Annotated in this window: 51 protein-coding genes (1 of these 51 running past the window's edge); 19 read left to right on the top strand and 32 right to left on the bottom strand. The window is 63.4% G+C overall.

The annotated features are described in order from the left end of the window. The 3 genes in view from HV675_RS17695 to HV675_RS17685 are tightly spaced (at most 20 nt apart) and all read right to left on the bottom strand, a layout consistent with a single transcriptional unit that may run on beyond the window. Nucleotides 1-968, bottom strand: the 5' portion of a protein-coding gene (locus HV675_RS17695) for an ABC transporter permease (RefSeq protein ID WP_175112228.1). The gene continues 64 nt to the left of window position 1, outside the view; the window shows 968 of its 1,032 coding nt (coding positions 1-968); the start codon lies at nt 966-968; its stop codon lies beyond the left edge, outside the window. Then, entirely contained in the window at nt 958-2,541 is a 1,584-nt protein-coding gene (locus tag HV675_RS17690; protein WP_175112227.1) for a sugar ABC transporter ATP-binding protein, read from the bottom strand. The genes HV675_RS17695 and HV675_RS17690 overlap by 11 nt, the downstream gene beginning before the upstream one ends. A gap of 20 nt (nt 2,542-2,561) precedes the next feature. Further along, complete coding sequence (locus HV675_RS17685) at nt 2,562-3,638, bottom strand: sugar ABC transporter substrate-binding protein (protein WP_246270353.1); 1,077 nt, start codon at nt 3,636-3,638, stop codon at nt 2,562-2,564. A 165-nt stretch (nt 3,639-3,803) separates the two neighbouring features. Here HV675_RS17685 and HV675_RS17680 point away from each other — a divergent pair, with 165 nt between their 5' ends. The 6 genes from HV675_RS17680 (at nt 3,804) to HV675_RS17655 (ending at nt 7,423) form a co-directional block, all read left to right on the top strand. After that, nucleotides 3,804-4,658: an IclR family transcriptional regulator gene (locus HV675_RS17680; protein ID WP_175112226.1), complete on the top strand. Its 855-nt coding sequence runs from the start codon at nt 3,804-3,806 to the stop codon at nt 4,656-4,658. A 116-nt stretch (nt 4,659-4,774) separates the two neighbouring features. Continuing rightward, nucleotides 4,775-5,317, top strand: a complete 543-nt coding sequence (locus HV675_RS17675; protein ID WP_175112225.1) for a hypothetical protein — start codon at nt 4,775-4,777, stop codon at nt 5,315-5,317. 372 nt (nt 5,318-5,689) lie between these two features. Continuing rightward, nucleotides 5,690-5,956 carry a DUF4148 domain-containing protein gene (locus tag HV675_RS17670; RefSeq protein WP_175112224.1) on the top strand — a complete coding sequence of 89 codons (267 nt, stop codon included), beginning with the start codon at nt 5,690-5,692 and terminating at the stop codon, nt 5,954-5,956. A gap of 10 nt (nt 5,957-5,966) precedes the next feature. Continuing rightward, nucleotides 5,967-6,200, top strand: a complete 234-nt coding sequence (locus tag HV675_RS17665) for a hypothetical protein (RefSeq protein WP_175112223.1) — start codon at nt 5,967-5,969, stop codon at nt 6,198-6,200. 216 nt (nt 6,201-6,416) lie between these two features. After that, nucleotides 6,417-6,923, top strand: a complete 507-nt coding sequence (locus tag HV675_RS17660; protein WP_175112222.1) for a DoxX family protein — start codon at nt 6,417-6,419, stop codon at nt 6,921-6,923. Further along, on the top strand, nt 6,920-7,423 hold the full coding sequence (locus tag HV675_RS17655) for an RNA polymerase sigma factor (protein WP_175112221.1): 504 nt from the start codon (nt 6,920-6,922) through the stop codon (nt 7,421-7,423). The genes HV675_RS17660 and HV675_RS17655 overlap by 4 nt, the downstream gene beginning before the upstream one ends. Before the next feature lie 140 nt (nt 7,424-7,563). Here HV675_RS17655 and HV675_RS17650 read toward each other — a convergent pair whose 3' ends face one another. The 15 genes from HV675_RS17650 to HV675_RS17580 all read right to left on the bottom strand — a co-directional run bounded on the left by HV675_RS17650 (nt 7,564) and on the right by HV675_RS17580 (nt 24,644). Continuing rightward, complete coding sequence (locus HV675_RS17650) at nt 7,564-8,205, bottom strand: DUF1109 domain-containing protein (RefSeq protein WP_175112220.1); 642 nt, start codon at nt 8,203-8,205, stop codon at nt 7,564-7,566. Then, complete coding sequence (locus tag HV675_RS17645) at nt 8,202-8,777, bottom strand: sigma-70 family RNA polymerase sigma factor (protein WP_175112219.1); 576 nt, start codon at nt 8,775-8,777, stop codon at nt 8,202-8,204. The genes HV675_RS17650 and HV675_RS17645 overlap by 4 nt, the downstream gene beginning before the upstream one ends. A gap of 185 nt (nt 8,778-8,962) precedes the next feature. After that, nucleotides 8,963-11,326, bottom strand: a complete 2,364-nt coding sequence (locus HV675_RS17640) for a GNAT family N-acetyltransferase (RefSeq protein WP_175112218.1) — start codon at nt 11,324-11,326, stop codon at nt 8,963-8,965. 159 nt (nt 11,327-11,485) lie between these two features. Next, nucleotides 11,486-13,087, bottom strand: coding sequence for a peptide chain release factor 3 (locus HV675_RS17635; RefSeq protein ID WP_175112217.1), 1,602 nt, complete (start codon nt 13,085-13,087; stop codon nt 11,486-11,488). 193 nt (nt 13,088-13,280) lie between these two features. After that, nucleotides 13,281-14,294, bottom strand: a complete 1,014-nt coding sequence (locus HV675_RS17630; RefSeq protein WP_175112216.1) for a fimbrial protein — start codon at nt 14,292-14,294, stop codon at nt 13,281-13,283. Nucleotides 14,295-14,377: 83 nt separating this feature from the next. Beyond that, nucleotides 14,378-17,026, bottom strand: coding sequence for a fimbria/pilus outer membrane usher protein (locus HV675_RS17625; RefSeq protein ID WP_175112215.1), 2,649 nt, complete (start codon nt 17,024-17,026; stop codon nt 14,378-14,380). A 233-nt stretch (nt 17,027-17,259) separates the two neighbouring features. After that, nucleotides 17,260-18,006 carry a fimbria/pilus periplasmic chaperone gene (locus HV675_RS17620; RefSeq protein ID WP_175112214.1) on the bottom strand — a complete coding sequence of 249 codons (747 nt, stop codon included), beginning with the start codon at nt 18,004-18,006 and terminating at the stop codon, nt 17,260-17,262. An 83-nt stretch (nt 18,007-18,089) separates the two neighbouring features. Continuing rightward, complete coding sequence (locus HV675_RS17615; protein WP_175112213.1) at nt 18,090-18,656, bottom strand: fimbrial protein; 567 nt, start codon at nt 18,654-18,656, stop codon at nt 18,090-18,092. Nucleotides 18,657-18,708: 52 nt separating this feature from the next. Further along, nucleotides 18,709-19,275 carry a fimbrial protein gene (locus tag HV675_RS17610; protein ID WP_175112212.1) on the bottom strand — a complete coding sequence of 189 codons (567 nt, stop codon included), beginning with the start codon at nt 19,273-19,275 and terminating at the stop codon, nt 18,709-18,711. A gap of 554 nt (nt 19,276-19,829) precedes the next feature. Continuing rightward, nucleotides 19,830-20,120: an H-NS histone family protein gene (locus tag HV675_RS17605; RefSeq protein ID WP_175112211.1), complete on the bottom strand. Its 291-nt coding sequence runs from the start codon at nt 20,118-20,120 to the stop codon at nt 19,830-19,832. Between the two features lie 97 nt (nt 20,121-20,217). After that, nucleotides 20,218-20,424 (bottom strand): hypothetical protein, encoded by a 207-nt coding sequence (locus tag HV675_RS17600; protein ID WP_175112210.1) that lies wholly within the window; start codon nt 20,422-20,424, stop codon nt 20,218-20,220. A gap of 811 nt (nt 20,425-21,235) precedes the next feature. Beyond that, nucleotides 21,236-21,817 (bottom strand): BON domain-containing protein, encoded by a 582-nt coding sequence (locus HV675_RS17595; RefSeq protein ID WP_377700705.1) that lies wholly within the window; start codon nt 21,815-21,817, stop codon nt 21,236-21,238. 470 nt (nt 21,818-22,287) lie between these two features. Beyond that, complete coding sequence (locus tag HV675_RS17590; protein ID WP_175112209.1) at nt 22,288-22,635, bottom strand: BON domain-containing protein; 348 nt, start codon at nt 22,633-22,635, stop codon at nt 22,288-22,290. Nucleotides 22,636-23,034: 399 nt separating this feature from the next. After that, complete coding sequence (locus HV675_RS17585; protein WP_175112208.1) at nt 23,035-23,577, bottom strand: cytochrome b; 543 nt, start codon at nt 23,575-23,577, stop codon at nt 23,035-23,037. Further along, nucleotides 23,574-24,644 (bottom strand): catalase family peroxidase, encoded by a 1,071-nt coding sequence (locus tag HV675_RS17580; protein ID WP_377700713.1) that lies wholly within the window; start codon nt 24,642-24,644, stop codon nt 23,574-23,576. Before HV675_RS17580 ends, HV675_RS17585 begins: the two co-directional genes overlap by 4 nt. A gap of 217 nt (nt 24,645-24,861) precedes the next feature. On the opposite strand from HV675_RS17580, the gene maiA reads away from it, so the two are divergent. Further along, nucleotides 24,862-25,542, top strand: coding sequence for a maleylacetoacetate isomerase (maiA, locus tag HV675_RS17575; RefSeq protein ID WP_175112206.1), 681 nt, complete (start codon nt 24,862-24,864; stop codon nt 25,540-25,542). A gap of 41 nt (nt 25,543-25,583) precedes the next feature. Here the strand turns inward: maiA and HV675_RS17570 are convergent, their stop codons facing one another. Then, nucleotides 25,584-29,096: an ATP-binding protein gene (locus HV675_RS17570; RefSeq protein ID WP_175112205.1), complete on the bottom strand. Its 3,513-nt coding sequence runs from the start codon at nt 29,094-29,096 to the stop codon at nt 25,584-25,586. Nucleotides 29,097-29,790: 694 nt separating this feature from the next. Between HV675_RS17570 and HV675_RS17565 the strand changes: the two genes are divergently transcribed. The 4 genes from HV675_RS17565 (at nt 29,791) to HV675_RS17550 (ending at nt 34,027) form a co-directional block, all read left to right on the top strand. Then, on the top strand, nt 29,791-30,342 hold the full coding sequence (locus HV675_RS17565; protein ID WP_175112204.1) for a DinB family protein: 552 nt from the start codon (nt 29,791-29,793) through the stop codon (nt 30,340-30,342). 214 nt (nt 30,343-30,556) lie between these two features. Further along, nucleotides 30,557-30,817 (top strand): hypothetical protein, encoded by a 261-nt coding sequence (locus HV675_RS17560; RefSeq protein WP_175112203.1) that lies wholly within the window; start codon nt 30,557-30,559, stop codon nt 30,815-30,817. 398 nt (nt 30,818-31,215) lie between these two features. Continuing rightward, nucleotides 31,216-32,208, top strand: a complete 993-nt coding sequence (locus HV675_RS17555; protein WP_175112202.1) for a DedA family protein/thiosulfate sulfurtransferase GlpE — start codon at nt 31,216-31,218, stop codon at nt 32,206-32,208. A gap of 94 nt (nt 32,209-32,302) precedes the next feature. Continuing rightward, nucleotides 32,303-34,027 (top strand): FAD-dependent oxidoreductase, encoded by a 1,725-nt coding sequence (locus HV675_RS17550; protein ID WP_175112201.1) that lies wholly within the window; start codon nt 32,303-32,305, stop codon nt 34,025-34,027. Between the two features lie 21 nt (nt 34,028-34,048). Here the strand turns inward: HV675_RS17550 and HV675_RS17545 are convergent, their stop codons facing one another. Next, a complete protein-coding gene (locus HV675_RS17545; RefSeq protein WP_175112200.1) occupies nt 34,049-34,321 on the bottom strand; it encodes a hypothetical protein in 273 nt (90 codons plus the stop codon). 329 nt (nt 34,322-34,650) lie between these two features. Beyond that, complete coding sequence (locus HV675_RS17540) at nt 34,651-35,550, bottom strand: DMT family transporter (RefSeq protein ID WP_175112199.1); 900 nt, start codon at nt 35,548-35,550, stop codon at nt 34,651-34,653. Between the two features lie 224 nt (nt 35,551-35,774). On the opposite strand from HV675_RS17540, the gene HV675_RS17535 reads away from it, so the two are divergent. Next, the gene (locus HV675_RS17535; protein ID WP_484555889.1) at nt 35,775-36,680 is read left to right on the top strand and encodes a helix-turn-helix domain-containing protein; all 906 of its coding nucleotides are present in this window, start codon (nt 35,775-35,777) and stop codon (nt 36,678-36,680) included. Between the two features lie 67 nt (nt 36,681-36,747). Here HV675_RS17535 and HV675_RS17530 read toward each other — a convergent pair whose 3' ends face one another. The 5 genes from HV675_RS17530 to HV675_RS17510 form a co-directional block, all read right to left on the bottom strand. After that, entirely contained in the window at nt 36,748-38,082 is a 1,335-nt protein-coding gene (locus HV675_RS17530; protein WP_175112198.1) for an MFS transporter, read from the bottom strand. Between the two features lie 125 nt (nt 38,083-38,207). Continuing rightward, entirely contained in the window at nt 38,208-39,149 is a 942-nt protein-coding gene (locus HV675_RS17525; protein WP_175112197.1) for a hydroxymethylglutaryl-CoA lyase, read from the bottom strand. Next, nucleotides 39,146-40,339 carry a CaiB/BaiF CoA transferase family protein gene (locus HV675_RS17520; protein WP_175112196.1) on the bottom strand — a complete coding sequence of 398 codons (1,194 nt, stop codon included), beginning with the start codon at nt 40,337-40,339 and terminating at the stop codon, nt 39,146-39,148. Before HV675_RS17520 ends, HV675_RS17525 begins: the two co-directional genes overlap by 4 nt. Nucleotides 40,340-40,461: 122 nt before the next feature. Continuing rightward, entirely contained in the window at nt 40,462-41,379 is a 918-nt protein-coding gene (locus HV675_RS17515) for a LysR family transcriptional regulator (protein ID WP_175112195.1), read from the bottom strand. A 231-nt stretch (nt 41,380-41,610) separates the two neighbouring features. Continuing rightward, nucleotides 41,611-41,766 (bottom strand): hypothetical protein, encoded by a 156-nt coding sequence (locus HV675_RS17510; RefSeq protein WP_175112194.1) that lies wholly within the window; start codon nt 41,764-41,766, stop codon nt 41,611-41,613. 152 nt (nt 41,767-41,918) lie between these two features. Between HV675_RS17510 and HV675_RS17505 the strand changes: the two genes are divergently transcribed. The 3 genes from HV675_RS17505 to HV675_RS17495 all read left to right on the top strand — a co-directional run bounded on the left by HV675_RS17505 (nt 41,919) and on the right by HV675_RS17495 (nt 45,169). Continuing rightward, the gene (locus HV675_RS17505) at nt 41,919-42,878 is read left to right on the top strand and encodes a GlxA family transcriptional regulator (RefSeq protein ID WP_175112193.1); all 960 of its coding nucleotides are present in this window, start codon (nt 41,919-41,921) and stop codon (nt 42,876-42,878) included. A 110-nt stretch (nt 42,879-42,988) separates the two neighbouring features. Then, the gene (locus tag HV675_RS17500) at nt 42,989-43,747 is read left to right on the top strand and encodes an SDR family oxidoreductase (RefSeq protein WP_175112192.1); all 759 of its coding nucleotides are present in this window, start codon (nt 42,989-42,991) and stop codon (nt 43,745-43,747) included. A gap of 246 nt (nt 43,748-43,993) precedes the next feature. Next, nucleotides 43,994-45,169: an acyltransferase family protein gene (locus tag HV675_RS17495; RefSeq protein WP_175112191.1), complete on the top strand. Its 1,176-nt coding sequence runs from the start codon at nt 43,994-43,996 to the stop codon at nt 45,167-45,169. A gap of 234 nt (nt 45,170-45,403) precedes the next feature. Here HV675_RS17495 and araH read toward each other — a convergent pair whose 3' ends face one another. The 5 genes from araH to HV675_RS17470 all read right to left on the bottom strand — a co-directional run bounded on the left by araH (nt 45,404) and on the right by HV675_RS17470 (nt 51,085). Further along, on the bottom strand, nt 45,404-46,402 hold the full coding sequence (gene araH, locus HV675_RS17490; protein ID WP_175112190.1) for an L-arabinose ABC transporter permease AraH: 999 nt from the start codon (nt 46,400-46,402) through the stop codon (nt 45,404-45,406). A 54-nt stretch (nt 46,403-46,456) separates the two neighbouring features. Then, entirely contained in the window at nt 46,457-47,995 is a 1,539-nt protein-coding gene (araG, locus tag HV675_RS17485) for an L-arabinose ABC transporter ATP-binding protein AraG (protein ID WP_377700704.1), read from the bottom strand. Nucleotides 47,996-48,081: 86 nt separating this feature from the next. Next, entirely contained in the window at nt 48,082-49,086 is a 1,005-nt protein-coding gene (locus tag HV675_RS17480) for an arabinose ABC transporter substrate-binding protein (RefSeq protein ID WP_175112189.1), read from the bottom strand. A gap of 131 nt (nt 49,087-49,217) precedes the next feature. Next, a complete protein-coding gene (locus HV675_RS17475) occupies nt 49,218-50,147 on the bottom strand; it encodes a Gfo/Idh/MocA family protein (protein ID WP_175112188.1) in 930 nt (309 codons plus the stop codon). Nucleotides 50,148-50,161: 14 nt separating this feature from the next. Continuing rightward, complete coding sequence (locus HV675_RS17470; protein ID WP_246270349.1) at nt 50,162-51,085, bottom strand: dihydrodipicolinate synthase family protein; 924 nt, start codon at nt 51,083-51,085, stop codon at nt 50,162-50,164. A 310-nt stretch (nt 51,086-51,395) separates the two neighbouring features. Between HV675_RS17470 and HV675_RS17465 the strand changes: the two genes are divergently transcribed. Then, nucleotides 51,396-53,138: an IlvD/Edd family dehydratase gene (locus tag HV675_RS17465; protein ID WP_175112186.1), complete on the top strand. Its 1,743-nt coding sequence runs from the start codon at nt 51,396-51,398 to the stop codon at nt 53,136-53,138. A 103-nt stretch (nt 53,139-53,241) separates the two neighbouring features. Here the strand turns inward: HV675_RS17465 and HV675_RS17460 are convergent, their stop codons facing one another. Next, complete coding sequence (locus HV675_RS17460; protein ID WP_175112185.1) at nt 53,242-53,970, bottom strand: FadR/GntR family transcriptional regulator; 729 nt, start codon at nt 53,968-53,970, stop codon at nt 53,242-53,244. 215 nt (nt 53,971-54,185) lie between these two features. Between HV675_RS17460 and HV675_RS32870 the strand changes: the two genes are divergently transcribed. The 3 genes from HV675_RS32870 to HV675_RS17445 all read left to right on the top strand — a co-directional run. After that, entirely contained in the window at nt 54,186-54,533 is a 348-nt protein-coding gene (locus HV675_RS32870; RefSeq protein WP_343056799.1) for a hypothetical protein, read from the top strand. A 45-nt stretch (nt 54,534-54,578) separates the two neighbouring features. Beyond that, the gene (locus HV675_RS17450) at nt 54,579-54,917 is read left to right on the top strand and encodes a DUF4148 domain-containing protein (protein ID WP_175112184.1); all 339 of its coding nucleotides are present in this window, start codon (nt 54,579-54,581) and stop codon (nt 54,915-54,917) included. Between the two features lie 378 nt (nt 54,918-55,295). Beyond that, a partial coding sequence (locus HV675_RS17445) for a CHASE3 domain-containing protein (protein ID WP_175112183.1) occupies nt 55,296-57,671 on the top strand: 2,376 nt, incomplete at its 3' end.

Genomic DNA, 57,671 nt, shown 5'->3' with positions numbered 1-57,671 from the left:
TAGATCGCCTGAATCCAGAACGACGGGACTTGCGCGAGCGTCAGCAGGTTCTGCACGACGCCGAGCAGCAGCACGCCGGAGAGCGCGCCGAGCATGGTGCCCTTGCCGCCGTCGAGCGAAATGCCGCCGATCACCGCCGCGGCGAACACCGTGAAGATCATCCCGTTGCCCTGGTTCGCATTGATCGCACCGACGTAGCCGGTCACGATCAGACCGCCGATCGACGCCAGCATGCTGCCGAGCACGAACACACCCCACGTGACGCGCTCGACACGAATGCCGGCGGCGCGCGCCGCTTCCGGATTGCCGCCGATCGCGTACAGCGCGCGGCCGAGACGGTGATAGCGCAGCATGAACGCGGCGAGCGCGAAGGCGGCGGCCGCGAGCCACACGGACAGCGGCAGACCGAGCACGATGGTGGTCGCAAGGGCGAAGAACGAAGGCGGCATATCGAACAGCGTGCCGCCCTTGGTCGCGCCGACGAGCATCCCGCGCAGCACGATCAGCATCGCGAGCGTGACGATAAACGCGTTCAGCTTGAGCCGCACCACCAGAAAGCCGTTGATATAGCCGACCAGCGCACCGACCGCGACGATCGCCAGCAGGCCGAGCGCCGCCGGCCATTGCACGCCGAAACCCGCGGACGCCGCCGGCATGACGAGCATCGCGCCGAACGCGGGCGCGATGCCGACCGTCGATTCGAGCGACAGGTCGAACTTGCCGGTCAGCACGATCAGCGATTCGGCGAGCACGACGAGCGCGAGCGCCGCCGACGCGCCGAGTACGCTGATCAGATTCGCCTTCGTCAGAAAGCTCGGGCTCACGAACGCGCCGATCACGATCAGCAGCGCAAGCGCGGGCAGCAACGCCAGATCGCGCAGCCGCGCGAACGCGATGCGCGGTTTGCCGGCGTGCGTCGCACCGCCGTGCGCGGACGCGAACGCCGGGCTCTGCACACTATTCTTCATGGAGACTGACTCCTTCTACGGATGCAATCAGGTCGTGGTCTTGCCAACCTGCGTCGAATTCGGCCGCAATCTGGCCGCGGAACATCACGAGCACACGGTCGCAAGTGCGCAGATCGTCGAGCTCGCCGGACACCACGAGCACTGCTTTGCCTTCGTCGCGCACGCGGTCGACGACCGACAGCAGCGCTTCCTTCGATTTCACGTCGACGCCGGCCGTCGGATCGATCAGCACCAGCACCTGCGGGTCGGTCGCGAGCGCGCGCGCCATCACCACCTTCTGCTGGTTGCCGCCCGACAGACCCGAGACCGGATGATCGGGACCGGGCGCGACAATGCCGAGCGCTTCGATCATCCGGCGGCCGAACGCGTTTTTCTTCGCGGGCGGCGCGATGCCGAAACGGCCGAGCGTACGCGCGATGGTCATCGACGCGTTTTCCGCGATCGATTGCGTGAGCACAAGGCCTTCGTGATGGCGATCCTTCGGCACGCAGCCGATGCCGCGCGCGAGCGCCGCGGGTACGTCGCCCGGCGGCAACCGTGCGCCCGCCACGCGAATCTCGCCGCGCTGCGGCTTGCGCAGCCCGGCAATCGCTTCCGCGACACTCGTGCGGCCGCTGCTGGTCGCACCGGTCAGGCCGATCACTTCGCCGCGCTTCACCTGGAACGACACGCCGGTATAGTCCGCGCCCGTCAGGCCGACCACGTCCAGCGCGACCGGCGTGCCCGCCGGCAGCGGCGCACGCGCCGCGGCATCGGCCACCGCGAGGCCGCCGCGCTCGCCGGTCATCGCCTCGATCAGCCGCTCGCGCGGCAATGCCGCAACCGGCGCGCTGACGATATGCCGCGCATCGCGCAACACCGTCACCGCCTGGCAGATCTCGTACACCTCCTGCAGATGGTGCGAGATAAACAGGAAGGTCACGCCTTCACGCTGCAACTCGGTGATGCGCGTAAAGAGCCGTTTGATTTCCTCGCCGTCGAGTTGCGCGGTCGGTTCGTCGAGGATGATGAAGCGCGCGCCGTACGACAGCGCCCGCGCGATCTCGACCAGTTGCCGCGCTTCGACCGTCAGATCGCCGGCGCGCGCATCTTCGCGCACGCCGATTTTCCAGTGGTCGAGCAACGCGCGCGCGTCGCGGCGCATCGCGCGCCAGTCAATCACGCCGCGCCGCTCGGGTTGGCGGTTGATAAACAGATTTTCCGCGACGGTGAGGTCGCGAATGATCGTCGAATGCTGATAGACGCACGCAACGCGCTCGCGCCACGCATCTCGGTCGGCAATCGGCGGCGCCGGCATGCCGGCGAAGCGAACCTCGCCGGTGTCGGGCTTGCGCAGACCGGTGAGAATCGACACCAGCGTCGACTTGCCCGCCCCGTTGCGCCCAACGAGCGCGTGCGATTCGCCGGGCATCACGCGCATTGTCACCTCGCGCAGCGCGAAGGTCGAACCGAAGCGCTTGCCGACGCCGAGCGCTTCGACGACGGGCGCCGCGGCCCGCGCGCCTCGCGCCGACGCATCCGCCGCGACGCCTGACGCCGCGGTCGGGATCGAACCGTGCGGCGCGTCGCCCATTTCGGCGCTCGTTTCAGCGCTCATTTCAGTGTATTGCCCCACAGGTTCTTGTCGTCGACGTTCGCCTTCGTCACGAGCGGCGCGGGCAGTTGATCTTCAAGCACGCCCGGTTGCAGCTGCACGATCGTGCTGTCGTGATCGGTCGGGCCCGGCTTGAAGGTCTGCCCGGCGAGCGCGGCCTTCATGTAGTAAAGGCCGTACTTCGCGTACAGGTCGGCCGGCTGCGAGATCGTCGCATCGATCTCGCCCTTGCGGATCGCGTCGAACTCCTGCGGAATGCCGTCGTTGCTGACGATCACGACATGCTTCGCGTCGCCCGCCGGAAACAGCATCTGCTTGCGGCGCAGCGTTTGCAGCGTCGGCGCGAGATAGACGCCGCCCGCCTGCATGTAGATCGCCTTCACGTCCGGATTCGCGGTCAGCAGGCTATCGAGCGCGCTCGCGGCGACGTCGCCCTTCCAGCCTGCCGGAATCTCGAGCAGCGACAGGCCCGGGTACTGCTTCAGGCATGCGCGGAAGGCTTCCGAACGGTCGCGGCCGTTCACCGACGCGAGGTCGCCTTCGATCTGCACGACCTTGCCCGACTTCACGTGTTCGCCGATGTATTTGCACGCCTTTGCGCCGTACGCGTGATTGTCGGCGCGCACGACCATCGCGACCTTGCCCTGCGTCGGCGCGACGTCGACTGCGACCACCTGCACGTTCTTCTCCGCTGCCGTATTCAACGCGCGGCTGATCGCGGCCGAATCGATCGGCCCGACCACGATGCCCTTCGCACCGAGATTCACCATGTTGTTCATGTCGGTGATCTGCTGCGCGGGGTCGTTGTTCGAGTTGACCGGCGCGAGGATGTCGATGCCCATCTCCTTCGCGTACTTCGGCAGGTAGTTGTTGTACGACTGCCAGAACGGCGACGTGAGCAGCGGCAGGCCGAGGCCTACCTTGCCGGCATCGGCGGCCTGCGCGGCGCCGCTCGCGGCAAGCCCGGCGACGCACGCGGCGGCAATACCCGCCGACAGCGCCGAACGGACGCCAAAGCGGACCACTAAGCGGACCCCAAAGCGTCGCGCCGGGCGCGACCTGCTGATGACATTCATGGTTTGTCTCCTTCGATTTATGTTTTTACGTTGGCTGAGCTACTATTCACCAATGAACGTATTATTCATATACGAATTTTTTCTAGTCAAGGTCTCTGTGGTGTTGCGACCGTCCGTGTTTTCCCTGGCGGCGGCGGGCCGCGTGCGGATTCCTTGGATAATGGGATGAAAACGAACAGACACGAGACGGTCACAATGGACGTGCACGCAGACGACAGGGACGACGGCGACCGTTACCGCGCGCCCGCGCTGGACAAGGGGCTCGACATCCTCGAATTGCTCGCGGAGCAGAAAGGCGGCCTCACGCGCGCCGAAATCACGAAACTGCTCGGGCGCAACGCGAGCGAGATCTACCGGATGCTCGAACGCCTCGTCGCGCGGCAATACGTGGTGCGCTCGGCGGGTGGCGACCGTTATTCGCTGAGCCTCAAGCTGTACGCGCTCGCGCATCGGCACCCGCCGATGGAGCGGCTGATTTCCGAAGCGCTGCCGCTGATGCAGCGCTTTGCCGCGCAGGCCGAGCAGTCGATTCACCTCGCGGTGTACGACCGCGGCAATCTGTTGCTGATCGCGCAAGTCGACGGGCCGGGCACATGGGGCATCGCGGTGCGCCTCGGCTCGCGCGTGGGTTTGGTCGATACCGGTTCGGGCCGCACGATGCTCGCGTTCCAGACGCCGGAGCAGCGCGCGCAAATGCTGGCCGAGCACACCGCCGTGAAAGGCGAAGTGACGATCGATCACGACGCGCTCGAAGCCGCATGCGCGCATATCCGCGCGGCGGGTTTTTCGCAGAAAGACAGCCAGCAGATTTTCGGCGTCACCGATCTGACCTTTCCACTGCTCGGCTCGTCGGGCCAGGCGATCGCCGCGCTGACCTGTCCGTTCCTGAAACGCATCGATGAATACGTCGCGCCGACGCTCGAGGAAACCACCGCGATGCTGCGCGACACGGTGCAGGCGCTGTCGATGTTCCGCGAGTCGAATCACGACGACGAGCCTGCCGCGCATCCAGCCAGCTAGCACTGGAATTCGCGCGCGCATGCGTTAGAATGGCGGCCCTTTTCGAACCCGCCGCACGCGTCGGTACGCGTGCGCGCTTTTCTTCCATCCGCTCATTCCACCCGCTTCGACACGCAATGGCCAAACTCTTGTCCGACCAGGAATTCCAACGCTTCACCGAACTTCAGCAGAAACAGGCAGGCTTCACGATCACCGCTGAAGAAGCCGACGAGTTGCGCGACATCGTGGCGCGCGCGCAGCAAAAGCGCGACGACCGCGCGGCGGCGATGCACGCAATCGAAACGTATATCCGCCAGTTCGAAATCACGCCGGACGAACTCTTCTCGCCCGAGCAGATCGGCGAGGCTGCACGCTCGTATGGCCTGATTCCCGCGGCGAAGAAAGAGCGCGCATTGCCGCCGACCTTGACCTTCAACGGTAAGCCCTACCAATGGACGCGCAATTTGCCCGATGAAATTCGCGTGCCGCTGTTCGACGCGTTCAAGAACGGGCAATCGGTAAAGGCATTTATCGCGACGCCGAAGGACAGCGCGCGTTGCGCCACGACGATCGCGCGGCTCGAGCGCGAAACCGGCTCGGTCTATGCGGATGCGTGGCTTGAAGAGCTTGCGGTATCGCGCGCGCAAATCGAAGAGGCTGCGACGAAGCTCACAGCCTGAGTGGTCAGCACGTTCAGCACAACGCGCGACCTCTTCGTTCGCTCTTCGTTCGCTCTTCGTTCGTTTACTCACCCGTGCGTTCGCACGTTCGTGCTGTCGTGTTTCTGTTCGTCACTTCCTGTGCGTTCCTTCCTGCTCGTGCGCGTGCCGGCGACGTTCGTTGCCGGCGCTCTCCGTGCGCTTCGATCCCGGCCAGTGGTAAACCGGCTGCGCATCGAACTTATTCCATCGCTCGCACGCTGCCCCACTAAAATATTTTCCGCTGCGTCATTTGCTGTCTGAACACGCACCTTTTTCGAGTTGTCCGGAATATCTTCGCGCCGGGTCATGTATACCCGATTGCATACCGCACAATTCGTCAAGGAGACGGAAATGAAGAAGTTCGCGATGTTCGCTATGGCGCTTGCAGCATTGAGTTCAGCCAACGTATTTGCGCAAGGCAAAACGCGCGCAGAGGTCTATCAGGAACTCGTGCAAGCCCAACAGAACGGCCTCGATTTCGTGACCGATGCTTCGTATCCGGACGTGAGCCCGCTCTATCAGAACACAGTCGCATATCTGAAGCAGAAGGCGCTCGCCAAGAGCGAGCAGCAGGACGGGCACCCAAGCGCTGATGCCAGCACGTCGGCTGCTCATTGAGGCCGCCGACATGCGAGGCCATCACTCCGCGATCGGCGAGCGGCGGGTCCACGACGAGCCAGCGCGCCATGGACCGCGCGCGATGCTCGATGCGGCACACCGCTCCAAAGGACTGTTGCTCGCGTCGCTCGCCGTGCTGGCATGCACCGCGTGCGCGTCGCTGCCGCCTTCAGGCAGCAGCGCGACCGGCGCGAATACATGCGTCGGGCCCGTCAGCTACTGCGACATTTTCTTCGGCTCCTGAGCGCCCGCTCGACGGTGCGAACGCGCCCGGCGGCTCCGCGCCAACGCACAAGCGGCACGCGCGCGGCCCGGCTTGTTATGTATGTTTCATTGCAACGACTATCTTTAGAAACGCTGTAACCCGATCCGCTTCGCGAACGAACTAATGAGTACGCGGTGTCATTCAACACATCGCTGACTTCAGTTCATTCACCTTCACGGAAGAGGTTATTGCGCAATGAAAAACCGCCGCCCTTTGACCGAGCTCGTCGGCTCATGGTTGTCGGACAGAACGAAGTGCGCGCATTGGGCTCCGCTGCCCTTGCGGTTGATTGTCGGGTACGGATTCATGGCGCACGGGTACGCGAAGATCGTCAAGCACCCCGAGGCCTTCGCGACCATTCTTCATGCGCTTGGCGTGCCCGCGCCGCACTTTATGGCATGGGCGACCATCATGATCGAACTGCTCGGCGGCCTCGCGATGCTGCTCGGCGCATTCGTTCCGTTGATCAGCATACCGATGGCCGCCGTGCTGCTCGTCGCCACGCTGACCGTGCATCTGCAATTCGGCTTCACGTCGATCAAGCTGATGGCCGTCACCGCCGCGGGGCCGCAATTCGGCCCGCCGGGCTATGAAACCGATTTGCTGTATCTGGCCTGCCTTGCGGCACTTGTTGTCGGCGGGGCCGGTCCGTTCGCCGTCGATGGTTACATCGGGAACCGGTTACGCCCGAAACACGCATGAGCTTCGGCGACGACCTGCTGGATCAGGTGCCGCGGCTGCGCCGCTATGCGCGCAGCCTGATCAGCAACCGCGAACGCGCAGACGACCTCGTTCAGGACACGCTCGAACGCGCGTTGCGCTACGCGTCGCGCTTCCGTGCGGATACCGACCTGCGGGCGTGGCTGATGACGATCATGCACAACGTATTCGTCAACGATGTCATCCGCGCGTCGAATTCCCGACCGCATATCGCGATGGACGATGCGGGCATCGTCGACGACGAACTCTCGGTCGACGGCCATCACGCGGCGTCGCTCGACATGCGCGATCTCGACCGCGCGCTGCAGCAGTTGCCGCCCGACCAGCGCGAAGTGGTGCTGCTCGTCGGCCTCGAAGAGATGAGCTATGCGCAGGTGGCGCAGGCGCTGGACATGCCGATCGGAACGGTGATGTCACGCCTTGCCCGTGCGCGGCGCAAGCTGCGGGCATTGCTGGCGCGAGACACGGTCCTGTCCGCCTGACGCGTCGCGCTCGCTGCGACACGACACCGCAACGGCGCTCCAGCATCTGTGCGGGCGCGTTCAACCCCGTTTTGTGATGCGACTAGCAGACTCGGCCAACCGGGCAGCCCACCGCACGCTTCACGCTTCACGCTTCACACTCACCAGCGCAATGCCTTTTTAGCGACCAGGGCGCCGACCAGCGTCGGGATCGCGATTCCAAGCAGATACCACGTCGCCCAGAACGGCACGCTGGTCTCCGGGCATCGCAGGCAATAGGCGGCGGTGCCGATCGCACCGGCGAACAGTCCGGCCATCGCGCCCGCCAGATGCAGACGTGTCGGCGCGAGACTGCGCACGACCGCCAGTATCGCAATCAGGCCCGGTACCGACAGCAACGCGATATTCAGCGAGCAGGTGCGCCACGTGTTGCCAAGCAGCAGTGCCGCGCGCGCATCGCGCGGTGCGAGCCACAAGACGACCAGCGCGACCGGCAGCGCGATCGCGGCCGGCACGACGAGCGCCGCCCACACCCGCCCGACAGCGACGCCGGGCCGCGACAGGCGCGCGGTCGCCACCAGCGCGGCGCCGGCCATTGTCAGCGCGAACGCCAGCTTGGCCCAGAAAATCGGCGTCGCGACGAGTGCCGCGAGATCGGCTCTTACGCCGTAACTGAGCAGCAGCAGCGCGACCGCGCCGCAAGCCGCAATCGACAGCGCGGACGCGATACGCCATTCGACGACATGCGGGCCGACCGGTGCAGCGTCAGCAGCCAGAACAGCGATCAGACGGTCGGTATTCATGTTTTCCCTCTACGTATTCTCAGCGCCAATGCCTTGAGCCCGCGATGCACGCCGACCTTCACCGCAGGTTCGGACAGGCCGGTCGCGCGAGCAGTCTCCTCGACCGACCGTCCTTCGAGCTTCATATGGAGAATCGGCAGCTTCTGCCGGTCGGGCAGTTGATCGAGCAACTTGCCGAGATCGCGCCGCGCTTCCGCGGGCTCGATATCGGATTCGGCGAACAGCTCCGGCAGATCATCGAGCGGATCGTGCAGCGCTTCGCGCCGCGCACGCGCACGCAGAAAGTCAGCCACCTTGTAGCGCAGGATCGCGTGTACCCACGCCGTCAAAGGCTCGTCGCGCCGGTATGTGTGGCGCCCTTTGTGGATCGCGAGCAGCACTTCGTGCACGAGGTCTTCCACGTCGTCGCGCAGGTTCGGCAGGCGTTTGCGCAGCAACGCACGCACATGTCTCGCAAGCTCTTGCAAAAACACGTGATAGGCCGCGGCGTCGCCGTCGAGCGAGCGGACAAACAGCGCTCGCAACCGTTCCTCCGCCGGGTATGCGTGGGATGCCTCGGTGCATTGACTCATCGACGGTTGCTCGCGCAGCTCCTTTTGCGTGCTTCATTTGCCAACGCGCGGCCTTTGGAGAGCGCGCGCGATTATTCTGTTAGTTCGTCTGGCGGAGCGTTCCGGTTACAGCGCGACGCAAAAAAATGTAGCCGTTAAGATCATGCGGGCGCAACCGGAAGCCATTTGAAAGGCGATTGGTCGCGTCATTGTTCCGGTTCATCGAGCGCCAGTCTGAAGCCGACGACGCCAGGATCGTCGGTCGATGTCACCGTGAATCCGCACGCTTTCGCGAGCCCGATCATCGCGGCATTTTCGCGCAGCGCCTCGCCGACCAGCCAGTGCGTGCCGCGCTCGCGCGCATACGCGATGATTCTCTGCATCAACAGGCGCCCGAGACCGCGGCCCTTCTGGTCCGATCGCACCGCGGTCGCGAATTCCGCTGTTTCGTTATCGGGGTCGGACACGGCGCGCACCACACCGAGCGTGTGCGTCGAACCGTCGTCGTGCGGCACCGTGGCGATCAGCGCCATTTCGCGGTCGTAGTCGATCTGCGTCATCCGCGCCAGTTGCGAATGGTCGAAGCCGCGTACGGCGCCGAAGAATCGCAGGCGCAAATCGTCGGGCGTCATCGCGCCGATCAGTTCGCGATGCGCGTCTTCGTCCTCGGGGCGAATCGGCCGCACGGTCAGGCGCTGGCCGTGCCAGTCGAAGGTTTGCTCGTAGCGGCGCGGATACGGGACGATCGCGAAGCGGCTGCGTGTCGACGACAAACGGATGTGCGGCTCGATGACCGCCACGCGATCTTTCATCACACGCAGCGCGAGCGACAGGCCGACGATCTCGCGAATGTCGCACACCGCCTGCGAAACCGACGTCAATGCGGCAAGCACCGGCTCCGGGTCCGTATACCGCGCGTAAGCCGACTTCGACACGATGTCGCGCGCGAGAATCGGATTCAGCGGCGGCAGCCCGTACACACATAGTGGCGGCGCGATGCCGTCTTCGGACGGCGCGATAAAGCGAAACACCGGCCCGAAGTTCGCGTCGTCGCGCAGTTCTATCTTGACCTCGACGATCGCAGGCTCGGTCGCGCGTTGCGCCGGCAACGCGACCAGACCGTAGTGAGCGAGCAGCTGCGCGGCCGCGTCGCCATCGAGTTCCGTGATGCCCGCCTTCAGCGCGGCCGACGCTTGCGCCTGCGCGGCGTCGATGGCTTGCGGCACGCGCGCCGGCAAGCCCTCTGGCGTCTGCATCAGCAACTCGCGGCCAAGCCGGTAGTCGACCAGACGGGCGAATGCGCGGGCGAGACGCTGGGGCGTCGAGTGCACCGGGATGCCCTGCTGATGCAGCGCGTCGCGTGTCGCAAGCGAAATACCGCCGAAGAAACATGCGAGCAACCCGCGGTACGCGTAGCGCTGATGCGCGATGAGAACCCGCGCGACCTCTTCCGCAGGCGCGCGGTGAGTCGATGCGTGCACAACGAATGCGGTGCCGCTTTCGTGCTGATCGGCGAGCACCTTGAGCGCGGCGCCGAAGTGTTCGGGCAATGCGTCGCCACCGAGCAGCAGCGGATTGCCTGGCGTCACGCGCGGCAACGCATCGCTCATCGCTTTGGCGTTCTGCTGCGAGCTCGGCGCGAGCGTGTCGCCGGCCGCGTGAAACGCGTCGCATGCGAGCGCCGCGACACCGCGGTCGCTGGTAATGAGCGTGGCCGCTGAGCTGGTCGCGACGCGGCCGACACCGAGTGTTTCGATTTCGTCGAGCAGGTCGTCGAGTGAATCGACGCGCACCATGCCGGCGCGGCGGAACGCGGCCGTGTACAACCCGTCGGCCGGATCGCCGCGCCCCGAACGCAACGCGAGCACAGGCTTGTTGCGCGCCGCGGCGCGCGCCGCCGACATGAACTTGCGCGCGGCGTGGATGGTGTCGACTTCGAGCAGGATTGCGCGCGTGCCGGCGTCGCTGGCGAGATAGTCGAGCACGTCGCCGGCATCGACGTCGGCTTCATCGCCAAGCGCGACCGCATGCGAAAAGCCCAGTCCGCGCGCGGCGGCCCAGCCGAGCACCGCATTGGTCAGCGCGTTCGACTGCGACACCCATGCGACGCCGCCTGGTTTCACGGTGCACGCGGGTGCGCCGAGATGCGCGTGCAACGCGGGCGTGATCACGCCGAGGCTGGCCGGTCCGACGATGCGCAGCAGATGCGGGCGGGCGGCCGACAGCGCGTGTTTCAGATGCACGCGATCTTCGTCGCCGCGGGTTTCGCCGACGATAATCGCGGCGCGTGTGCCATGGCCGCCGAGGCGATGGATGATCGACGGCCAGGTCGCGGGCCGCGTGCAGACGATTGCGACAGTGGGCGGTTCGGGGAAATCGCCGACGTCGCCGAATGCTTTGTGCCCATCGAGCGTGTCGTATTTCGGGTTGACCGCCCAGATCGGGCCGGTGAAAGCGTCTTCCGTCAGACGCTTCCAGACCATCGCGCCCACACTGCCCGGACGCTGCGACGCGCCGATCACGGCAACGGACTTGGGACGAAACAGTGCGTCGAGATTGCGGACGGTCACGGGCGCTCCTCGAATGCTCGAATCCTCGATTGAGAGACGTGCGGCAGATCACCATCGCGCCGCACGTGTTTCAACAGGATAGGCGAAGTCGTCGCGTACCGCGATTTCTTGCGGGCCGGCCGTACGGGAAAGTACGCGCAGCGGCCTGCGGACAGGCGATCAGATCGCCTTGGTAAACGGCGCGCCCGAACGTTCGCGCAATTCGTTGAACACGATCTTCGGCCACGCTTTCTGCGCGACTTCGATCTCGGAGATATGCGACGCGAGATACGTCGGCGCATTCGATGCATCGAACGCGATACGGGCGGAGTACGAATCCATAAAGCGGCGCAGTTCGCCTGCATCGTCGCAGGTGACCCAGCGCGACATTTTGTAGCGCGCGGACATCATGCGGACGTCAACCTTATATTCGGTAGACAAACGATGCGACACAACCTCGAACTGGAGTTGCCCCACCGCGCCGAGCACCATCAATCCGCCGACCACCGGCTTGAACACCTGGATCGCCCCTTCTTCGCCGAGTTGCTTCAATGCCTCGCCGAGCTGCTTCGCACGCATCGGGTCGACCACCTCGACCGTCTGGAAGATTTCCGGCGCGAAGAAGGGCAGACCGACGAACTGCAGGTCTTCGCCTTCGGTAAGCGTATCGCCGAGGCTGAGCGTGCCGTGATTCGGAATACCGATGATATCGCCCGCATAGGCTTCGCTCACGGTCTCGCGCCGTTGCGACAGGAACGTGACGACGTTGTTTGCGCGGAACATCTTGTTCGACCGCGTGACCTTCAACGCCATGCCGCGTTCGAAACGCCCGGAACAGACGCGGATAAACGCGACGCGGTCGCGGTGCGCAAGGTCCATGTTCGCTTGCACCTTGAACACGACGCCGGTGAATTTCGGCTCGTTCGGTTCAACCGGACGCTGCACGGTCATGCGCATCGACGGCGGCGGTGCGAGATCGACCAGCGCGTCAAGAATCTCCTTGACGCCGAAGTTGTTGATCGCCGAACCGAACAGCACCGGCGATTGCTGGCCGGCGAGGAATTCGTCGCGATCGAACGTCGGTGTCGCGCCGGTGATCAGATCGACTTCGTCTTTGGCTTTCGTCCACGCGTAGCCGAAGCGGCTTTCGCCCTCTTCGTGGCTGATGGCCTGCAGCGTTTCGACGGCGCCGCCGAGCGTGTCCTGACCGGCGCGGAATACGCGGACCTGGTCGCGCTGGATGTCGTACACGCCCTGAAAGTCCTTGCCCATGCCGATCGGCCATGTGAACGGCACGGCGGCGACGCCCAGATGCTGCTCGATTTCATCGAGCAGTTCGAGCGGCTCGCGCACTTCGCGGTCGAGCTTGTTGATGAACGTGACGATTGGGGTCTTGCGGCTGCGGCATACCTCGAGCAGCTTCAGCGTTTGCGCTTCGACGCCGTTGGCGCCGTCGATCACCATGACTGCGGCATCGACCGCGGTCAGTACGCGGTAGGTGTCTTCCGAGAAGTCTTCGTGGCCCGGCGTGTCGAGCAGGTTGATCACCGCGTCGCCGTACTCGAACTGCATTACCGAGCTCGCGACCGAAATGCCGCGCTGCTTTTCGATTTCCATCCAGTCGGAGGTCGCGTAGCGATTGCTCTTGCGGCCTTTCACCGTGCCGGCGATCTGGATCGCGCCGGAGAATAGCAGCAGCTTTTCGGTGAGCGTGGTTTTGCCCGCGTCCGGGTGGGAAATGACCGCGAACGTGCGGCGGCGTTGGAGTTCGGAGAGTGACATGAATGCAATTATGACAAATACAATCTGAGCGCCAACAACCCGGTGCCGTCTCCGGCGCGGGCGGGCTGATGTCGACTCTGGAAAAAACGCAGACAGGAATAATACACGCTGCGCCCCCACGTGTCGGACGCCTCGCGCGCCTGTCCCGCAGCGAATGAAGTGGCTGAGTGACTGAATCTGGCGCGAAGGCCGCTCAGTTGTAGCTCAAAATGAACGTCGCCACCGCTCGTATGGTGCCTGGAACCAGGGTCGCGTCCGTCTGCACATAACGCCCTTGAAGTGCAAGGGCCGTGGTTCCCGATCGCGGACCCAGCGAAATTCTGTTTGTGACCGGCGTGTTGCTATCCGTATAGGAGTATGGGGCGGGACCGAGCGGAAGCGGCTGTGCATTGTACAAAATCTGCACGCCGACGCCTTTAGCCGTGGACGTCGGCACGGTTGTAAGCGCCGTACTTTGATTTGCCGGCATGTTGGAATCCGTTAGCGTGATAGCCGGTTTCGCATTGTCTTCGCATTCCAGACCGATACTGAAAGAAGTCGCACCGGCCGTCGTACCCACACCCTTGAATGCCGACGCTGTTACTGCGGGCAACGTTACATCGACGTTGGTGTTCGATACCGAACAACTCGGCACCTTTGTCGGCGTCAGCGTGTAAGCAAAATTCAATCTGCTAGGCGCGTCCGAACCGTTTGCGTATTGCTGGTCCTGTACATGAACTAACGCAGAGAATGAGAAGGATCCCGAGGCGCCCTCAGCCGTCTTAACCAGTTCGAAGCTACCCGCGAGGATATTTGTGCCCGTTTGCCCGCGACCAAAATCGAATGTGTCGTTCGACTTTGTATTGCTGATAGCAGTAAGCGCTGTGCCAGCGGCATTGCGTAGCCGGAAGCCAATGCCGCCCCCCATTCCAGCCGTCGTATATACGTCGGAAAATCCCGGCACCAGTGTATAAGACGACGCGGTTACGCTGACAAACCAGTCACCGTTTGGATTTTCCGTACATGTTATGGGAATGGAAAACACCGCGCGCGCACCAGGCACCGCCTGACCCACCGCCAGCTTTGCCGGAATGCTGACCGACGGGATGTTGACTGTGAGCGGCAGTGGCGCCGTACAGTTGTTATATCTCGCGACACACACGCACGGCCCGCCAGCCAATGTGACGATCAAAAATACCTTAAACAGACAACTGAAGAAATTTTTCATTTTTATTCCCATCGGGCAAAAACTTCGCCGCATTTCCGACCAATCCCGTTCCATCAAATGAGGAGATGACGCGCTGCTTAAGACTAGTTCGCCTCGGACATGTGAACATTCGCCTGCGTCGACGCTGCGCCCACACAATGCCCCTGCACCGACAAATAAGCCGCGTCCGCCTTCCCACTCGATTTCGGCAGCACATAATCCACTCGGCACTGCTCCGCCGCACCATCACCCCACTTCACCACCAGCGAGCCGTTATCCTCCAGGCCGCGCGCGAAAATCCGGCTATCCTGCGCGACTACACCGACATTCCGCCCGTTCTGGTCCACCACTTCCGCACCAAACGGCAGCGCGTCGCCACCCAGCCGCGGCGCCTGAATCAGCGCCGCGCGGCCCGTCACCGTCTTGTACTTCAGCATCACCACCGAGCCGGCGCGCGGCACCGCGTGCCCGGACGTCGATTCGAATTCGACGTCGGTCGACGTGCCCTTCGTGTCGATATCGACGGTATTCATTCCGTACGGCGTCAGGTACGGCACGACCGCGTAACCGTTGTGGTTCACTTTCACGCCCTGCGCGCTGCTCACGCTGGCGCCTTCCGCTCCTTTCGCCTCGACGATCCCGAACGTATCGCCGACCGTCTGCGAGAACGTCACGCCGCCCGGATGCGCGACGATCGAGCCGCTCACGCCAGCCGACATTTGCGCCGAGTTCGCACCGGCGCTCGCGGATGCCGTCACCTGCGCATACGGCGCGCGATACACGCCGCTCACGCCTGCGTTGCCGTTACCCGCGCCCGCGTTTTGTCCATATGTGCCATACGCGTTGTACGAGAACTGGTTGTGCTCACCCGCTGTGCCGCTCACGTTCGCTTGCAGGTTTGACGCATCCCCGGTCTTCGACAGATTCGTCGTCAACAGCGGCGAATGTTGTGCATGCCCAAGCGGAATCGTCGTGCTCAACATGATTTCATTCGACATCGATCCATCCGAGTTGCGCGTGCGTCCGGCCGTAATGCTGTACGTGCCGTACTTGTAGCTGTTCGTATAGCCGGCCTGGAAAAACGTATCGCTGCCGCTACGGTTCCAGTAGTGCTGAGTCGATGCCGTGACGAACACGCTACCGTGCTCCTTCAGATTCTGGTTGATCGTCACCTGCACACGGCCGCGCTCGCGATCCACCGAGTTCAGATCGCCGCCGTGCAGCGCCGCGTCACGCAGCGTCGCGGCGTCCGAGAAGCTCATGTAGCCCGCCGTCGAATAACGATAAGCGGCAACCGTAATGCTGGTGTCCGTCGGATCGATAACCTTGCTGTAGCCGATTCTCAGACTCGTGCCATGCATCGCGTTCTGTCCAGGCACTTGCGTTTGCGACGCGGTCACGTCCGCGGAGAACGCGCCGTATTTCGTATTGAAGGCTGCGCCGCCGTTCGCCGCAAGATATCCGTTCGATACGATCGCGCCGCCGTATACGGTCAGCATGTTCGTCAAACCGCGCTGCATCGTGAATTGCGCGAAGTTTGGTTTCGTCTGCAACGAATCGTTGCGCAGCTGGCCGGCCGTGACTGCAAAGCGCGTTACGCCCGGACGCAGCGATTGTGCAACCGATGCGTACGGCACAGTGAAGCTCTTCGTGCGACCATCCGCTTCGGTCACGGTCACGTCCAGGTTGCCGCCGTAGCCGGTCGCGTAGAGATCGTTGATTTCGAATGCGCCCGGCGACACCGTCGTTTCGTAGATCACCTGACCATTCTGGCGCACCGTCACGCGCGCATTCGTTTCCGCGGTGCCGCGCACAACGGGCGCATAGCCGCGCAGCGATTCAGGCAGCATGCGATCGTCCGTCGCGATCTGGGCGCCGCGAAACGATACGCTGTCGAATACGTCGCCCGTCGTGTATGCATCGCCGAGCGTCACTTGCGAGCGCAACTTCGCGACGTCGTGCTGCACATAGGTCGCCACGTTATCGAACGTCGTCGGCTGGCCGCTCGCGGCGGTCACCGACGATTGATGACGAAAATGCCACGCACCGATGTTCAGGCCGGCGTTCAGGCCGAGATACTCCTGCGTCGAATGCACGCCGGAGCCGTCGGTACGGTATGCGTTCGCGTTGTAGTTGACGAACCCCGCGTTGACGCCTTGCTCCCACATTTCGGGCGGCACATAGCCGCGCGCGGAATTGCGCATGTATTTCTGCGGCACGGTCACGACAATCTTCTGCTCCTGAAAGTCGAATTCAACCGTTGCGCCCGGCACCATGGCTCCCAGATCGACGCACTCGTCCGCATTGGCCGCCGGCGCTGCATCAACGTCGTGCTTCGCACCGGTATCGGCTGCAGCCTTCGCAAAGTCGACGCCGAACCCCTGCAGCGCCTTGCGGCTGAAACAGGGACGCGCGCTTTCGCCGTTGCCGGCCGCAATGAAACGCACGTCGTCGTGCGCAACGCGCGTGTCGTTCACCAGGATGTCGACCGAGTAGACACCCGGCGAAACCAGATTGCCTTTTGCGAAGCGCGCGACATCGACGGTTTGCTGCGGATCGGTGCGCAGGAAAGTCGTATCGAACGCGACTCCGCCATTTGCGCTCGCTGCTTCGGACATTGGCGCGGTTGCCGCATGTGCGCTGCCCAATACCGCGAAGACCGATAGCACGACCATCGTGATCGGCTTCAAACCGGATACAACGGAATTGAAATGGATGTTTGCGTGGGACTGCTGACGGCTGGAGGTTTTCATAATCGGAGAACTTCGAACAGGTGGTTGCTATCTCGAAAAGCTCAAACCGATGTTATTTTTTCGAGATAGCGAAGTACCTAGGACGATTCCGATTTATGAGATGGCCTTTTAAGACACGTGCTGATAGCGTGCGTTTTGGTTGCAGCGCACGCCTATAAAGCAATTGAAGAAGCCGACAGAAGAGACGAACGGGATGGACAACGCGCGTTGCGCATCCGTGAAGGGGAGCGAGCTTACTGATGCAGCGGCGCGTCGCCTGTCAAGGCGCCACCGTAGTCGTTGATTGCCGTAAAGCGAACCGTCGCCGAGCCGGACACCGAATCCATTTTCGGCACCGGAATGACCGTGGTGCCGCGCGGCGGCACCATGCCGCCGGTTTCATTCTTATACGTTTGCGAACCACTTACGACGTCGATTTCACTAAACGACACGTAATACGGCGTCGGATTCGACACGGACAACGCCTGCCCTTTTCCTTGCGGCGCCGGCACAAGTTTCCAATCCAGTTGACGCGGCGCCTCATCCGGACTTCCGGGCAATTTCGCCGGCCGCACGAAAACCTTGATGCGCGTGCGGAACGCAAACTGCAGCGAATTCGTATCGGCCTTCTGCTCGGCTTTTGGCGGAATATCGAGAACGTTAAGCCAGTAGACCGACTCGCGGTCCTGCGGCATCGCGGCGTCGCCGCTGTAAATCACACGCAGCATTTGCGATTTGCGCGGATCCATTCGAAAAATCGGCGGGGTGATCACAAACGGCACTTTGGCTTCGCCCGGTTTGGAATCCGCATTGCCGTCGTCCATCCACACCTGAACGAGCGAAGGATTTTTGCTGTCGTTTTCCAGCTTGACTGTCACTTCGCGCTGATCCAGCGGATAGATGACACGCGTGCCGCCGATCGTCACGCTCGCGTACACGTTGCCCGCCAAGAGCGCACACGCGAGGCTTGCCGCCGTCACCATTCGAATCAGAACCTTCATCGCAACCACCTTTACCCGTTTTCCATCTCGAAATTGGTCTTTTAAAAAAGGCGTTTGTGTTAGCAAACGCCTTCTAAAGACCCTTACTGATATTGCATCGTATATTCGACAGAACTTGTCACCGGACCGGCTTCGGCCTTACCTGTCGCAATGTATTGCGCGAAATAATTAAGGATAGCTGAGCCACTGGTGATCGGCTTGCCATTTTCGGCAATCTGGTTATTGGTGCCGTCACGAATATCGATCGGTTGGAGCTGGTCGTTCAGCAAACGGATTTCGACGTTCTTTGCAGCATCGCCGAGGACCACGTTTTTCAGATAGCCATTCGACTGATCGACCGTCGGGCCATTTTCAAAGCGGGCGAGCGCCTTGGTTGCCAGTCCCGAGCAGCCGCTCAACACCATCTGGATATCACCCATGTTCGATGTGCCGGCCACGTCGCCGGCGACTGTCAGCGAGCCCGCCGGAACCTCCGGCAGATTCGCGCTGATGTTCGCCAGCGAGCCGGTCTCGGCGCCGTTGATCGAGCACGTCGTATCCGTGATGGCGCCGCGAACGTCAAGCGTACCGTCGGCCGCATGCGCATTGATTGACGCCACGCCCACCAGACCAGCGGAAACCAGCGCAAGCGTGGAGAGAAGAGACTTCATGTCTGTTTCCTGAAGAGAGCAAAAGAGGATTACAAACGCCATGACGCACGGCTTACTGGTATTGCATCGTGTATTGCACCGACGTCGATACGCTGCCCGCTTGCGCCTTACCGGTTGCGTAATACTGTGCAAAGTACTTCAACACTGCCGAGCCACCGGTAATCGCCGTGCCGTTGCTGTCGATATCGTTGTTCTGGCCGGTCAAAATATTGATCGGTTGCATGTTCACATTAAGCAAACGCACCTCGACGTTTTGGGCGGCGTTCGTCCCGCTCATGTTCTTCAGATAACCGGACGACTGATCGACTGTCGAGCCGTTCTCGAAACGGGCCGTGGCCTTGGTCGCCGCACCCGAGCAACCGCTCAGCACCATCTGGATATCGCCCGCGTTCGACGTGCCGGCGACCGCGCCTGCCGACGCGAGCGAGCCCGCCTGAACCGTCGGCAACGTCACCGAAATATCGGCCGGCGTGCCTGATGTCGCTCCGTTGATCGAACACGTCGTGTCCGACACCGAGCCTTGAATGGTGATCGTGCCGTCCGCGGCATGAGCGTTGAGCGACGCGATGCCGACCAGGCCACCAGCAACCAAAACGAGCGTAGAAAAGCGCAGTTTCATGTTTGATACTCCAAAAAATTGAACGAAGCAGGTTGAGATTGGCGGGTCTGCATGCGTGTCGCATGGTGGTGCGCCAGTCCTGACTGGCCCATCGCTCCAGCCTCGTTGTCGGAGGCTTTGATGAAGCGCTGAAGCAGTGATCAGGTTGAATAGAATCTTAAAAATGTTGCGGATAAGAGTCCGTAAGACGACTCTTAAAATTGAGATGGTTGTCTCGACAAAGAATGGGACGCTGTCAAAGCGAAAAGGCGAAGGTGAGGGTTTTCAGGAGCCGCAATGAGCCGGCCTCGGAAGCCGATAAAACATCGGAAGGCGAACTGTCGTCCGGGGCAAAAGCGCGTTAAAGACCGGTAATCGCCCGCAACCGACCCGTACCTGGCGCTCTTCCATGTCGTCACGGACTTGCGACACAAAAGAAAACGCCCCATCGGCTGCCCGATGCGGCGTCGTTAAGAAGGAAAGGTGAGGATATTCGGGATGAGCCGCGTGGGCGCCCGGCGAGCCACATCGCGCGCTGGACGCAACGCCGGCCGACGCGAAGCGTCCGCCGGCGCTTACTCTTCAATCAGAAACCGGTCGCGATTCTTCCCCGCCAGCCAGCCGGGCGCCCGGCCGCGGCCGCTCCACGTCTCGCCGGTCTTCGGGTTGCGATACTTCGGAGGAAGAGCCGGCTTGCGCGCCGCCGGACGTTTGCTCGAAAAGCCGAGTTCCTCGGCGGTGATGCCGTATTCGGCAATCTTCTCCCTGATATCGGCTATGGCCTGCGCCACTTCCTTTTCGCGGGCAAGTGACATTTCCTTATGAAGCTTGTCGAGTTGCGCAGTGAGCTGCTTATACGTGGCCATCGAGCATCGTCTCCTTTGAGTGTCGAGTACGGCAGTGTGACCGTACCAGACACAAAAAGTGCCGTGTAGCCTGTATTGCCCGGAGAAAGGAATGAGATCAGCTCTTGCGCGCCCTCGCCTCGAGCGCCTTCAATGCTTCGCTGAGCTTCTTGACGCGGTCCGCCTGCGCCGGAACCAATACCGCGCTGGAGACCGAATTGATGCGATTTCGCCAATAAGACAACGGAATGCCGTCATTCGGCGAAATGCGAGACATTATCCGCTCCAGGTGCTCGATATCCTTTTCGATCTGATCGTGATTCATCGCCTTCCCCGTATTGTCTATATGTCGAGTCACTCGACTATTGCGCGAACGGTGTTGTAAAAAATCGCCCTCACCGTTTCACGAGCTTTATTGTTCGTTTCAGACGTCTTTTCCGGTATTGCGTGAAACAGCATGTGGGTTTTATCTCACACGCATCGTCGCGGCGAACGACTGCAAACGAATGTAAAGCGGCGGCCCGCACCTGTCCGTTGGCCGCCGCACGGAAAGGCGCTACTGACTACCGCACAGATCGGTAAAAATGCCGTATCGAGAGGAATTCGAAGTGGAACACGCGCGGGCGCCGGGAAGAAGCCGCATCGCCGGGGGATAAACCCGGATGCCGACAGATTTATGCGCGCAGAATATGCCTTGCGTGAGAGTCAGCCGTAATTAACAGCGATATAAAAAGCGGCGCCTGATTTACCGTAACCCCGGCAATCGCGCCGCTTCGCCATTACTTGTGTTTGCATGCATACAGCAGACTGCGAACGCCGCTTTCCACGGTTTGACGGACCACTTCATACCCGCCGCCGCCGCAGTTGGCCGCCGCCTGCTGCTCGCAGGAATCTGAGCCGCTCTGACATTGGACGACCGTAGTCGGACTGCCATCCGACGCGAACAACGGCGCGCTGCTGCCGCATCCGCCCAATGCGGCACCCGCCGCCAGCGTGGCAACCACGTACACCGCCCGGAACGGACTGAACGCACGACCGGCGCGCACCGCAAAGACCTTTTTGCGTTTCATAGGCAACCCCGATAGGACCTCTTGTTTTTCGACTTCAGGATTGTGCCATGTGCGCGCTGCATTGCGTCACTGCGCGTCGCTCGTGCTCGCCGGCCGGTCAGGTGCGGCAAGGGTCTTGTAGGGGGCCGGCGCGTGCGCACCCGACCCGATGCGGATAAAGACCTGCTCGACGTCGGGAATCGCCTCGAGTTGCCGGCGCATCGCCTGCCCATCGAACGACGCCGGAGCGCAGCCTTCCACATAGACGAAGCGGCGCTGCACCGTAATCCACAGGCTGGTGCCGTCAAACGGGTGAGGGTCGCTGAAACGCGCATGAATCGCATCGGCGATCGGTTGGTCATACATATACGAATTGGGCTTCGTGCATTGATGCGCGAGCCAGCAGGTGGTGCCGCGTTCGACCCGGTAGTGCGCGTCGTCCTCCATCTGCGCGCGGGTCATCAACGGACCAAGCGGGACCGGACAGTCCGCGATTGCATGCGACAGTTCGAAAAACGGATCGCTGAACCAGTTCTTGCGTTCGACTGCACCGCCGGATGACGCGGGCTGTTGCGCATACGCGAGCGGCGCATGCCACAGCATGCATGCCCCCGCCAGCACGACCGCCATGCCGGCGATGCGCATACGCAGGGTGCCTGAACGTGCCATCGCATCTCCCTCTGCTGTGTCTGCCGGATCCACGCCGGCCAGCGTTTCGGACTTCGATGTTGTATGCCGCAAGCGTGCCGATTTACTTGTGACTGCCAGGCGACAAAACATCCACCGTCGCGGTCGCCGGGGTAATCCGTGGATTCGTGTCGGGGCACCTACAGCGCATGGCCCACGGGCAGAACGTAGGATCTGACAGCCGACACGCTCAGGAGACTCACCGGCACAGACATGTCAGAGCTATCGGAAATCGTGAAAAAGCCGAGGAAGTGATTGCTGGACTGCAGCGCACCACACTGACCGTGGTCGATAACGCCGCGCCCAATCAACAACAGCGCCCGCGTCCACAAAAGATGGACGCGCAGGAGTCGCCCTGCCCAAACCGGGCAGGGCGACTCCTGTTCATGAATGCCGTGTAGCGCAGCGGGCTGCGATTCAGCATCGCCGCCGCCAGAACAACGCAAGCAAGCCTAACCATTCCCACCGTGGAACAGCGTCAGCTTGTTCGACACCGACGTCACGCCCTGCACCTGGCGCGTGACCTCTTCGGCCTGGCTGATCTGCGAGCCGTCCTTGACGCTTCCGCTCAGCGTCACCGCACCGTTACGCGCCTTGACGAACACGCCGGATACATCGAAGCCAGGGGTCTTGCCCAACGCACGCCGTACGGCTTTGGCCAACGCCCGGTCAGCCTGTTTCACCGACTTGGCATTGGTCGACGGCGCGGCCGCAGCGGTGTCGTTCTGTGCGAATGCGGGTGAAGTGGCGACAGCCATGCCGGCCGCCAACAACAGCGCTTGTATGATCCTTCGTTTCATGTTCGCCTCCTCGCTGCACGTTATTGCCATCATATGGCCATGATTTCCAGCAATGTAGGCTATTCGGAAGGAATTCGCAAAGAAGGCGTCCGCGGCGTTGCCGCAAAACGATGCAAGCCAATACGGCGCCGCATCGCAACGCGGCCGGACGATTCAGCAAGCGCTAAACATCACGGCCCGAAGCGCAACGTGGGGTGACGCGGCTCGCCCGATAGATAACCCGACACCACCGGTCTGTTCCGCATACGTGGCGCTTTGGCTGCGCGGTCGATCCATCAGCCCGTGACCGGCCGCCGCGTCAATTTGCGCCAGCGGTAACCGCTGTGCCGGTCATCCTTGCGCATCATTGGTTTAACGAACGATTCGGCGAGGCCGATCACGCATTCCGGTTTCGGCCACTCAGCCTCGATTGCCGCGCGCCATGCTGGAAAACACGCCGTCGCGACGAATCAGACCATGGAACATAGCCGCGGCCAGATGCGCGAGGAAAGTGACGAACAGCAGCATCGCGAGCCACGTATGCGCACCGCGCAGGAACGCATAAAGGCGCGGGTTCTGCGGCACGATCGGCGGCAGATCGAAACCAGGAAACATATGCACCGGGAAACCGCCGGCCGACAGCATCGACCAGCCGATCAGCGGCATCGCGAACAGCAGCAGATACAGCACCCAATGCGAGCCGAGCGCCATGCAGCGCTGCCAGCCCGGCATGTCGGCCGGCAACGGCGGCGGCCGGTGCGTGATGCGCACGATCAGCCGCAGCACCACCAGCACGAAAATCGCAATGCCGAGCGGCCGGTGGATCGCGATCAACGTCAGGTGCAGTCGCGACACGGTGGCGACCATCCCCACGCCGATAAACAGCATTGCAATCACGAACGGCGCCATCAGCCAATGGAAGAAACGCGCGGGCAAACTGAAATGAACATGACCTGCTTTCATTGATGGCCTTCTATCGACGAAATCTGCCCTGCGGGCATATGAGCTTCCTCACGAAGCCTACGATCATAGGACACCGCGTATGCCGACGAACGCGCCGCGAGCAGCGGATCGTCGGATGGCTTGAGGCCGTCGGGCAGCACGGTCGGATCGTAATTGATGTCGCGGCAGTCGCCATCGGCCTGCGCACTTTCGCGTTCGATGGTCAACGTACCCGCATCGATCTGCCTGCGATCGTCCGGCCACGCCCGGGTCGCATCGTCCGTCACGTCGCCCGGCGCGGCCACCGTCAGAATCAGATGCCAGCGCAACGGCCCCTGTGCGAGCCGGCTCGAAAGCTCTTCGGACAGATAGTCCGGTGCGTTGCCGCTCGGCTTCGCCGGCGCATAAGGCACTTCGGGCACCATCGCCCAGCGCACGAACGAAGTATTGCCCTCCGCATCGATCGCCCTGAACGCGTTGATGCTGTAGTAAGCCGCATTGGCGAAACTGCTCGACGGCGGATGTGCCTTGACCCATGTCTGGAACGGCTGCGTTTCCGGATGCGCCGCGAAAAACGCCTTCATCTTCGCCGGATCGGGCTTGCCGGTGGCCGGGTCGGGCTTGCCCGCGGCGAGCTGCTCATAAAACGCCTCGGGTGTATTGACCACGAATATCGGCGTGTTGTTCATCCCGGTGCGCCATTGCGCATGATTCGGCAACTGGAATTCCAGCGCGAAACTCCGCACCGGCGGACCGCCGTCGGGTGTCATCGGATTCGGCCCGGGAATGGCGAAGCGCCCGATCACCGGAGTACGCACCGGGTCGAACACCTCAGCACGTGAAATGCCGGACGCCTTGCCGTTGCCTTCGAAATATCCTGCTACGCATACGCCTTTCGCGTGATTGCGCCGGAAACCCGGATGCACCCCGGAATATGTTTCGAATTTATTGACAATGTGTTGCGGCGTGAGCCGGTCTGGCGCGGCAAAACCCGCGACATAGACAAAAGCGCCGCCCACCGCGAGCACCACTAAACCGATCGCACACAGTCTGCCGATTTCTCCGGCATGCTGGGCGGGATGGCGCAGGAGTTCGGTCAACGAAAACGGTCGTTCGTTCATGAAACCTACCTTTGCGTAAGATTTGCAAAAGGGGCGAACACGGGCTTTGCGCATTTATTCCACCCATAAACGAAGTCGTGCAAATGTAAGGTTAAACGTTGGCCGGCCTGCTTAACGAAGCAATGCAAACAAATACGGCGGCGTTTATCCTAACCACGCTCAAACTTCTCCCAGGAATTCAATCATGTCTGAATGCAGCCAATTTGAACTATTCGGTTTCTGGCGATCGTCGGCCACGTATCGTGTACGTGTCGCGCTGAACCTGAAGAAAATGGACGCGCAGGAAATGACGATCGATCTCGATGCCGGTCAGCAGCAAAGCCCGGAGTTCCTGAAGGTCAATCCGCTCGGCGCGCTGCCGACGCTGATCGAGCCGGGACAGCAGCCGCTCACGCAATCGCTTGCAATTCTCGAATACCTCGAGGAACTGCAACCGACCCCGCCGCTGCTGCCGTCCGATCCCCGCGGGCGCGCGCGGGTCCGCTCGATCTCGTCGATGCTGACCGCCGATACCCACCCGCTCGTCGTGCCGCGCGTGAAGAACTACCTGATGGAGCGCGCCGGTTTCGATCTCGCCGCGTGGCGCGACTGGCAAATTCAATGGTTCGGCGCAGGCATTCGCGCCACGGAGAGGCGGCTTGCCACCGAGACCGGTACCGGCATCTGGTGCCACGGCGATTCGCCGACATTTGCGGATATCGCTCTGGCGAGCATCATCGCCGTGATGCGCGTGTTCCAGATATCGATTCCGAACACCCCGACCATCGACCGCATCATCGCGAAGTGCGATACGCATGAAGCCTTTCTGAAGGCGGCGCCGTACCGGCAGATCGGTGCGCCGCCGGTGCCGGTCAGCGGCCGGTGATGGCTGCGGGCGTGTCCTGAAGTGGGAGACTCTGTTTCGAGTCAGTGCAGCGACGGCTCATCGAGCCCGAAGTGACTGCGCAACGCGTCGTGCAATTCCTGCGCGAGTTGCGCGATAGCGGGCGTCCATGTGTCCGCCGCATCGCACATGCGCTGCAGTTCGCGGCACCGCTCGGCGAATTGCGGCTCGTGGACAATCAAGAACGCGCCGCCCGCGCTATGCGCCCAGTCGCGCAGCGCCGCGCGGTCGCCCGCATCGACAATGCCTGCAAGCTTCGGCAAGTCGGTCGTCAGATGGTCCTTCAACATCGCGAGATAGTGCGATTTGTCGGACGCATCGAGTGTGTCGTGGCCGAACGTTGCGGGTTTATCAGGCTCGTCGGCGGCGTGGTGCGGCTGCGCTTCGCGGGCGCCCACGCGCAGCGCGAGCAGGCCGGTCTGCAATTGTTGCAACGACGCGGGCTTCGGAATGTAACCGGCAAAGCCGCGCTGCCGCCATTCTTGCGCCTGCTCCGCACCCGTGACCGCGCTGAAGGCGACCACCGGCAACGCAGGATGCGCTTCGCGCAAGGCCGCCATCAACGTGTAACCGTCCATCGCCGGCATATGGATATCGGTCAGCACGAGATCCGCGTCGGTCTGCGCAAGCACCGCCAGCGCCTGTTTGCCGTCGCCGACAACAATCGGCACGCAGCCGAGCGTCGTCAACTGCTCGGTGACGAGCGCCTGGTTCAACGGGTTGTCTTCCGCGACCAGCACGCGCATGCCGCTCAACGCTGACGAATCCACCGCCCGCATACCGGCGGCTGCCGGATGCGACGCCGCTTCAAGCGAAGACTCGTCGCGTGAAGCAGTGTCGACGCCCACGGCTTCTGGGCGTGCGCCGCCGTCGTCACTCACAGCAAGCTCGATCGTCGCAGCGAGTGCACACTGACTGAACCCACTCACCTCGAACACGCGTTCGCCGCGTGTGACCGGGTTCAGCGGGCCAGCCGCCGTCATCCATACGACGCCAACCGGAAGCAGCGCGCGCAACGCCGCAATCGCGTCGTCGCGGTACTCGCCGGTGACGATCATGAACGCGGGCCGGTTCACGCGCAGCCACGTCGCAGCCGCCGCAAGCGACGTCATGCAGGTCGCCTGCCAGCCTTGCTGCGTCAGCACTTCTTCAAGCCATTGCGCGGTTGCGATCTCCTGACACAGCACGAAGGCGCTGCCGCGCGAAGTTGCGTGCAACGACGCTGCGTCACGCTCCGCGACACTCGCAGCAGATTCGGATGCCACCGCAAGCGGCAATATCGCCGTGAATGCGCTGCCGACGCCCTGCACGCTTTCAACGGCAATCTTTCCGCCCATCAATTCGCACAGCCGCACGCAGATCGACAGACCGAGGCCGGTCCCGCCGAAGCGGCTCGCCGTGCCGGGCTCAGCCTGCGCAAACGGCTTGAAGATCCGCGCCACCTGCTGCGCGTCCATGCCGATTCCCGAATCGCTGACACGGCAGACAAGCGTATTGCGTCCCTGTTCATCGGTTTGCATGCGCGCGCTTAGCGTCACCTTTCCGCTCGATGTGAACTTGAATGCATTGCTCAACAGGTTGTTGACGATTTGCACGATGCGCGTGCGGTCGCCGCACCAGGTTCGATGCAATGCCGGCGACAGGTGCGCATGAAAATTCAGCGGCCGTCCTTCGACAAGCGGCGCATAGGACAGCGCGAGACTCTCGAGGTCCTCCAGCGGGCTGAATGGTTCGCTGACGAGCTTCATCATGCCGGCATCGATCTTGGAGAAATCGAGAATATCGTTGACGATGCGCCGCAAGCCGTCCGCCGCCATGCCGAGCGCGCGCACCCTCGGCTCGTGCGACTCGAGTCCGGGACTGCGCGATAACAGTTCGAGATTGCCGAGCAGCGCGTTCATCGGTGTGCGGATTTCGTGGCTCATCGCCGCGAAGAAATTGCTTTGCGCGCGCATCATCTCTTCGGTTTTGCGTTGCGCCACGCGCAACTGCTGGCTGAGCCGATGGCTGACAGAGATGTCGAGAATCGCGCAGAACAGCACGTTTTCGCCGTCGTGACGCGCGGCGCCATAGTTGATTTGCAGCATTTGCGCGTCCGGCGCATCGGTCTGCCCCGGCAGCGCGGACACCAGAAACTCCGCCTGTTTGCGTGCCGACTGCGTGTCGCCGGACGGTGACGCCGACGTGCGCAGCCGACATTCCGTATAGGCGGCCGCGATATGCGGCGGCAACCCCGTCGCGTCGCCCAGATGCAGCAGATCGCGCGCAAGCTGGTTCGACGCGACGATCGAAAAGTCATGTTGCCGCACGATGCACAGCCCGACCGGCGTCGCACTCACGACGATATGATTGATCGTCTCGTTTTCCAGTGCATGCAGTGCCTCCTCGTGCCAGATGCGCAGCAACCGCATGCCCCAGAACTTCGCAGTCAACGCCACCGCGGTCACCAGCAACAGTCCGAGCACAGCGATCACGCCGAGTTGCAGCGCCGCGGCGGCAATGATCGCGCGCCACGACACATAGCTGACGAGGAGACCGCGACCGGGCGTGACCGCATCGACGAATACGGCGCCGCGCAGCGTATAGCGGATATCGCCGACGGGCGTGCGGTCGCCGAGTTCGCGCAGCCACTGCGTCAGCGACGGCGCAAGCGGCGGCTTGGACGCAATCGTGCGGTGTTGAATCGAGCCTAACAGGAGTGTCGCGGAATGCGGCGGCTGGCTGAGATCGGCGAGTATTGCGCTGGTGGGAATGGTGATCGCGATCAGCGCGACCGGTTTGTCGCCGGCGCGCTGGATACTCAGGATCGACAGGACCGGCACGCCCAGCAGCGGATCCATATACGGTCCAGCCAGCACGTGCTCGCCCTTGTCGAGCGTGCGCTTGCCCAATTGCGCCGCCAGCGTGCCGAGCAGGGTCTCGCGCAACGAAGCCGCCAGCCCCGCATCGAGCCGAGGCGCCTTCGCATCCGCGTGCGAGGCGACGGGCGGCAGGATCGCCGCATAGTCGCCGTCAAGCCCGATCAGCGTCACCTGAAACGGCAACGCCAACGCTTCGCGTGTCGCACCGGTCGCTTGCGCGGCTTCGGCCACGCGCCACAACTGCGTACTCAACTGGTCGCCCCACGCCGCGCGCGTGCGCTCCGACACGATCACGTCGAACAGCATATCGGGCGCCGTCGACTGACCAACCGCCACGCCGGATTCAGCGACCTCGCGGACCATGTCGTGCGGCGCATCATGCGCGTCCTGCGTCTGATGATAGAACTGCACCGTCAATTCGGTGCGCACCAGAAACGCGACGCTGCGATGAAAAAACAGCGAAATGTCAGACGCATTCTGCGTGCTGAGTCTGCGCTGCAGATCCAGCTGCTTGTCGATCGCGAGCACGGCGAGAAGGAGTGCCGATAGTGTGACGATCGCGATCAGCACGACAATGGTCGCGAAGTACAGCCGCTGCTGGCGCCGCGCATTCGAGGCGAGGGAGGCGAATGCCTCGGCAAGCGACTCCTGCGTGCGGTCGAGGATGTTGGGCATCGCGTTAGCGCCGATGAGGTACGCCGCGGCAACGTGCGCGTCTCGCTTCGCTCGCAAACCACTGCGTGAGCGCGACCGTCCGCGGGCAACAGGGTGAATTCAGTGTAGGCCGTTTCTACCCGCCTCGCGATGTTATGTCTGATGGATCGGCGTAAGCCCCACCTCGACAAACATCGATTGACCCGTCAGCATGAAATGGTCAGCGTCCCGAAGTGTGTGCGGGCCGGCTGACCCGAGTAACAACGGCGTTTTCGCGGCCCGTCCCTTGTGGACGGGCTATTTTTTATCGGCCGCCGCGCCGGACATCGGGATTGCCGCCGCTGTCGTGCGATGACGAGTCGCTACGATGGCCTGTGGTCGCGTCGCTGTCGATGCATGCCGTTCGAATGGATGTGCGCACGGCACGATGGATCCCGCCACGCCATCGCAGCGCAAGCAAAGCCATAAAGCAATAAATACCTGGTCACCACTACCGTGCCGCAAAAATTTCCTAACAACGTACAGGCCGCACAGACAAGTCGCGAGCCGCCCTGCATCGTCATGCATTAGACGCTGCGTCCGACCAGGAATAGTCATCGAACAGTGTTAGGCTCGTTCGACCGGCGCGAGCGCCGTTGTCGGAACCGCACTGACGCGCAGCGGTTGCTGCGAGTGCGTTTCGTGTCTTTCAATAACCGGCAGCAGGAGGATCGCGATGCATGCCCCCGTCGCCGCGCTTCCGGCGCACTTGGCCGCGATGGCTCGCAACAACGCGTGGTCCAATGCGCGCCTTTATCGCGCCTGCCTCATGTTGTCCGATGAGGCCTTCGCCGGGCGCCGCGTCAGCTTCTTTCCGTCGCTGCAGTTGACGCTGAACCACATCCTGCTGGTCGACCGTTACTACTACGACGCGCTCGTCAACGGCGGCGAAGGCCTCGCGATCTTCGCCAGCGACGTACCGTACCCGCGCTGCGCGGACCTGTGGCCGGCGCAGCGCGCGCTCGACCGCGCGCTCACCGGCTGGTGCGACGCGCTCGACGACGCGGCGCTGCAGCGCGACGTGCTGATCGATCGCGGGCCGGAGGTCGGCGTGCAACGCGAGACGGTCGGCACAGTGCTGCCGCATCTGTTCGTTCATCAGATTCACCATCGCGGCCAGGCGCACGCGATGCTGGCCGGCACCGACGTGGCGCCGCCGCAGCTGGACGAGTTTTTCCTGCTTGCCGATGCGCCCGCGCGCGCGCGCGATCTGGCGGCGCCCGATTGAACGGCGCCGATAAAACGCGCGGGGCCGCCCTGACGCAACAGTGTGACGCGCACCGCATCGGGGCACAAAAAATGCAACGGGCGGCGCGGCAAGTCGCGTTAAACTGGCTTCAGCATTCGAGTTGCTTGCGCCGCGCATAGTCTGCCGGGTCGCGCGACAGAACGGCGAAGCTCCCCGTACAATGCTTGTTCTATAACGGATGAGGATATTTTCGATGCGCACCACCGGGTCTTCCGGGGCAATGGCCCTGCTCACCGAGTACGACGACGCGACCGGGCGCGAAATGCGCACACTTCGGCTCGAAGCGACAGAAGACGGTAAAGGCATTCTTCTCGTCGAAGTCGACGAACGCAAACCGGGTATTCACCGCGAAGTGCGTTACGAAATCACGCCGGCTGAACTGATCGCGGCCATTCGCGCGCACGGCGCCGAGTTGCCGGGCGAACAACACAACCATCACCGACAGGGAACCTGAACGGCCGGCGGCATCGCATTCGCGAGCCGCATCCTCAACCATCCCTCTCGCGCCCGCTCCGTCGCGCTTCAGCCGTTCCGTTTCAACTGGCGTCACCCCGATTCCGCTTGCCGTATGGCCTACGCGCCGTACGGCAAGCGAAACGTTGCTTACTCGAGTTTTTCCGTGGTTTCCCGTCGTTTTTCGCCGCACACCCGGACATACTATGGAGCGCGTTGGCACAGCGGCAGGACGCCGTGCCGGCCACACGCCTGAATCAATTTTTGCGGCGCGGGCAAAGCAGGTCATCCAATATTGACGGGCGCTCTGCAGCCTTGCTTGCGCGTGGCGGAAATGCGTCCATAATCCCTAATTACCTGACGCGATAGCGGCCCAGGACGGCCGCGAAAAGTAAACCGATGCTACACGACCTCGTCGAGCAATACGGGCCAGCGCTTGTTTTCGTCAACGTACTCGCCGCATCGATCGGGCTGCCCGTGCCCGCGATGCCATCCCTCGTGCTGTTCGGCGCGATGGCCGCCATGAACCCCGCAACTGTGGGAACGCAACTGTTTTCTGTACTGGTGCTCGCAATCTTCGCGACGCTGATCGGCGATAGCGCGTGGTACGTCGCCGGCCGTATCTATGGCGGCAACACGCTGAAGACGCTGTGCAAGCTGTCGCTGTCGCGTGACACCTGCGTGAAGAAGACCGAGCGGTTTTTCGGCCGCTGGGGCGTGCGCGTGCTCGCGGTCGCGAAGTTCGTGCCGGGCCTGTCGATCGTCTCGATCCCGATGGCGGGCGCGATGGGTACGCCGTACCGCACGTTCCTCACCTACGACAGCATCGGCGCGGCGCTGTGGTCCGGTCTCGGCCTCACGCTCGGCGCGCTGTTCGCGCGACAACTCGACATGCTGTTTGCCGAAGCGGGCCGCCTCGGCAAACTGACGGCGCTGATCGTGCTCGGGCTTTTGCTGCTGTACGCCGCGTACCGCTGGACGCGCCGGCGCCAGTTGCTCAAAAAGCTCGCGTCGTCGCGCATGAGTGTCGACGAGTTGTACGATCTGATGCTGAAAAAAGAAACACCTGTGCTGTTCGATATCCGGTCGGAAGAAAAGCGCAAGCTCGATCCTTTCGTGATTCCCGGCTCGAAGTTCGCTGATGAACGCCAGCTCGATGAAATCGTCGCAAACTATCCGCGCGACCAGAAGCTCGTGATCTACTGTTCATGCCCGAACGAAGTGTCCGCCGCATGGATGGCGAAACAGCTGACCGACGCCGGCTTCACCGACGTGTTGCCGCTGCTCGGCGGCCTCGATGCATGGCGCGACTCGGGCCGTCAGCTCGAATCGCTGGGCGACGAGCCCGCGCCGCATGTCGACGACGTCGGCATCTCGCCGAAGGCCGTGTAGTATCGCGCGGCGTCCGCGCGGTCCGGTCGGCGAACGGTCGCGCATGCGCGCGGCCACCTCACATCCTGATGCAACCGAAGTAAGGAGCAGTCCGATGCTTGCAGCAACCCGCGTTGATGAAGTACAAGGCGGCGAAGTCGTCGCGGACGCGCCGTTCTCGACGCTGTCGACGCGGCGTCATCAGATGTTCCCGCGGCTCACGTCAGCCGAGATCGAACGCGTGAAGCGCTTCGGCGAACTGCATCACTGGCATGCGGGCGAGTTTCTGTTTCAGACGGGCCGCACCGGCCCCGGCATGATCCTGATGCTGTCGGGCACGGTTCGCATTACGCAGCACGACGGACTCGGCCGCGAGACGCTCGTCGTCCAGCACGAGGGCGCGGGCGAATTCCTCGCCGAAGTCGGGCAGCTGTCGGGCAAGCTCGCGCTTGTCGACGGCGTCGCGATGGAACCGGTCAGCGCGGTGCTGATTCCGCCGGAACGCCTGCGCGCGCTGATCGTCGCGGAAGCCGAGCTCGGTGAGCGCATCATGCGCGCGCTGATTCTGCGGCGCGTCGCGCTGATCGAAAAAGGCGCAGGCGGCCCGATCCTGCTCGGCAAGAGTTATGACGCGCGGCTCGTCGCGCTGCAAAGCTTCCTGTCGCGCAACGGCCATCCGCATTCGGTGATCAACGAGCGCGACGAAGACGCGCTGCGCCTGATCGAGCACTTCGGCGCGCAGCCGGAAGACCTGCCGCTCGTCATCTGCCCGGACGGCAGCGTGCTGCGCCGCCCGAGCGACCCGGAACTCGCGTCATGCCTCGGCATGCTCCCGGATCTCGACGAAAAGCACGTGTACGATGTCGCGGTTGTCGGCGCCGGCCCCGCCGGGCTCGCAACCGCGGTTTATGCGGCGTCGGAAGGCCTGTCGGTGATCGTGCTCGACGGCCGCGCGCCGGGCGGCCAGGCAGGCGCGAGCTCGCGCATCGAAAACTATCTCGGCTTTCCGACCGGCATCTCCGGACAGGCGCTCGCCGGACGAGCATTCGTGCAGGCGCAGAAGTTCGGCGCGCACGTCGCCATTCCGCTCAAGGTCAAGGCGCTGCATTGCGAAGAACGGCCGCACCGCCTCGAACTCACGTGCAATGCCGGCATCCGGCACGGCAATGTGCGCGCGCACTCGGTGGTGATCGCAAGCGGCGCGGTCTACCGGCGTCCGTCGATCGAAGGTCTCGACCGGTTCGACGGCCGCGGCATCTACTACTGGGCGTCGCCAGTCGAAGCGAAGTTGTGCAAGCAACAGGAAGCCGTGCTGGTCGGCGGCGGCAATTCGGCGGGGCAAGGCATCGTCTATCTGGCGTCGCACTGCGCGCATCTTCATGTGCTGATTCGCCGCAGCGGTTTCGAAGCGACGATGTCGCGCTACCTGATCGACCGGATCCGTTCATTGCCGAACGTGACGGTTCATCCGCATACGGAAATCGGCTGGCTCGACGCGGACGAAAGCGGCCTGTCGACGATCGGTCTGAAGTCGCCGCTGCCCACCGGCAAGGACCGTTTCGACGCGCGGCATCTGTTCCTGTTCACCGGCGCCGATCCGAACACCGCGTGGCTGCGCACGTGCGGCGTGCAACTCGATGCGAAGGGCTTCGTGCTGACCGGCGCCGACTCGGCCTGCGATCTGGTGACTTCCGTCGAAGGCGTCTACGCGATTGGCGATGCGCGCGCAGGATCGACAAAGCGCGTGGCGGCGGCAGTCGGCGAAGGTGCGGCGGTGGTCGCGCAGATCCATCAGATGCTGGCGACGCAAACGGGTGAAGCGGTCGCGTTGGGCGCATAGCCCGCGCCGCGCGACCGTTGATCAGTGCTCGACCTTGGCGCGCAATTCGCGCGCCGTCTCGAGCAACCCTTCATAGCCCGAGCGTGCATGCTCGGGCAGGTCGGGGTCGCCGACCAGCGTGCCGAGCGTCTCGATCAGGCTGTACAGAATGCCGCGCGCCGCGCTCGCCGCAATGTTGCCGGACGAGACCATTTCACCCACGTGCGTGACTGCGGCATCGAGGTGTTCGATATCGGGCGCGCCATCGCCTTCTGGCCGATTCTGCGGTTGTTTGTCAGGAACATCGCCGGTCATGGTGGTGTGCCGTTTCCGTTGGTCTATCGTTGATCGAAGAGGCTGTTTTCGTTATATACCGATCGCGCGCAGTCGTCCACGCGCGCGACCACACGGTACGTCATCGATCGGCGCGACCAAAGGCCACATAGCGGCCTTTACACCGGGCCTCACAGCGAGTCACACACCGGGCCACACCAGCCCCGCGTTGCCCCTTCATCGCGTCGCCCGGCGTCATGTATCCGACTTCCTGTCCAATGTTCGCGCCGTACACGCGAATCTTCCGCATGCGGATTTCCGCGACGAACACATCGTTGCCCGCGGTTGCCCGTCGCACGTGAGTGACGGCGCTACAGAATGCTGCTTTTCCGAATGAACAGCCGCGGCACCGCACCGAATGCGACCAGGTTGCCGAGCGCGACCAGCGCCAGCCCGAGCACGGCCAACGCCGACCAGCGATAGCCCTCGAACACCGTCGATACCGTGAGCGCAACGAACGGGAACAGCACCGTGCAATACGCGGCGCGTTCCGGCCCGATTCTGCCGACCAGCGTCAGATATGCGGTGAATCCGACCACCGAACCCGGCACCGCCAGATAGACGAGCGCGCCGAGATACCGTGCATCGGTTTGCGGCGCGAACGACAGGCCCGCGAGCGCGCTGCCGACGGTCAGCACCGCCGCGCCGATCAACATCGCCCAGCTATTGGTGACAAGCGGATGCAAACCCAGCGCCTGCATGCGGCTCGACAGCAGACTGCCGGCCGAAAAACAGAGCGTGCCCGCGAACGCGATCGCGAAGCCCAGCCAGACTGCGTGATCGCCGAAATGCCCGCTAATCTGCTGCAGCGACAGGCACACGATGCCGGCAATGCCGAGCAGCGCGCCCGCAATCACCGCGGGTTGCAGCGGACGCCCGAGAAACAGCCGGCCGTTGATTGAATTCAACAATGGCGCGATCGAGAACACGACCGCGACCAGACCGCTCGGGACGGTACGCTCCGCATAGTAGAAGCACAGGAAGTTGAAGCAGAACAACGTGAGCCCCTGTGCCGCGAGATATCGCCACGCCTCGCGCGGCGGGCGCATCGGCCGGCGCATCACCGCGAGCAGCGCGAACAGCACGGCCGCGGCGAGCCAGAAGCGGTATGCGATCGACACCGGCGGCGGCACATCGCCCAGTTGCCATTTGATCGCGATCCATGTGGTGCCCCAGATCAGCACGGTGAGCGAATAAAGCAGCAGATTCATCGAAAGCGCCTGCGTCAGGAAGTCGGTGCTCGACTATGCGGCAGGCCATGCCGGACCACTTGTCTGGAATTGCGCATTTCGCCGGCGCCCGCACGGGCGCGAGCGCCGCGAGCCTTATACTGCGCCTTGTCACCGTTCGATCACACGTGCCGAAACCGCTACTCGCCACCGTTGCGTTGCCCACCGTGGAATCTTCTGCGCTCCCCGCCACTGCTGCCGCCGCCATTGCCGCCGCCGAACCGTCGGATCCGCCGTTCGGCATCCAGTCGATTTGCCATACGCTGGCCGTGTCCGACGCGACACTCGACCGTTTCGCATGGCTTGGCGATCAGCTGGCCGTTGCGGTCTGGACCCGCGAGACGAAGGAAGCGGAAACCGTTTATGAGCAGCCCGGCCATCACACCCTGTCGTGCTATCTCGATGGCGGCCATCGGACCGAGCGGCAGAAGATGCCGGGCCGCTACGGCGCGCCGAGCCGGCTCTGCGCACTGCCCGGCGAGCATGAATCGCGCTGGTGGGTGCGCGGTCACATGCATTTCCTGCATCTATATTTCCTGCCCGAGCATTTCACGCAGCGCGCGATTCGCGAACTGGATCGCGAGCCGCGCGAGCTGACCCTCGCGGACCGGACGTACTTCGAAGATGCGCGTATCGCGAGCCTGTGCCAGTCGCTCGTGAACGGCCAGTGGGATGATGCCGACGGACGCTTGCGCGCGAACGAAACCGCGCACGAGGTGCTGTCGCTGCTGCTGCGCTCACAGGGTGTGAGCCGCGCCGGCGCGGCCCTCAAGGGCGGCCTCGCGGTGGCGACGCGCCGGCGGCTGCGCGACTACATCGACACGCACCTCACCCAGCCGCTCACGCTAGGCGAACTCGCGAATGTCGCGAATCTATCCGAGTATCACCTGTCGCGGATGTTCAGAGTGTCGTACGGACTGCCGCCGCACGCATGGATCGCCCAACAGCGCATCGAACGCGCGCGCGAACTGCTGCGCACCACGACGCTGCCGCTTGCGGACATCGCCGCGCGATGCGGGTACGCAAACGCGAGCCACTTCAGTCATCGCTTTCGCGAGGCCGTCGGCGCGGCGCCGATCGTTTATCGCGCTGCGTTGGGCGTCGCCGGGTAGCGAGATCTTTGATTGATCGACTGACGGCGGGCGGCAGCGCGTGGGCCCACCACCGCGCGCGCCACCTTCACTTCGTCGTGTGGTCTTTCCTGCGCAGCGCTTCGGGCAGGCCGAACATCAGGATCGCCGCGCACAGCAGGCTCATGCAGCCGATCGCATAGAGCGCCGGCGTGGTGCTGCCGGTCACGTCGCGAATCCGTCCGACCATGACCGGGCTCACGATGCCGCCGATTTGACCCAACGTATTGATCAGCGCGAGACCGCCGGCCGCACCCGCGCCGCTCACGAGCTTCGGCGGCAATGCCCAGAACGCCGGAATCGACGCGACCACACCCGCGCCCATCACCGCAAGCGCGATGACGAGAAACACCGTCTGCTTGTCGAAGATGCCGGCGGCAAAGAAGCCGATCGTCGCCATCAGCAGCAGGCCCGCGACGAACTTGCGGCGCTCGCCGGTCGCATCGGACAGACGTCCGACCACCACCATGCACAGCGCGCCGCAAATATAAGGAATCGCGGTCAACAGCCCGATGATCGTCGGATTGTGCGTGCCCGCGCTGCGAATCAATTGCGGCGCCCAGAAGTTGAGCCCGTACGACGCGACCTGGATCAGGAAGTACACGAACCCGAGCGTCAGGAAACCCGGCGTGCGGATCGCCTCGCCGAACGACTGGCTGTGATGCTTCTGCTGCGTCTGACCTTCGATCTGGCTCGACAGGTACGCTTTTTCCTGCTGCGTCAGCCAGCCGGCGTCCGCGACACGATCCTTCAGCACTTTCAGCACGAGCAGGCCGAGCACGATGCAAGGCAGCCCGCCGAGCAGGAACAGCCAGTGCCAGCCGCGAATGCCGTACACGCCGTCCATATGCCCGAGCACGAGGCCCGAAATCGGCGCGCCGACGAGTCCCGAGAATGCGGACGCGAGAAACAGCAGCGACGTGATGCGGCCGCGGAAGCTCGCCGGAAACCACAGCGTCAGGTAATACAGCACGCCGGGTGCGAAGCCCGCTTCCATCGCGCCGATCACAAAACGCAGGCCGTAGAACTGCCACTCGGTGTGCACGAACACCATCGCCGCGGTGGCGAGCCCCCACGAAATCATGATGCGGGCAATCCAGCGGCGCGCGCCGACCTTGAAGAGCAGCATATTGCTCGGCACTTCGAAGATCACGTAGCCGACCACGAACAGGCTCGCGCCGAGGCCGTAAGCAGTATTCGAAAAGCCGAGATCGCTTTGCAGCTGGAACTTCGCGAAACTGATGTTGATCCGGTCGAAGAACGCAAACAGGTAGCAGACCATAATCAGCGGCATCAGCCTCCATGCGACCTTGCGGATGATGTCCGCCGCATCCTGGATGCTGGTTGCCGGTTGCTCTGATGCGATTGCGCCTAGATCACTCATTTGCGTCTCCGTGCCGGATTCAGCTTGCGCGTCCCGGTCGTGCGTGTTGTGTGTGGGGTTGTTTCGGATCGGTCTTCAACGGCTCGAACGGGGTTGACTCTGTGCAGCGTGCGGTGCGGTGCGTTTCACATGCACACGATGCCGTCCGGCACCGGATGCAGGTCCTTGTTGCGGCCGGCCTTCGCCACCTGTCCCGACATCTCATGGCCGAGCAGCGCGGGCAGCGTGCGCGACAGCGTGATCAGCTTGTCGAGATCGATGCCGTGCGGAATGCCGACTTCGTCGCACATGTTCACGAGGTCTTCCGTGCAGATGTTGCCCGACGCGCCCGGCGCGAACGGACAGCCGCCGAGACCGCCGAGCGATGCGTCGAACCGGCGTGCGCCCACTTCGTACGCGGCCATCACGTTGACGAGGCCGAGGCCGCGCGTATTGTGGAAGTGCAGCGTCAACGCGCTGGCGGGAATGCGGCCCAGCACGCGTTTGACGATGCGCGCGACCTGACGCGGATTCGCCATGCCGGTCGTATCGGCCAGCGTGATGCCCTGCATGCCGAGTTCGAGATACCGGTCGACAATCGACGTCACGAGGTCTTCGTCGATCTTGCCTTCGAACGGGCAGCCGAACGTCGTCGCGACCGTGCCGTTGCGCGTAACCGCCGTGCCGCGCGTGAGCTCGACGATCTTCGCGAACGCGGCGAGCGATTGATCGCGCGTCATGCGCATGTTCGCGAGGTTGTGCGTCTGGCTCGCGGACATCACGAGGTTCAGCTCATCGGCACGCGACTCGAGCGCGCGCTCCGCGCCGCGCCGGTTCGGCACGAGCGCGACGTAGATCACCTCCGGGTTGCGGTGAATCTGATGAAACACCGCCTCGCCGTCGCGCAGCGCCGGAATCGCTTTCGGCGACACGAACGAACCTGCCTCGATGCGCGAGAAACCCGCGGTCGACAACGCGTCGATCAGCGCGACCTTGTCGGGCGTATCGACCCACGTCTTTTCGATTTGCAGGCCGTCGCGCGGCGCGACTTCCTGCACGATCAGCTTGTCGTATTGAACGTCACTCATTGCACGGCTCCTTCGCGGCGCAGCCGCGCGATGTCGTCAGGCGCGAAGCCCAGGTCGGCGAGTACGCCGTCCGTGTGCTCGCCGAGCGCCGGACCGCTCCAGCGCACTTCGCCCGGCGTGTCGGACAGTTTCGGCACGATGCCCGGCATCTTCACCGATGCGCCGCCCGGCAGTTGCGCGCGCAACAACATGTCGCGCGCCTGATAGTGAGGATCGTTGACGATATCCGCGACCGAGTAGATGCGGCCCGACGGCACGTCGGCGCGCTCGAGCGCGGCCAGCACGTCTTCGGTCGAATGATGCGAGGTCCAGGCGGTGATCGCCGCATCGAGCATCGCGCTTTGCGCGGCGCGGCCGTCGTTGCGCGCCAGCGCCGGATCGTCGGCGAGGTCGGGGCGGCCGATCACCTGCATCAGCCGCTTGAAGATCGGATCGCTGTTGCCGGCAATCACGACGTACGCGTTGTCTTCGGTGCGATACGTGTTCGACGGCGCGATACCCGGCAGCGCGCCGCCGCTGCGCTCGCGCACGTGACCGAGCAGGTCGTATTCCGGCACGAGGCTTTCCATCAGATTGAACACGCTCTCGACCAGCGACACGTCGACCACCTGGCCTTCGCCCTGGCCGGTCTTCACGCGCAGCACCGACATCAGCGCGCCGATCACGCCATGCAGCGACGCGAGCGAATCGCCGAGACTGATGCCGACGCGGGCCGGCGCGCCGTCCGGCTCGCCGGTCGTGTAGCGGATGCCGCCCATCGATTCGCCGATCGCGCCGAAGCCCGGCCGGTCGCGGTACGGACCGGTCTGGCCGTAGCCGGAGATACGGACCATCGTGAGCTTCGGATTGATTGCGTGCAGCGTGTCCCAGCCGAGACCGAGCTTTTCGAGCGCACCCGGGCGGAGGTTTTCAACGAGGATGTCGGCGTCGGCAACGAGCCGTTTGACGACGTCGGCGCCGTCGGCCGACTTCAGATTCACGCAGATGGATTTTTTGTTGCGGGACTGGAGATACCACCAGAGCGACGTGCCCTCATGCAGCTTGCGCCATTTGCGAAGGGGGTCGCCACCGTCGGGCGCTTCGATCTTGATGACTTCCGCGCCGAATTCAGCGAGAAGCCGTGCGGCGAATGGCGCGGCGATCAATGTTCCGATCTCGACAACGCGAATACCCGAGAGAGGACCACTCATGATGCTGTCTCCTTTAATGCTTGAAAACCCATTGGAAGACAGCTTAGAAGCCACGCGGATACAGCGTCCACCCTCCATTCACCAATGACCTTTCGCGATACGCGAAAGGTCACGGTGCCACATCACGCCGCGCTTTCGACCGCGCGCAGATGGTCGAACAGCAACCGGCCAACGGGCGAAAGCGCACCCGCGTCGCGCACGACAATCACCAGACTGCGTTCGGCCCATTCGTCTTCCAGCTTAACGGCGACGAGACCAAGCGGCTTGCCCATGATCTGAAAAACATTCGCCGGCAGCACGCCCACGCCCATATCGGCCTGGACCATCCGGCAGACCGCATCGAAGCCCGGCACGTGGATGCGCAGCCGCAGCGGCTTGCCCGCCTGGCGCGCCGCCATATGCGTGCGCGCATTGATCGAGCTCGCCGAATGCAGGCCGACGTGGTCGCTGTCCAGCGTTTCGGCGAACGTGACGCGCTCGCGGCCGGCGAGCGGATGGTCTTCGCGCATCACGACGACCAGCGAATCGCGCCGATAATGCGTGGCCTGCAGGCCGCGCGTATCGGCTTCGCCCGAACAGATGCCGAGGTCCGCGAGACTGTCTGCCACCGCCTCGACGACGCCGCCGCTCGGCCGCTCTTCGAGATCGATCTTGATCTGCTCGTTGACCGCGAGAAAGGCGCGCAGATCCTCCGGCAGGAATTCGACGATCGCCGAAAGATTCGCCATCATGCGCACGTAACCGCGCACGCCGCTCGCATGACCCGCGAGTTCGATGCCGATATTCTCGACGTCGCGCATCACACGCCGCGCGTGATGCAGCAGCGTTTCGCCGGCCGCCGTGAGCGTCATGCCGCGTGCGGTGCGCTGAAACAGCGTGGCGCCGACCGCCTGTTCCAGTTCGAGCAGCCGCTTGCTCGCCGCCGAGATCGCGATCGCTTCGCGTTCGGCAGCACGCGTGAGCGTGCCTTCCTCGTAGACGGCGATGAATAACTGAAGCGTCGTGAGATCGAGTCGTCTCAGCAGGTTCTTCAAAACCATAGGTCGGTGCGCAAAAGCGGGAAGTGGGAGCCGGTCCGTATTTTGCCGCGATGCGGCTCAAGGTGCTGGCAAGCGTGCAAATCAGGCCGACACTAGCGCGTTTTGCGCACTGCACATTACGCATGCGGCCACATCGCTTCGCACAGCAGGCTTACGGTTCGGTCTTCACGGCCGTGCGAAGGCCTGGCAGAAAACCGGCTCCCGTCACGCTGCGGGCCAATCCCGCCGCCTTCAATCGATCCCGCTCAGCGAAACCGGATCGCTCGCCGGAAAGGTGTCCATCAATGCCTGATCGACGAGCCAGTCGCGATGCTCGCTCGCGCTCTGTTTCTCAACCGCGGATACCTGTTCGCGTAATTCGAAAACGGGTTTGATATCCTGCTTCATGGTGCGCTCCTTAAACGGGAAAAGGGGTGGTGTGGGCTTCAGTATTGACGAGCCATGCGCCCCATACAATCGTGGCGCGCCGCTTAACGCTGCCAGACATACGACGTCCGCTGCCAATGCGTGGCGGGCCGATCAAACGAGGAGAAGAATCGATGCCGAGCGTCGCGATTGCGATCTTTCCGGGCGTGCAAGCTCTCGACGTTGCCGGACCGGTCGACGTATTCGCCGAGGCGAACCGGTTTGTCGACGCCGCGGACCACTATCACGTCACCCTGCTCGCCGCGGATGCGGGCGTCATGCGCGCATCGAACGGCATGTCGCTAACCGCCGACGCAACCTTCGACGAGACGCGGCACGGCTTCGATCTCGCGCTGGTTGCGGGCGGCCCCGCGTTGCCGGAGCTTGCGCCCGATGCACGGTTGCTGGACTGGCTGCGCGATGCGTCGGAGCGTTGCGCACGTTATGGCTCGATCTGCACCGGCGCCTTCGCGCTCGGCCATGCGGGCCTGCTCGACGAGCGCAACGTCACCACGCACTGGCAGCATGCCGCGCAACTCGCCGCGCAATTTCCCCGCGCGCGCGTGGACTTCGATCGCATCTATCTGCGCGACGAACGTCTTGTCACGTCGGCAGGCGTGACGGCGGGGATCGACCTGTCGCTCGCGCTGGTGAGCGAATTCCACGGTCCGCAAGTCGCGCTCGCGGTCGCGAAACGGCTCGTCGTGTTCTCGCAGCGCCAGGGCGGGCAGTCGCAGTTCAGCCCGTATCTGACCGCGCCGGCCGATGAGACTTCACCGGTCGCCAAAGTTCAGACGCATGTGATGGCGCATATCAGCGAAAGCTTCACGGTGAAGCAGCTTGCGGATGTCGCGGGGATGAGCGCGCGCAACTTCGCGCGCGTGTTCGTGCAGGAAACCGACATCACGCCACACGAGTTCATTGAACGCGCGCGAATGGACGCCGCGCGCAAACTGCTTGAAAGCACGAATCTCGCATTGAAGACGATCGCCTACGATTGCGGGTTCGGCACGGCCGACCGGATGCGCATCGTGTTTACGAAGCGCATTGGCGCAACACCGATGCAGTATCGCGAGCGGTTCAAAAATAGTTGACCGGTGGGCGCGAAGGGCGCGACGCCCAACGAGCTATGACGCGCACGCAATGCTCAACATTGCATGAGAAAATAATATGAATTGACAACCAACTTTCACGGGGTTCCCTGATGCCTGCCACCGACGCTTCCGTTGCCGTTCGCGCGATTATTACCGGCCATACCCGCGGCCTCGGTGAAGCCCTCGCCGACACGCTGCTCGCGCGCGGCATCGCGGTGCTCGGCCTGTCGCGCCGCGCGCATGCGACGCTGGCATCGCGCGACGGCACGCCGTTCGAACAGGCCGCACTCGATCTCGCCGACAGCGAACAGCTCGCGCAGTGGCTGGGCGGCAATCATCTGCGCCGGTTTATCGGCGATGCGCAGCGCGTGCTGCTGTTCAACAACGCGGGCGTCATGCAGCCGATCGGGCCGTTCGATGCGCAGGAGCCAGCAGCCGTCGCACGGTCGGTGATCCTGAATGTCGCTGCACCGTTGATGCTGGCGAGCGCTGTGGCCAACGCCAGTGAGCGCGCGGCGGACCGGCGCATCATCCATATCTCGAGCGGCGCCGGACGCAATCCGTATGCGGGCTGGAGCGTCTATTGCGCCACCAAGGCGGCGCTCGATCACCACGCGCGTTCAGTCGCGCTGGATTCGAATCGCGCGTTGCGCATTTGCAGCATTGCGCCCGGTAGGCTCGACACGGACATGCAGGCGCAGATTCGCGAAACCAGCGTCGACCGGTTTCCGATGCGCGAACGGTTCGTCGAATACAAGCGTACCGGCACGCTGGCCGCGCCGCAGGCTGCGGCGGTAAAAATGATCGACTACGTGCTGAGCGATGCATTCGGCGCATCGCCGACGGCGGATCTCAGAGAACTGCCTTAGGCCGGGGCCGGTAACACCTTCCGACGTGGCATTCAGCAGGCCCTTCAAAGTCCGCTGAAAAGCATGCCTTTCGAATTTTTTCAGCCATTGCCTGCCGCCGAATTTTTTTCGGCAGGCCAAACCGTTTTTTTTGCCGGTCATTCGTTGTAGCGTCAACAGACGCATTTCTTCAACCGCTTGCGGTGCCGTCGAACAATTGGGCTTTTGCGTTCACGCGGCGCCGATGCCGGTACAACGGACCGACACATGGAACAAGGACGAGAAAAGCGCTACGACGTACTGGATGGATTGCGTGGTGTGGCCGCCATCAGCGTCATGCTGACGCATTTTTCGCAAAATACGCCCCACTCATTATTCAAGCACGCGGATCTCGCCGTCGATCTGTTCTTTATGCTGAGCGGCTTCGTGCTGATGCACTCGTACAGGAACAAGCTCCTGCTGGGCCTGAGCGCCCGTGAGTACATCCGCAAACGCATCATCCGGCTCTATCCGATGTTCGCCATTTCGATGGCCATCGGCATTCCGGCGCTGCTGGCCGTCGCGGCCGCAGGACTCTCGAACTACCCGCTGCGTTCGATCATCGCGGCGACGCTGAACAATCTGCTGTTCATGCCGTATCTCGGCGACCACGGCACCGCGAATATGGTCAGCGCAGCCGCGCAGCTACCGGTCGAGAAATACACCGTCGGCGAAATCTTTCCGGCCAATCCGTCCGCATGGTCGCTGTTCTTCGAAATGGTGGCGAGCGTCGCGCTACTCGTGCTGATCCGCCTGCAACGGCGCGATCTGATCAAGGTGATCGTCGGCAGTGCCATATTGCTGTTCGCGACCGGTGTATTGCTCGGTGTCGAGAATAAGGGGGCGATACCGGTGTTTTTTGGCGCGGGCTGGGGAACCCGTAATTTTTTCGCCGGCTTTATTCGGGTTGCCTACGGATTCACGATGGGCGTGCTGATCTACTCGCTGCACGAAAACCGGACCCCGCTGAAATTCGGCAAAGCGATCTCCGTCGTCTTGCGCAACGACATCGTGCTGTATCTGCTGTTCGCCGTGGCCACGGCCTTCCCGTTCGGCATCAAAGGCCTTTTTCCGATGGCGGTGATCTTTTTCGTCGCGCCGTTGATGGTCTATCGCGGCGCCGACATCGAACCGAGCGGGCAATTCAGCGCGAAGCTTGCGCATTTTCTCGGCTGGATGTCGTACCCCGTCTACTGCCTGCACTTCCCGATCGGCAGGCTCGTATTCCTGTATTTTCCCGACAGCGAGCAGCATCCGACGCAGGCGATCGCGCTGGCGGTCGCGCTCACAGTGGCGGTATCCATCATCGCCACCAAACTGATCGAGGAACCGGTACGCGCGTATCTGACGAGGAAGTTTGCGTCCAGAAAGCGGGTGAACCTGAAGACCGAACCGGTTGTTTGACAGCGTCGTAAAGGATATCGATCGATTGCGGCTGGCAAGAATGAAGAAGGCCCCCGAAAACGCTCACCTTCGCCACGCACGCGCCCGGCCGACCGCACACGAATCGCGCTAAATCCGCCACGAAAAGCGGCCTTTGCGCCACCTCCAAACAAAAAGCGAGTGCCGCGGCACTCGCTCCCGAAAACGCTCACCTCAGCCCGCCGCTCGCCGACGCCAGCGGGTTCGCTCAAACCATCACACCTTGCGGCGGCTGCGGCGGAACTGGTCGAACAGCACCGCGAGCAGCAGAATGCCGCCGCGAATCAGATACTGATAGAAAGTCGGCACGTTCAGGAGACTCATCGCATCCTGCACCGAGCCCATGATCAGCACGCCGACCAGCACGCCGGAGATGGTCGCGACACCGCCGGTCAGCGACACGCCGCCCAGCACACATGCCGAAATCACGCCGAGTTCGAGGCCGACCGACGTCTTCGGATCGCCCAGGCTCATCCGCGACGCGAGCATCACGCCGGCGAAGCCGGTCACGAGCCCCTGCAACACGAACACCGTGACCTTGATACGCGTCACCGGCAGACCGGCGAGCAGCGCCGCTTCACCGTTGCCGCCGACCGCGAGCACATTCTTGCCGAACACCGTCTTGCGCAGCAGAAAGCCGAACAGCACGAAGCCGACGATGTTGCTCCAGATCGGATACGAAATGCCGAGGAACGAACCGCCGCCGAGATCGAAGAAGCGCTCTTCGGAAATCATCACTGCGTCGCCGTTCGACGTAATGTACGCGAGACCGCGCACCACTTCCATCATCGCGAGCGTGACGATCAGCGAGTTGATCTTGTAGCGCGCGACCAGCACGCCGTTCACGAGGCCGACCGCGCCGCCCGCGAGCACGCCGGCCGTGACGCCGAGTATCACGCTGTGCGTCGCGGTAATCAGCGTCGACGCGACCACGCCGGAGAACGCGACGATCGACGCGACCGACAGGTCCACTTCGCCGAGCGCGAGCACGAACATCATCGTCACCGAGATCGAGCCGATCAGCGTGACCGACAGCAACAGGCCCTGCATGTTGCGGCTCGTCAGGAAGTCCGGCACGCTCACCGACAGCACCGCGAACAGGATGATAAACACCATCACGATGCCGGACTTGTTGATCAGATCCCACGTTCGCGCGGCGTGCGACGCCGCGCCAGGCTGAACTGAACGGGTGGCTTGGGTGGTCGGAGTTTGCATGGTCATCTTCATCCAGTCGCGCGCAGTGAACCGCGCGCCGTTGCTGTCAGCGGCTCAATGCGGCAGAGCCAGTTTGATCAATTGGTCGGGTGTGGCCTGCGCCTTCGGCAGATCGCCGACAACGCGCCCTTCTTTCATCACCAGCACGCGATCGGCAATGCCGATCACTTCAGCGAGGTCGCTCGATACGACGACGACCGTGCGCCCCGCTTCCGCAAGCTCATAGAGCAGCTCGTAAATCTCGGAGCGCGCGCCGACGTCGATGCCGCGGGTCGGCTCGTCGAGCAGAAAGACGTCGATGCGCTCCGCCAGCCAGCGCGACAGGATCACCTTCTGCTGATTGCCGCCGGACAATGTGCCGATCGCCGTTTCGGTATTGCGGGTCTTGATGGACAGCTTGTCGATATACTCGCGCGCCAGGTCGCGTTCGCGCCGCGCGTTCAACAGGAAGCGCGCCGCGCTGAAATGGCGCCGCGCGCTGATGTTCAGGTTGTCGGCCACCGACGCGATCGCGACGATGCCTTCCTGCTTGCGATCTTCCGGGCACAGCGCGATACCTGCGCGCACTGCGTCGCGCGGCGTCGAGAACGCGACACGCTTGCCGTTCAGTTCGATATGTCCCGCGCTCGGCGCTACCGCGCCGTAAATCAGTTTCATCAGTTCGGAGCGCCCCGCGCCGACCAGCCCGAAGAAGCCGACAATCTCGCCCTTCCTCGCGGTGAACGACACCGGCTCCGTCAGCCCCGGCCCGAGCAACCCCTTCACATCGAGCTGCACTTCGCCGGCGGCGCGCGGCCGGTAGCCGTACACGTCCCGAATCGACCGGCCGACCATGCAACTGATCAGCCGGTCGCGGTCGAGGTCTGCAACCGAATCAAACGTTTCGATGCGACGCCCGTCACGGAACACCGTGACGCGGTCGCACAGTTCGTAGACTTCATCCATCCGATGCGTCACGTAAATCACCGCGCGGCCTTGCGCGCGCAACGCATTGATGATTCTGAAAAGATTCTCCGTTTCCCGCGCGGACAGCGAACTGGTCGGCTCATCGAACGCGATCACGCGTGCATCGCGCATCAGCGCCTTGCCGATCTCTATCATCTGCCGCTGCCCGATCGACAGGCGCTTGACCTGCATATTCGGGTCGATCGATTCGCCCAGGCGTTCGAGCTCGTCCATCGCGCGCTTGACCAGCGCTTTTTCATCGAGCACGCCGAAGCGGTTCGGCAGTTGCCCGAGCATCAGGTTTTCCGCAACCGTCAGTTCCGGGACGAGATGCAACTCCTGGTAGATGATCGCGATGCCGGCCTCGATCGCCGCCTTGGTGGTCGTGAACCTGTGTTCGACGCCCGCGAGGCGCAATGCGCCCGACGCAGGCTGATTCACGCCCGACAGCACCTTCAGCAGCGTCGATTTGCCCGCGCCGTTCTCGCCCATCAGGCCGTGCACTTCCCCGCCGCGCACTTCGAACGACACGTTGTCGAGCGCCAGCACGCCCGGAAAGCTGACGGAGATTCCGTCGAGCTCGAGGTGCGTGCCTGCCTCGGTACGCGGCCGCATGTGCGGCGCGCCTGTTTCAGCATTGACCGTCATCGTGCATGTTTCCGTTGTTGCATCCCGCAGTACTGCGCTCGACGCGAGGCCGGTCCGTCAGCGCAGCGGCCTCGCGCGACACACACTTAAATACCCAGATCCGTACGCACGTCCTTCCAGTTGTCGCGCGTCATCAGCTTGCCGGTGGTCTGCGTGTCAGCCGGCGGCTGCTTTCCCGACTTGATCCAGTCGACGAGGTTCTGTGCACTTTCCTTGCCGTGGTTCGTCGAGCTCACCGCGATCGTGCCGTAGAAGCCCGTCGGTTCCTTCTTCTGGAACTCGGCAAACGCTTCGCCCGCACCGTTGATGCCGACGCCAATCACGTCGGATGCCGGGATATGCAACTGCTCGGTCGCGCGCACGCCGCCCAGCACCGTTTCTTCGTTCAGCGCGAAAATCACCCACTTCTTGATGTTCGGGTGCTTCGACAGAACCGGCGACGCCGCATTGAAGCCGCCTTCGTCGTCCGTCGTCTTTTGCGGCGCGTCGAAAATGTTGTCCTTCTTGAAGCCGTTGGCGAGCAGCGTGGCGGACGCGCCGTCGGTGCGCAGCTTCGCGGTCGGCAGCTCATAGTCGGTGATGCGGATCGCGCCCACTTCTTCCGGCTTCCAGCCGCGCTTCTTCATTTCGTCGGTGATCGCCTGGCCCACCTGATTGCCGATCTTGAACGCCGACATGCCCAGATGCGGGACGTCCGCGAGCGGCTTGCCGGTCGAGTCGACGAGTTGATCGTCAACCGTGACGAACTTCATGTTGTAGCGCTTTGCACGCGCCTGAATGGCCGGTCCGAGACGCACGTCCGGCGGGCAGATCACGAAGCCTTGCGCGCCTTGCGCACCGAGGTTGTCGATCGCGGCGAGCACCTTCTCGCCGTCCGGCGTGCCGATGTTGACCACCGAGAAGCCCTCCTTCTGGCCGAGCGCGGTCGCTGCCTTCTCTTCATTGATGAACCATGCCTGCTCCGGCATCTTCACGAGCACGCCGATTTTCAGCGGTGCATCGGCATGTGCGGCGAGCGGCAGCGCGAGCGGCGCCGCGCACAGCGTGGCAACCAGCGCGGACAGCGTCAGGCGGCGAATCGGGTTGGTCATGCGTGTCTCCTTGGTAAAGTCGTTGAACCGTAGATGTGGATTGAATCGTTTATTTGCGGCCTGCTTGCGCACGTCGATGCCCCTCGGTGCACGCAGCGCCGCGTTCTCTCTCGTTACGTGGTTTTTACTGCTCAGTCTTCGAACGGCTCGACCGCATGGTGGCTGCCGAGCAGGAACGCGTCAGCCACGAGGCGCAACGGCCGCACGTCGACGTCCTGCTCGCCGTGGTCGATCAGCCATTGAAAACGCTCATACAGCGCCGGATATTCGCGCTCCGGCGCGAGATCGACCGGCTTGCCCGCGATCGCAAGGCGCTTGCCGCCTTCCGTCAGAAGCACCGTGCCGCCGCTCGTCTCCACTTCGATTTCCCACTGCTCGACCGGACCATATCGCCAGTCGAACGACGCATGCACGGGCACGCCCTGCTCGTCGCTGAAATCGAGTTCGGCGGCAATCGGCGTCTGGCGGTTCGACGGCACCGACAGCGCGGCCGACTTCAGGATGATTTCGCGCGGCAGAATGCGCGTGACGATCGACAGCGCGTTGATGCCCGGATCGAACACACCGAGCCCGCCGGGCGTCCAGATCCATTCCTGGCCCGGATGCCAGCGCCGCACGTCTTCTTTCCAGCGCACGTGAACCGAGTGGATTGCATGCTTCGCGAGGTATTCGCGCGTCACTTCGACAGCCGGCGAGTAACGCGAATGCCACGTCGCGAACAGCGTGCGGCCCGCGGCGCGCGCCATCTCGCGCAGCACCTCGACTTCATGCACGCTCGCGCCGGGCGGCTTTTCGAGCATCACGTGCTTGCCGGCCTCGAGCGCCGCGCGCGCCTGGTCGAAGCGCACGTGCGGCGTTGCGCACAGCGACACCGCGTCGAGTTCGGGCTCGCCCTTCAGCAACGCGTCGATGCCTGGATAGTTGCGCACGCCTTCGACCGTCGCATTGCGGCTTGCGCACGCCACCAGGTCGAAGCGGTCGAGCCCCGCGATCGCGGGCAGATGCTGGTCGCGCGCGATCTTGCCGACACCGACGATGGCGATCGAAAGTTTTCTGTTCATATCGGGTTATGCGGTCAATGGCCCCAGCGCAACGCGAGCGGGTTCGCTTCGCGCGCGAGTTCGAGCAGTTCGGCGCGGGTCGCGCCGGACAGCGCTTCGAGCGGATGACGCACGGCATCGCTCCTGATCACGCCACCTTCCATCATGACGGTTTTAGTGGCACGCAACCCGCACTGGCGATTTTCATAATTGATCAGCGGCAGGATGCGCGCATAGCCCGCGCGCGCTTCGTCGCGCCGCCCGGCGCGGAACGCGTCGAACACCGGACGGATCAGGTCCGGCAGCAGCGCGCTCGACATCGTACCGGTTGCGCCCGCATCGAGGTCGGGCATCAGCGTGATCGCTTCTTCACCGTCGAACGGGCCTTCGATCACATCGCCGCCGGCGGCGATCAGCGCGCGCAGCTTCGCCGCCGCGCCCGGCACTTCGATCTTGAAATAGCGCACGAGCGGCAGTTCGCGCGCGATGCGCACGAGGAACGGCACCGACAGCGCCACGCCGGACAGCGGCGCGTCCTGAATCATCACCGGCACGCCGGCTGCGTCGGCGATGCGGGCGAAATGCTCGTACATCGCGTTTTCATCGACCCGCAGCGACGCGCCGTGATACGGCGGCATCACCATGATGATGCTCGCGCCCGCGGCAACCGCGCGCTTTGCGCGCTCGCTCGCGATCTGCGTGCTGAAGTGGCTGCAGGTGGCCATCACCGGCACGCGGCCGGCGGTGTGCGTGAGACACAGGTCCACCAGCGTGTCGCGCTCCGCATCGGTCAGCACGAACTGCTCGGAGTAGTTCGCCAGAATGCAGATGCCGTCCACTTTCTGATCGACCATGCAGTCGATCACACGCCGCTGGCCGTCGAGGTCGAGTTCGCCCGATGCGGTAAACGGCGTTGGCGCGACGGGGAAAAGACCGGAGAAGCGAGGCGAATTGGCCACTATGTGAGACTCCTGTTGTTCTGCTGTGCGCAAACCGGCGCATTTTCGAATAGCCAAACTATATGCGCGACTGCTTCGTCTAGTGATTAGTGTTTTCCCCCATTCTCGACGCATAAAAAGTCATTCTATTTGTCCGCCAGAACGGGTAAATTCTCGATATGCGGCACGTAATACGGCTGTCATCAGCGTAGACGCGCCAGAATCCGCCCCGCGCCGCCACAGCGAAAAGTCTTGCTACAGCTTAGCTTGGCACCGGCGCGCGGCATCGAATATAGTCTTACTATATTGACAAAAATCCGATTGGAACGACATGACTGATCAACCCCGCAAGCTCCGCTCGGCCCAGTGGTTCGGCACGGCTGACAAGAACGGCTTCATGTACCGAAGCTGGATGAAAAACCAGGGCATTCCGGACCACGAATTCGAAGGCAAGCCGATCATCGGCATCTGCAATACGTTCTCGGAACTCACGCCGTGCAACGCGCACTTTCGCAAGCTCGCCGAACACGTGAAGCGCGGTGTATACGAAGCGGGCGGCTTCCCGGTCGAATTCCCCGTGTTCTCGAACGGCGAGTCGAACCTGCGGCCCACCGCAATGTTCACGCGCAACCTGGCGAGCATGGACGTCGAGGAATCGATCCGCGGCAATCCGCTCGACGCGGTCGTGCTGCTCGCCGGCTGCGACAAGACCACGCCCGCGCTGCTGATGGGCGCGGCGAGCTGCGACGTGCCGGCCATTCTGGTGACCGGCGGCCCGATGCTGAACGGTAAGCATCATGGCCGCGATATCGGCTCGGGCACCGTCGTGTGGCAACTCTCCGAGCAGGTGAAGGCCGGCAAGATTTCCATTCATGAGTTCATGTCCGCCGAAGCGGGCATGTCGCGCTCGGCCGGCACCTGCAACACGATGGGCACCGCGTCGACCATGGCGTGCATGGCTGAAGCGCTCGGCGTGACGCTGCCGCACAACGCGGCCATTCCTGCCGTCGACGCGCGCCGCTACGTGCTCGCGCATCTATCCGGCATGCGCATCGTCGAAATGGCGTTGCAGGACCTGCGCCTGTCGAAGCTGCTCACGCGCGAAGCGTTCGAAAACGCGATTCGCGCGAATGCGGCAATCGGCGGCTCGACCAACGCGGCGATTCACCTGAAGGCGATCGCCGGCCGCATCGGCGTCGACCTGTCGCTCGACGACTGGACGCGCATCGGACGCGGCACGCCGACCGTCGTCGACCTGCAGCCGTCGGGCCGCTTCCTGATGGAAGAGTTCTATTACGCGGGCGGCCTGCCGGCCGTGCTGCGCCGCCTCGGCGAAGCGGGCCTGCTGCCGCATCCGGACGCGCTGACCGCCAACGGCAAGTCGCTGTGGGACAACGTCAAGGAAGCGCCGAACTACAACGACGAAGTGATCCGCCCGCTCGACAAACCGCTCGTCGCAGACGGCGGCCTGTGCGTGCTGCGTGGCAATCTCGCGCCGAACGGTGCGGTGCTCAAGCCGTCGGCGGCCACGCCCGCGCTGCTCAAGCACCGCGGCCGCGCGGTCGTGTTCGAGAACTTCGACGACTACAAGAAGCGCATCGCCGACCCGGATCTCGACGTCACCGCCGATTCGGTGCTCGTGATGAAGAACTGCGGTCCAAAGGGCTACCCGGGCATGGCTGAAGTCGGCAATATGGGCCTGCCGCCGAAGCTGCTCGCGCAGGGCGTGACCGATATGGTGCGGGTGTCCGATGCGCGCATGAGCGGCACCGCATACGGCACGGTGGTGCTGCACGTCGCGCCTGAAGCGCGCGCGGGCGGCCCGCTCGCCGTGGTGCGCAACGGCGACTGGATCGAACTCGATTGCGATGCCGGCCGGCTGCATGTCGATATCGACGAGAAGGAAATGGTCGCGCGTCTCGCCGAATGGAAGGAAGCGCAGACGCTCAACCCGAAGGACGCGAGCGGCTATCGGAACCTGTATGTCGAGCACGTGCTGCAGGCGGACGAAGGCTGCGACTTCGACTTCCTCGTCGGCTGCCGCGGCGCGGAAGTGCCGTCGCATTCACACTGAGCGCACTGAGCATGCGCACGGGCCGCGAGGCCCGTTCTCCTTGCTGGATCAAGCCGGCGCGAAGGTTGCGCCGGCAACCACTTCTGCGACGCGCGCCGGCTGCCTAGCTGAGCCCGCGCCCCGCCAGGCCGAGAATCGAATCGGCGTCCACCCGCGCGTTCTCCAGTTGCACAAGGCTCGCCTGGCGCGCGCCGAGCGCATCGCGGTTCAGAATGGCCGTCAGGATTGCCTTGTGACGCGGCAGCGACAACGCATGCGTGTCCGGATGACGGCTGGTCAGCTTGATCGACTCCGATAGCGCCAGCGACATCATGTTGCCGATATACGCGAGCATGTCGTTGTGCGTCGCGGCCATGATCGCGCGGTGAAACTCGAGGTCGGGCGCAAGCAGCGCCCCGGCGCTCTGCGCATGTTCCATCTGGTCGTACGCGGAACCGATCCGGACGAGGTCCTCTTCAGTGGCGGCCGTGGCCGCGAGCGCGGCGGCAGCCGGTTCGATGATGCGGCGCACCGTCATCAGCGCACGGAAGAACTCGCCTTCGGGAATGCTATTGAGCGTCCAGTACAGCACGTCCGGGTCGAGCATGTGCCATTCGTCGCGTGCGCGCACGATGCTGCCGACGCGCGGCTTCGAAATGACAAGCCCCTTGGCGACCAGCACGCGCGTCGCCTCACGCAACACCGGGCGGCTGACGCCGTACTGTTCGCACAAGGTGGCCTCGGCCGGCAGCCGCGCGCCCGGCTCCAAGCGCCCGCTGACGATCTCGATGCCGAGTTCCTGCACGATCGTCGCGTGCATGCTTTTTCGTTTCTGCAGGTGCCGATAGTCCATTGCCGTTTGTATTCGAAGCCGCTCGAGGGCGGACTTTATGCGCGGAGCCGGTTGCGGCCTTCCGTCGGGAGCTGGCACGCGGAGTCCAGCCCGCCGGGGCTGAGCAAGCATAGCATGCGTATCGTGCGTTGCCCGTAGTTTGCTCATGCGTCGTCAAGCCTGTACCGGTCGCTCGCCGATCGCACGCTGATGATGTCCCACCCGCTTGTCTGCCGATGCGCATCGTCGCGTCGCTGCGCTGCCGCACGACCGGGTTCGCTTTTTGCTCTTGTCAGCTTAGCGGAAGATCGACCCGCCGTTTTCGTGAGGACACGATGTTGAAACGACAATTCTTCGCTGTACTGCTGGCATTCATTGCCATGGAGAGCGTTGCTTTCGCCGCGTCGCAAGACGAGGAAGACAAGGCATGCCGCAGCGACGCGTTCCGCCTTTGCTCATCGGAAATTCCGAACAAGGACAAGATCGAGGCATGCATGAAACAGCACTATGATCAATTGTCGCCGCCGTGCAAGAAGATGTTCCAGTCGTCGTCGTCGGATAACGGCACGCATGACGGCAAGTGAGCGCGGCACATTCGCAAGACGGATAAGCACAACAGGAGGTTGCAGATGAAGACTTTGCCTCTCCCCAGGCTGGCCGCGCTGCTCGCAGCCGCGGCACTCGCGGCCGCCACGGCGACGGCCGCCGTCGCGCAGGATGCGACCAGCGACGGCACGCAAGGCGGCAATGCGGTCCAGCCGGCCGCGCCCATGGCCGCAAGCCCGACCAAAGCGCAGCGCAAGGCGGCGCAAAAACAGGCTCGCAAGGAAGCGCGCGCCCAACGCAATGCCGAACTCAAGAAGCTCGAAGATGCCGGCTGGCACCCGACAGGCAACGATCCGAACTACCCGGAAGACTTGCAGAACGCACAGAAGAAGGCGGGGGTGGGCCAAAGTTCGGGCCAGTGACGCCCACATGACACCATCACGCGCCACAGAGCGACGACGGGGTTACGCAGTACCGGGAGGCCATTCGCGCGGCGCAGCGTATTCTCTGCGGCCGTGCGTCGTGCCGTCTGCGCAGGTTGGCGCCCGCCCGTTTCCGCTGAACCGGTGCCGTCCGGCCTGAGCCGGCTTGGGTTGACCTGGCCTGGGCCGCCGGATATTTCATCCCGTAAGCTCGCCGCCGGTGCGTCCGTGACACTTCGCGCCAACTGCGCTCCCAATGCACGCCGGCAAGGCGTCTATGTGATACTGCCGACGCGCCGAGGGCGCGCTTGCCCGTCGCATTGCGACATCCGGCCCCGGTAGACGACAATTCGACCAGCCCAGCTATTCCAGTCAAACATGCCGACTCCACTAGAACAAGCAGACGGAAAGCCCCACCAGACGGCGGCCGTCGCGACCGTCGATCAGACCCATTTCCGGCGCATCATCCGGCGCAACATCGCGCTGCCGCTCGGCGTCGGGCTCGCTACGGTCGCCGTATTCGTCGCGTTGATCGCGTACCTCGTGTCGACGGTCAATTGGGTCGAGCACTCCGAGCGCGTGATCGGCGATGCGAATGAACTGATGCGCCTCGCGGTCGATCGCGAATCGGCGCTGCGCGGCTTTCTGCTAACCGGTGACGACGCGTTTCTCGCACCGTATCAGGTCGGCCAGCCGCGCTTCGAGTCGCAGATCGCCGAACTGACCGGCCTGGTATCGGACAATCCGCCGCAAATCGACCGGCTACAGCGCATTCAAACCATCCAGTCCCGCTGGAATGCGTACGCGCAGCAGATGATCGATCTCAAGCGCAAACATCAGGACGTCACCGACGCGGTCGCCAATGGGCGCGGCAAAGCCGAGTTCGACGAGACGCGCCGGATCTTCGCCGAATTTCTGACCGTCGAGCAAAGTCTGCGGCAGCAGCGTTCGGACGCGGCGCGCAGCCTGACCAGCACCACCGTCGCGGTGTTCCTCGTGTTCAGCGTGTGCCTCGCCGCGCTGCTCGCGTTTCGCGGACGCCGCGATCTGCTGACCCTGTCCGGCAGTTACGACGCCGTACTGCAGCAGCAGGTTGCGCATACGGAGCAGTTGCAGCAACAGGTGTGGCTGCGCTCAGGCCAGCGGCTCCTCGCCGAGCGAGTGGTCGGCCAGGCGACGCCGCCACTCGTGGGACGCGCGATACTCGAGTCCCTCGCGCAGTACATGGACGTCATGGTCGCCGCGATTTATGTGCGCGACCGGATCAATGGCGAATTGCGGCGCATCGCGACATACGGCTTCAGCGCGGAAAGCGAACAGGGCACGCGCAATTTCCATGATGGCGAAAGCCTCGTTGGCCAGGCCGCTGCTTCGCATCGGCCGATCGTATTGCACCAGGTGCCCGACAATTACATCAAGGTCGTATCCGGCACCGGCGCAAGCACGCCGACCAGCGTGATCGTGCAGCCGATCGAAAACGACGGCGCGGTCAACGGTATTGTCGAGCTGGGTTTCATGCGGCCGGCGTCCGCGCGCGATCAGGAATTCCTGCAACTGGTGTCGAACAGCATGGGCGACTTTATCGAGGCCGCCCTGTATCGCGAGCGTCTGCAGGATGCGCTCGCCGAGACCCAGCAGCTCAACGAGGAATTGCAGGTGCAGCAGGAAGAGCTGCGCGTATCGAATGAAGGACTCGAAGAACGCGGCCGCGCACTCGTCGACTCGCAATCGCGGCTCGAAGCGCAACAGGCTGAACTCGAACAGACCAATGTGCAGCTCGAGGAATACGCGCAGCGGCTCGAACGGCAGAAAGCGGAGCTGCTCTCGGCGCAGGACGCACTCGCCGCGAACGCCGCTCGGCTCGAGCAGTCGAGCCGCTACAAGTCCGAATTCCTCGCGAACATGTCGCACGAGCTGCGCACGCCGCTCAACAGCTCGCTGATCCTCGCAAGACTGCTGCAGGAAAACCGCACCGGCAACCTGAGCGAGGAACAGGTGCGCTATGCGGAAACCATCCACGCATCGAACAGCGACCTGCTCGTGCTGATCAACGACATCCTCGATCTGTCGAAGGTCGAGGCCGGGCAGCTCACGATCGAGCCGGCGAACGTGCCGGTCGATGCGCTGCTACAGTCGCTGCGCGAAATGTTCGAGCCGATGGCCGCGACGAAACATCTGAAGTTCACCGCGCAGCGCGCGCCCGGCGTGCCGGACACGATCGTGACCGACGGGCAGCGTCTGGCGCAGATTCTGCGCAACCTGTTGTCGAATGCGTTGAAGTTCACCGAGCACGGTGAAGTCGCGCTCGACATCTTCGCGAACGAACCCGGCGCGCTGCGCATCGACGTGCGCGATACCGGCATCGGCATCCCCGCGGACAAGCTCGAGATGATTTTCGACGCGTTCCAGCAAGCGGATGGGTCGACCAGCCGCCACTACGGCGGCAGCGGTCTCGGCCTGTCGATCTCGCGTGAATTCGCGCGTCTGCTTGGCGGGCGTATCGGCGTGGTCAGCGAGCCCGGCCGCGGCAGCGTCTTCACACTGTGGCTGCCGACCGCGTTTTCGGCCGAAGCCGCGGCCGCGATCGCGCAAGCCGCGCCTGCGTCCACAGGCAACCTGCGCGGCACCATCAGCGCCGCGCCCGCCGTTGGGTATGACGCCGCTGGCGATACCGCCGCGGCCACGCATACGCGCGCCGCCGCGCGGGACGCGAGCCCAATGGGTACGCGCAACGCCGCCGCTGGCACGCCGGCC

Source organism: Paraburkholderia solisilvae (genome assembly GCF_902859875.1).
GTDB lineage: Bacteria > Pseudomonadota > Gammaproteobacteria > Burkholderiales > Burkholderiaceae > Paraburkholderia > Paraburkholderia solisilvae.
Note: the sequence above shows the minus strand (reverse complement) of the source record. Positions and strands in the feature narration are given on the sequence as shown.

Excerpts from the sequence above, each read along its gene's own strand:
- HV675_RS17690 (WP_175112227.1), bottom strand. The coding sequence starts at position 2,541 with ATGGGCGACGCGCCGCACGGTTCGATCCCGACCGCGGCGTCAGGCGTC.
- HV675_RS17685 (WP_246270353.1), bottom strand. The coding sequence starts at position 3,638 with ATGAATGTCATCAGCAGGTCGCGCCCGGCGCGACGCTTTGGGGTCCGC.
- HV675_RS17680 (WP_175112226.1), top strand. The coding sequence starts at position 3,804 with ATGAAAACGAACAGACACGAGACGGTCACAATGGACGTGCACGCAGAC.
- HV675_RS17675 (WP_175112225.1), top strand. The coding sequence starts at position 4,775 with ATGGCCAAACTCTTGTCCGACCAGGAATTCCAACGCTTCACCGAACTT.
- HV675_RS17670 (WP_175112224.1), top strand. The coding sequence starts at position 5,690 with ATGAAGAAGTTCGCGATGTTCGCTATGGCGCTTGCAGCATTGAGTTCA.
- HV675_RS17665 (WP_175112223.1), top strand. The coding sequence starts at position 5,967 with ATGCGAGGCCATCACTCCGCGATCGGCGAGCGGCGGGTCCACGACGAG.
- HV675_RS17660 (WP_175112222.1), top strand. The coding sequence starts at position 6,417 with ATGAAAAACCGCCGCCCTTTGACCGAGCTCGTCGGCTCATGGTTGTCG.
- HV675_RS17655 (WP_175112221.1), top strand. The coding sequence starts at position 6,920 with ATGAGCTTCGGCGACGACCTGCTGGATCAGGTGCCGCGGCTGCGCCGC.
- HV675_RS17650 (WP_175112220.1), bottom strand. The coding sequence starts at position 8,205 with ATGAATACCGACCGTCTGATCGCTGTTCTGGCTGCTGACGCTGCACCG.
- HV675_RS17645 (WP_175112219.1), bottom strand. The coding sequence starts at position 8,777 with ATGAGTCAATGCACCGAGGCATCCCACGCATACCCGGCGGAGGAACGG.
- HV675_RS17635 (WP_175112217.1), bottom strand. The coding sequence starts at position 13,087 with ATGTCACTCTCCGAACTCCAACGCCGCCGCACGTTCGCGGTCATTTCC.
- HV675_RS17630 (WP_175112216.1), bottom strand. The coding sequence starts at position 14,294 with ATGAAAAATTTCTTCAGTTGTCTGTTTAAGGTATTTTTGATCGTCACA.
- HV675_RS17625 (WP_175112215.1), bottom strand. The coding sequence starts at position 17,026 with ATGAAAACCTCCAGCCGTCAGCAGTCCCACGCAAACATCCATTTCAAT.
- HV675_RS17620 (WP_175112214.1), bottom strand. The coding sequence starts at position 18,006 with ATGAAGGTTCTGATTCGAATGGTGACGGCGGCAAGCCTCGCGTGTGCG.
- HV675_RS17615 (WP_175112213.1), bottom strand. The coding sequence starts at position 18,656 with ATGAAGTCTCTTCTCTCCACGCTTGCGCTGGTTTCCGCTGGTCTGGTG.
- HV675_RS17610 (WP_175112212.1), bottom strand. The coding sequence starts at position 19,275 with ATGAAACTGCGCTTTTCTACGCTCGTTTTGGTTGCTGGTGGCCTGGTC.
- HV675_RS17605 (WP_175112211.1), bottom strand. The coding sequence starts at position 20,120 with ATGGCCACGTATAAGCAGCTCACTGCGCAACTCGACAAGCTTCATAAG.
- HV675_RS17600 (WP_175112210.1), bottom strand. The coding sequence starts at position 20,424 with ATGAATCACGATCAGATCGAAAAGGATATCGAGCACCTGGAGCGGATA.
- HV675_RS17595 (WP_377700705.1), bottom strand. The coding sequence starts at position 21,817 with ATGGCACGTTCAGGCACCCTGCGTATGCGCATCGCCGGCATGGCGGTC.
- HV675_RS17590 (WP_175112209.1), bottom strand. The coding sequence starts at position 22,635 with ATGAAACGAAGGATCATACAAGCGCTGTTGTTGGCGGCCGGCATGGCT.
- HV675_RS17585 (WP_175112208.1), bottom strand. The coding sequence starts at position 23,577 with ATGAAAGCAGGTCATGTTCATTTCAGTTTGCCCGCGCGTTTCTTCCAT.
- maiA (WP_175112206.1), top strand. The coding sequence starts at position 24,862 with ATGTCTGAATGCAGCCAATTTGAACTATTCGGTTTCTGGCGATCGTCG.
- HV675_RS17570 (WP_175112205.1), bottom strand. The coding sequence starts at position 29,096 with ATGCCCAACATCCTCGACCGCACGCAGGAGTCGCTTGCCGAGGCATTC.
- HV675_RS17565 (WP_175112204.1), top strand. The coding sequence starts at position 29,791 with ATGCATGCCCCCGTCGCCGCGCTTCCGGCGCACTTGGCCGCGATGGCT.
- HV675_RS17560 (WP_175112203.1), top strand. The coding sequence starts at position 30,557 with ATGCGCACCACCGGGTCTTCCGGGGCAATGGCCCTGCTCACCGAGTAC.
- HV675_RS17555 (WP_175112202.1), top strand. The coding sequence starts at position 31,216 with ATGCTACACGACCTCGTCGAGCAATACGGGCCAGCGCTTGTTTTCGTC.
- HV675_RS17550 (WP_175112201.1), top strand. The coding sequence starts at position 32,303 with ATGCTTGCAGCAACCCGCGTTGATGAAGTACAAGGCGGCGAAGTCGTC.
- HV675_RS17545 (WP_175112200.1), bottom strand. The coding sequence starts at position 34,321 with ATGACCGGCGATGTTCCTGACAAACAACCGCAGAATCGGCCAGAAGGC.
- HV675_RS17540 (WP_175112199.1), bottom strand. The coding sequence starts at position 35,550 with ATGAATCTGCTGCTTTATTCGCTCACCGTGCTGATCTGGGGCACCACA.
- HV675_RS17530 (WP_175112198.1), bottom strand. The coding sequence starts at position 38,082 with ATGAGTGATCTAGGCGCAATCGCATCAGAGCAACCGGCAACCAGCATC.
- HV675_RS17525 (WP_175112197.1), bottom strand. The coding sequence starts at position 39,149 with ATGAGTGACGTTCAATACGACAAGCTGATCGTGCAGGAAGTCGCGCCG.
- HV675_RS17520 (WP_175112196.1), bottom strand. The coding sequence starts at position 40,339 with ATGAGTGGTCCTCTCTCGGGTATTCGCGTTGTCGAGATCGGAACATTG.
- HV675_RS17515 (WP_175112195.1), bottom strand. The coding sequence starts at position 41,379 with ATGGTTTTGAAGAACCTGCTGAGACGACTCGATCTCACGACGCTTCAG.
- HV675_RS17510 (WP_175112194.1), bottom strand. The coding sequence starts at position 41,766 with ATGAAGCAGGATATCAAACCCGTTTTCGAATTACGCGAACAGGTATCC.
- HV675_RS17505 (WP_175112193.1), top strand. The coding sequence starts at position 41,919 with ATGCCGAGCGTCGCGATTGCGATCTTTCCGGGCGTGCAAGCTCTCGAC.
- HV675_RS17500 (WP_175112192.1), top strand. The coding sequence starts at position 42,989 with ATGCCTGCCACCGACGCTTCCGTTGCCGTTCGCGCGATTATTACCGGC.
- HV675_RS17495 (WP_175112191.1), top strand. The coding sequence starts at position 43,994 with ATGGAACAAGGACGAGAAAAGCGCTACGACGTACTGGATGGATTGCGT.
- araH (WP_175112190.1), bottom strand. The coding sequence starts at position 46,402 with ATGCAAACTCCGACCACCCAAGCCACCCGTTCAGTTCAGCCTGGCGCG.
- araG (WP_377700704.1), bottom strand. The coding sequence starts at position 47,995 with ATGACGGTCAATGCTGAAACAGGCGCGCCGCACATGCGGCCGCGTACC.
- HV675_RS17480 (WP_175112189.1), bottom strand. The coding sequence starts at position 49,086 with ATGACCAACCCGATTCGCCGCCTGACGCTGTCCGCGCTGGTTGCCACG.
- HV675_RS17475 (WP_175112188.1), bottom strand. The coding sequence starts at position 50,147 with ATGAACAGAAAACTTTCGATCGCCATCGTCGGTGTCGGCAAGATCGCG.
- HV675_RS17465 (WP_175112186.1), top strand. The coding sequence starts at position 51,396 with ATGACTGATCAACCCCGCAAGCTCCGCTCGGCCCAGTGGTTCGGCACG.
- HV675_RS17460 (WP_175112185.1), bottom strand. The coding sequence starts at position 53,970 with ATGGACTATCGGCACCTGCAGAAACGAAAAAGCATGCACGCGACGATC.
- HV675_RS32870 (WP_343056799.1), top strand. The coding sequence starts at position 54,186 with ATGCGCATCGTCGCGTCGCTGCGCTGCCGCACGACCGGGTTCGCTTTT.
- HV675_RS17450 (WP_175112184.1), top strand. The coding sequence starts at position 54,579 with ATGAAGACTTTGCCTCTCCCCAGGCTGGCCGCGCTGCTCGCAGCCGCG.